Raw genomic sequence first — 57,671 nt, 5'->3', positions numbered from 1 at the left:
TTGAATCGCTATTTGCCCAAAGTGAGAAACGTCTACTCGCGCTTATGAAAGAAGGCGTTACCAGTATCGAAATCAAGTCCGGTTACGGCTTAGACTTGGACACTGAGCGCAAAATGCTCACGGTCGCGCGCCAACTGGGCGAAAAATACGATATCCATGTAAGTACCACGTATCTAGCAGCGCATGCCCTACCTACTGAGTACAAAGACCGTGCGGACGATTATATCGTACAAGTCTGCAAGTGGCTGCCAATTCTGCATGCAGAAGGCTTAGTCGATGCGGTCGATGGTTTCTGTGAAAATATCGCTTTTAGTACTGAGCAAATCAGACGAGTGTTTGAAGTGGCTCGCTCATTGGATCTACCAGTCAAACTACACTCTGAGCAGCTGTCTGATATAGGTGGTAGTGCCTTAGTTGCTGAATATAAAGGACTATCGAGCGACCATCTAGAACACTTATCAGAAGAAGATATCAAAAAAATGGCGGCTAGCAATACGGTTGCCGTGATATTGCCAGGGGCGTTTTATACGCTACGTGACACCAAGTTGCCGCCGATTGACGCACTACGCAAACATCAAGTTCCCATGGCAATTTCAACCGACTGTAATCCTGGCACCTCACCGTTGACGTCACTTTTATTGACGATGAATATGGGCTGTACGCTATTTTACTTAACCACTGAAGAGGTTTTGGCAGGAGTTACTGTTCACGCAGCACAAGCTTTAGGACTACCGAATAAAGGTAAAATAGAAGTGGGCTGTGATGCTGATTTGGCACTATGGGATATCGCCCGTCCTGCTGACTTGCCCTATCAAATGGGACTAAACCCTATCCAAGGTATCATGGTACAAGGTAAATGGCGCGACACAATATAATCAACCTACCTTTGTTTATCTCAATTAAAAAAGCCCCAATCATTCAGTGACTGGGGCTTTTTTTGGTAGAGATGCTGCAAATTTTATGAAATTGAAGAAAAAAACCTTCATAACCTCACTTTAAATAGGGATTTACTATATCAATATTATTAGTAAGGATTTATAATACCCTTTTTTAAACAGGGTTATTTTTGACTAACTTCATTAGTACATAAATAAAAAACCAATCACTAGTACAGAGAAAGCGATATGCGTACAGATTCATTTCAGCAGATATTGGAAGACTTAAACAGTTCATCAGCAGATGTTGAAGCATCTGCGCTAATCTCTAACGATGGTCTTATGATTGCTTCAGCTCTACCAACTGGCGTAGATGAAGATCGCGTGGGTGCTATGTCAGCAGCATTATTATCATTGGGTGATCGTGCAGGACGCGAGTTGGCACGCGGTAGTATTGATCGCATTATGATTCAAGGCGAGAAAGGCTACGTCATCATGACCTCATCAGGCGATGAAGCAGTACTCACCATCATGGCAAAACCCAATGCCAAGCTTGGCTTGATATTCCTAGATATTAAGCGCGCCTCAGAAGCGTTGGCAAAGCTCATTTGATTGGCGACTGCTTATCGAATTTATTAGCTTTTAATTACTATAAACATAGTTGGTTCAATATAATTTGAATATAAGAAAACCGAGTGAAAGTACTACAAGTAGTAGGCTAAGCAAGGCTGACACCGTATCCAATTTATAGAGGATTGACGATATAACGATCAACGAAGGAGATGACCATGGGTTCTCCAATCCCTGATGCACACAAACCTGATATGCCTGCTGAGCAAATCACGATGACTTATCATGATGGCACGTCACGGACTGTCTATGATACTGGTATAGAGCGCCCCTACCCAGACGGTAAGCTGATTGTCTCGCGTACCAATCTCGACGGTATCATCACTCACGTCAACGACGCCTTTGTCGAAATCAGTGGCTATCATGTAGATGAATTAATTGGCCAACAGCACTATATTTTGCGGCATCCTGATATGCCAAAAGCCGCCTATAAAGACTTATGGAATACTGCCGAGTCTGGACAAAAATGGCATGGCTATGTCAAAAATTTATGCAAAGATGGCAGTCATTATTGGGTCTATGCCACTGTAGTGCCTAACGTGCGTCGCGGCGAAACCGTCGGCTACACCTCGGTACGACGCAAACCATCACGCAGCAAAATTGAAGCGGCGATGACTCAATATGCCCAAATGAAACAAAATGAGGAAGGCTAGGTCATGACGACACACAATATGTTAATCGCCCCTGATTTTTCGCCTGATCGCTTTGCAGGCTGGCACATGTTCAATACTTTGATTCAAAAACGTGCCAACTTAAACATGCATCTAAATATTCCTGCCTCTCACGCTGAGCAAGAGCAGGTCATTGATGCTGGTGACATTCAAATTATTTACGCCAACCCTTTTGATGCAGCCACTCTCATCCGAGAGCAAGGCTATCGAGCCATTGCCCGACCTATCGGCAAATCTGATGAAATGGTCATTGCAGCCGCAGCCAATAGCGCTATTAGCCGTTTAGAAGACATTCAAGCAGGGGCTACTGTCGCGATGGCTGACAACCGAGATGTTAAACTGATTGGTTTGCGATTGCTAGAAGCCGTCGATATAGAAGCCTCTGATCTCAACTGGGATGTGACCGAGACCTATCAAGCGGCTGCCCGCAAAGTCATTAAAGGTGAAGCCCAAGTCGCGTTTTTCCTGGCAGAGATATTTCATAGCTTTTCACGCTTGACCAAGAATCAGCTGTCAGTACTTATCGAAAGTGACTTGGCTGATATCAGTCATGTGTTACTAGTCAAAGAAGACTTTCCCGATGCGCAAATCTTCCTAGAGGCCATCCTCAATTTGCACAACGATGCAGATGGTAAAGAAGCATTGGCTGAGCTTGGCATGCCTCAAGGATTTGAGCCAATGAGCGAAGAAGATGCCGAATTTATGATTGATTTGATGCAAACATTATTGGATTAGTCGCTCAATCATTATATTGATATCAAGCGCTATTTCTCTGGATTACATCATCGCTTGTCGTATGACATCATTATCACTGAAGCAAGCACCGTCGTAATAATAGCGATGACAGGAGGGTATTATTATGTCTGATTCAGACCTTATCAAAGAAAATGAAAGAGTCGCACACCGAGTATTTCGGTTTTATTCTCGTAAAGTGTTCTTAGCTCCTAACAACCGTCACTTTCATGAGCAGCGCATCAATGCAGCTTTGTTATTGACGGAGAAAGAGCCGCTACAGGGTGCAGTGGCTGACTTTTTTTATGGTTGCTGGTTTGATATCCCCTACGATGTAAACAATCTATTTACTCGTATCAAAGATCGTTTGTATCCTCATGTCCAGCAAGGCTTTCGCGATTGCATTGATAAAAAAAGATACATCCAGCGCAATAGTATGTTGGCCACTCGTTGGAGTGTGCTGATATCTCCTTCTCTCAACGAGCAAAAGCAACGACTGCGTATCAGCAGCGACGATGCCCGAGAAATCGCTAAAGACATCACCACTGAGCTGATGCAAGCGCGTGAGGACGAAGACTGGGGTACGATTGAGCAAATCGAAAATGAGTTTTTTGCCCATTGTACTGCGCGCAATGATCGTCTCGCATTTTCACTGGTATGGTTTCGCTTGGGTAGAAGTGATTGGCAGTTCGATGCGCGTTGGGACAATTGCCAACAACATCTCGATCAAACTATAGTCAAATCCATATAAATCCGCTACATCGCCATCCTCTCTAAGCATACTAATGTATAACTTACGCTCGATTTCCTTGTATCGAAATTATTTGAACTCAACGATATGAAAGCCTAATTTGTCACTTATTAATCACTTTTATCATAATGGTAGTTACTATGTCTTCTTACTTAAATGCTGATAAAACCTATCTCACCCTGACGCCAGCTGGTATTTTTGAGGCGTTTTCACAGAACGAACCAACTGATGAGCAGTTGGCATTACAGGATTTGCTGTCTTATGATCAGACGTTGCTCGCTGCTGACTGGCTTCAGCGCTATTCTGAACAATGGCTACAGAGCTTTATAGAACAAGGTTGGATTGAAAAGCTGTCGCTACTTTTACCAGCACCTAACTTACCATTGGACCAGTTCTTGCCTTATGTCGTGGCGAGCTTATCTGGTAAACGCCGTGCCGCGATCGGCTCTGATGAAGGGTTTTGTTTGGCGCGAGTGGGCTATAGTCAAGAAGAGGCGGACATGCTCAGTGTCGCCGCCGCTGACTTTTCAGGATTTATGCTTCGCCAAAAGCAACGTGGGTGGGCAGTAGAGAGTCAGGCAATCTCGTTTTTTCAACAGGTCGACCTACTCATTCCTGAAACCAGCTTTGTATTTTTATGGATAGATAATGCCGGCTACGTTCTCATCATCGATGGTGAACCTTTGACCAACAGTCGTGCCTTTGTCGAGCTGGTATGGGCACTTAAAACGTCTGGATTGAGATTTCTTAACTAAGGAGATTTCTTAACTGATTTAACTCGCTTAATTCATTCCGTTGCATCGACTGATTTAAGACTCAAGTTCAACCTTTTACGTGAGCATAAGCAGTGTGCTTAGCTAAAATCAAGCGCACCGCTTATTCTCATATAAATCTTTTTCGTACCATTCTTACCTATACCACTCTTTGATATCAGCCAACTCTACGCAGCAATAACAATACTCTCAGAATTAACAATAACTTGTCAGAATTTAGGTCATACTCTTCTCATACACTTAGGTATTTTCTTGCCAAGACTTAAGTTGCCACAAACCTCTAACTGTTCAAACATCTATACCGCTTCCAATATTTTAACCATCTTTTCCAATGTTGTACCCTACCGAAATCGGCAACCCCTGCCAAACCTTGCATTCTTGCTTATTTTTTAGGACAGTTTATGACTTCGCTGACCACTGTGCGCGTGCGTTATCAAACGATTGAAATTGGCAATACCGACATTCATATTTGCACACTACGTGACAATCAACAATTTAGCGACCCTGATGACGAAGCGTTAAACCTTGGCATCTGCTCTGCTTCTTGGCCGATGTTTGGGGTGATATGGCCGTCAAGCTTGGTGCTAGCCAATCATATGCTCGATTACGATATTGCAGGTAAACGTATTTTGGAAGTTGGCTGCGGTATGGCGCTCTCTAGTCTGCTACTGAATCATAGACATGCGGACATCACAGCGACTGACTATCATCCAACGGTTGAGTATTTCCTTGATAAAAATACCACGCTGAATAATAACAAAGAGATTAATTTTGAGCGTTTAGACTGGGCAGAGGACAATAGCCATCTGGGCAAGTTTGATATGATTATTGGCAGTGACTTGCTCTATGAAGACCAACACATTGACATATTAGCCGAGTTCATTGACCGTCATGCTATGCCGACTTGCGAAGTCATCGTGGTTGATCCTGGTCGCGGTCGCAAAAACAAGCTAACCAACAAGATGACTGAATTTGGCTTTAGTAGTAAGCATGTAAAACCTGAAAATACGACTTACCTAGACTTGCCGTTTAAAGGGCATATTCTGACGTTTTCGCGTGATAATAGTAGCTAAACAGAGTAAAAGACAACCGTTAATGCAACTAAGTGAGCACAGCATCTTGCCACTGCTGCCGCGTAATTTTGTACAGCACATGCTCAGCGAGCCGATGATTAGAGTCAAGCATAGGGTGAAAAAAATCCTCCTGCGTATTGGTCATACCAAGGCGCTCCATAACCAATTGTGAGCGCTTATTGATAACCGCAGTAAAGGCAACGACTTCATCGAGTCCTAATGTGTCAAATGCAAAATTTATTGAAGCCCGTGCCGCCTCCGTCGCATACCCTAATCCCCAATAATCATTATGCAGGCGCCAAGCAATCTCGACAGCAGGAGAAAACGGCATCTCGGCATGCGCATGATTTAACCCAACCATACCGATAAAAGTATCTGTCTCTTTTAGACTCACCGCCCAAAAACCCCACCCATTATCATCAATCAGCGACTGGCATTTTTTGGCGATAGTATTACTCATCGAAGTAGTTAATAACTTAGGAAAGTATTCCATTACTCTAGAGTTAGCATTCATCTCAGCGAATGGTGCAAAGTCGCTCGCTTGCCACTGTCGTAGATACAGTCGTTCGGTTTCTATTGTATTTATAATTTTATTCTCTCGCATTTCGTTGTTCAAAATGAATACTATTCAAATTAAATTAATCAGGCTAACTATCAAGCCAGCCTTGTTGTTTGGCATAGGCTAGCTGCTCGGGCGTATCAATATCGTAGCTGAGTTGGTCATTATCGACCTCACCTATTTGATCAGCGGGCAACCCTCTAATGAGGTGACGAAGCCCTTTATCTCCTGTTAATCCTGACTGCCACTGTCTCAGCAGTTTATAGTCAATTACTAAAGGCAGACCTATGATATCAGATACCTTTTCAGCTTGATTTTGATGTGTTTCTAAACGTTGCCAACTGTGATAGCGACTGGCTACTACTGGCTGCTCGCCCGCTAGCAAAGCGGTTAAATGTGGCTCATCTAACAATACTTGATCGACCCCTATGATTAGCACTCGGTTGATTGAAGTCGTTTCAAAAGTAACAACTGCCTCAACACCCAGACTCAAACTATGCGCCATACCAGTATCAGCTTGTGAGTTCACCACTATTTGAACCGTTGGATATTGATTAGCCAACTCTATCATCGTACTAGCAATCAAACGATGGTTATCAGGGATGACAATGACAATAACTTGCGGATTGGTCGTTATTGCCAATCGAGTCATATAAGTAATTAATGGCTCGCCATTCTTAACGAGTAGCTGCTTAGGTTGACCGATACGCTGACTGAGGCCACTTGCCAAGATAATGACCGCATGGTTCTGGCTCTGCTGTTTAGTACTTTCTGTATGTTCAGCACCTTCTGTAAATGCACGCTTACTCATACGCCACTCTGGACAGTATTGGCATCCGTATCATTACTCACCGCTGGAATATTTGAAAAATCGTTATGCGAGCCGATTACTGGAGCGTCTTGATCGTGCATGACTGCATTAATCTCTGCCATGATGCCGAGCGCGAGTGCCTCAGGGCCATCTCCACCCAGCTTATAACCAATCGGATAATGTAATTTATGAATGCCAGCTGCTAACATAGCAGGATTGCTAAGGTTTATGCTAATTTCATTAATCAAGCGTTCGGTCCGATAGCGCGGCCCTAACTGTCCTAAGTATTTATAATTGTCTGAATGCTCGAGCAGTATTGCTAAGCGAGCGCGATCTTGACTTAAGCTGTGTGACATCAGAGCAACTGCTGTGTTATTACTGAGCTCAAGCAAAGTCTCACTGTCATCTAAAGGTAGCGACATCACAGCATCCGCTTGAGGAAACCGCATACGCGTCGCATATTGCGCGCGACTATCTATAACTGTTACATGCCAATCTTGTAGTTTAGCCATGGTCACCAGTGGCATCACATCGTTACCTGCCCCGCAAATCAATAGACGCAATTGTGGTTGCAGGCGTTGCACGAGCCACTCTGTTGTTACCTTGCCGTTTTCCACCGTCACATATTCGGCATTTTTATCAGACAGCTTATATTCTGCTAACTCTTCTACGGTATTGGCAAGTATGCTTGAAAACGCTGTTTTCCCTTGTGCAGAAATGCTTCCCAAATTGTAGTATTCATCTAAATTAACTCTCATCCCAGTGCGCAAATTATTACTGTTCTGTGATATAGAATCTTGGTGCTGATAGTCGTTAGTACGAATTAAAGTCGCTACAGTAATCGGCTGCTGAGTACGTCGAACATTACGGATTGTCTCTAGCAATGGCGTTGCTGTCGTTAGTCGCTCAAATAATACATGCACTCGCCCATTACAGCCCAATCCGAAATTTAGCTCATCAAAGTCTGCGTTGTCTAAACCGCCATCTAAGTCGCTATCTAAATCGCTATCTGGCTCATCATATATATCAGACTCAGTTTGCTTCACGCCTGCTTGCGCTTGGCCATCGTCAGCATATTTAATGTCATCACCCGTCTGATAAACTTGAACATTGGCACCGTTACGAGTAAGCCAAAAGGCACGTTTAATAATGTGCGGCTCCAAGCAGCCACCACTAATCATCCCAACTGAGCGACCATCCTCACAGATAAGCATCATCGCGCCAGCACGGCGATATGCTGAGCCTTCAGTACGTACGACCGTTGCCAATACAGCATCAATACCTTGTTGCTTAGCTTTGATTGCCAGATTAAGAATGTCAGCGACCTGATTCATAACGCCTCTTATTTGGTAGTTATTTTCTTGATAATGACGAAACATACTGCTGATTGAGTTATAAAAACCCGCTCATTAAGCGGGTTCCTGTCGTACATATGGCTTAAAAAATTACTCTGGCATCTCGTAAAGCAGCTTATCAAGCGTAATCGGAAAATCATAAACACGTACGCCGACGGCATTGTATACAGCGTTAGCAATCGCAGCGGCAGCACCAGCAATAGCTGTCTCACCAATACCCTTGATATGCATTGGGTTGGTATAAGGATCATCCTCTTCTACCAATATCACATCTAACTGTGGTACGTCGGCATTGACTGGCACATGATATTCAGCGAGATCATGGTTACATAGGCGACCGTCACGTTTATCATGAATGACTTCTTCCATTAACGCTGAACCAATACCAAATACCATGCCGCCATAGCATTGCGAGGTTGCTGTCTTATGGTTAAGAATACGACCTGCGGCAAATGCACCCGTCATACGTTTCACTCGAATCTCACCCGTCACCTTATGCACGGCTACTTCAGCAAAGTTCGCACCAAAAGAGGACTGACGATACTTCTTACCATTTTTACCTGGCTTTATCTGTCCTTTAGCACTGACTTTTTGCTCATCATAGCCCGCTACCACGTCAGCAAGTGCATATGACTCCGTATTGTCAAAATCATATTTTTCTGAATCTGACTGTTCTTCTAATACATTCTCTGAAAATGAGACTCCGGTCGTTTCAGATATTTTATCAATAGTGCTATCAGCAAACGCTTGACCATTCTCTTTGGCTGCCTCTACCGCTGTTAAGTCGTGCTTGCCTACTTGCTTAATTTGACCATTGTCTAGCTGAATCGTATCAGGGTATAGACCGACTTTTGCTGCTAGCATCTCACGCAACTGCTCACAAGCGAGATAGACGCCACTACCTGCACTCGCTGCGCCCCAGCTACCACCTGAACCTGATGCAGGTGGTAAGGCACTATCACCTAATTTCATCTCGATATGGTCGATAGGTAGTCCTAATAAATCTGCTGCTACCTGAGAAAACACTGTATAAGACCCTGTACCGATATCCGTCATATCTGTCTCGATAACTGCTTTGACACCAAGCGCTTTTGACTTATCGATTTGCAGCGTTGCGCGCGCTTCAGAAGACTGTAACTGATTACCACGTGCGGCAGCAGCCATGCCTGTGCCTATCCACCAGTCGCCTTCTAATTGGCTAGCAGGCTTTATGTTACGCTGACTCCAACCAAACTGCTCAGCACCTTGCTCCATACAGGCAATCAGCTGGCGCGTCGAAAATGGAATATCCTTACTAGGGTCTTTTTCGGGTTCATTACGGCGGCGCAGCTCTATAGGATCAAGGTCCAATTGCGCAGCCAATTCATCCATTGCACATTCAACAGCAATCATACCGACCGCTTCGCCAGGTGCGCGCATCGAGCCTGACAATACTTGGTTCATGTCGACCATTTCATAATTTACACGGCGGTTTTTACCACTGTATAGATAGTGCGTAGACAAGGCAGTTGGTTCAAAGAACGCCTCGTCTGGCAAATTACTAGAAATAGTATCGTGGATTAATGTATCAATAACGCCATCCTTGTCACAGCCAATCGCAATGCGCTGACGAGTGTTTGAGCGTCTAACTGTCGCTTCCATCACTTGTGGACGGGTCATGGTAATCAATATTGGACGACCAAGCTCTTTTGACGCAATGGCAGCAGCAATAGATTCAGGTGCAATACCGAGCTTGCTACCGAACCCGCCACCGACATAGTGCGCGATCAGCTGAACTTGATCTTTATTTAAGTCTAGCGCATCCATGACTTGTTGCTTGCAAGACGCCAGCATTTGATTGGCCGTGTAAAGAACGAGTTTCTCACCTTCCCAATGTGCCAATGTTGCATGTGGCTCCATCGCCGAGCTGTTTTGACTTGGCGTATAATAAAAGCGATCAAGTGTTACTTCAGCATCAGCCAATCCTTGCTCAGGATCGCCTTGGACATAATTTTTGTCAGAGCCTTTTTTCTCATCAACTTCATGGGCGTTAGACAACTCTTTGGTAAAATTCAATGCCGCTTGGTCAGTCTCATCTTTATAAGTGACTTTAAGCGCATTCGCTCCTTCCGTTGCTGCCTCAAAGGTTTCAGCGATGACCACCGCAATAGGCTGACCATGATAAAAAATCTCAGTCGCTCCCTGCTTCGGGGCTTTTTTCAATCCGCCTTGCTGAGAATTACGCAAGAAGTGCTTAGGATCTGTCACGACCTTGATAATATTAGGAATGCCGTCTAAAGAACTACTATCGATATTTTCGACTTGTCCTTTGGCAATGGTCGCACCGACCAAGACACCGTACGCTTTATTGTCTAAATGGATTTCAGCACTGTAAGGCGCTTGACCACTAACCTTCAGCGAGCCGTCAACACGGTTAATTGGCTTACCAACCAGTTTGCTCGCCGTTGTGCTAAACAAAGACTCAACAGGCTCATCCATAGTCATTTTTTTGGTCGGTTCTGACTGAGTGATTGATTCAAATAATGACATGATTATGCTCCCTCGCCCGCTAGTGCGCGCTGAATGACTTGTTTTAGTAGGCGACGCGTCAACGGTATCTTAAAGTCGTTTTGACCATTACCTTTAGCATCATTCAATAACAGATCGGCAGCTTGCGTGATGACATCAGTATTGCCATCGGTATCTGTTAATAGCGCCTCAACTTCCTCATTACGCCATGGCTCAGTACCGATACCACCAAATGCCAATCGTACCGTTTTCAGATTGCCGCTATCGTCAGCGTCTATTACTGCTGCACAGGATACGAGTGCAAATGCATAAGAGGCGCGATCGCGCACTTTGTCATAAGTATGCATACCCTTAATAGGCGCAGGTAATACAACGTGAGTAATTAACTCACCTGCTTCTAATACATTTTCGATATGCGGCGTATCTTTTGGCAGGCAATAAAAGTCTTTTACATTGATAGAACGAGTCGAGCCGTCCGCCTTAACTGTTTCGATAGTGGCATCCAACAAGCGCATGGCCACTGCCATATCAGATGGATGCTGAGCGATACAGGCATCGCTAGTACCTAAAATAGCCAGCGTACGGTTCTCGCCGTTAATAGCAGGACAACCTGTGCCCGGCTCACGCTTATTGCAAGCACTGTCTGTCTGATAAAAATAATAGCAACGAGTACGCTGTAAGAAATTGCCGCCAGTCGTTGCTTTATTACGCAGCTGTCCAGTCGCCCCTGCCAAAATCGCTCGGGATAATACGGGGTAATTTGCAATAACTTCAGGATGCGCCGCCAAATCACTATTGGTCACAAGCGTGCCAATACGCAGACCACCGTCGGCAGTGGTTTCAACTTGCTCTAATTCTAAACGGGTAATATCGACCAATTTAATTGGTGTCTCAATCTCCAATTTCATCAAGTCTAATAAGTTGGTACCGCCTGCGATAAAAGACGTATCTTTGGTACTGGCGGATATTGCCGCTTGCTCTGGTGCATCAGCACGACTATATTCAAAGCGTTTCATGAGCGGCCTCCTGTCATAGCAGTTGCTGTTTTATTCTTCGCTGAGGTCTTACCAAGTTGTGCCTCGCTCGGTGGCGGTGACCAGATACCTGTCACGCTTGAGTTTTGCACTGTATTGTCTGTTGTTTGAGTACTAGCTTCTTGTATTTGACTATCTGATACCTGACTTTCAAGCACTTGTGAAATGGCTTTGATAATATTTGGATAAGCTGAGCAGCGGCAGATGTTACCGCTCATGCGCTCAGCAATTTCTTGTACAAGGAGACCATCAGGATTTTTTAAGTCTGTGCTGACATAGCTTGGCCAGTTTTGCTTCACTTCTTCTATCAATGCGGTCGCTGAGCAAATCTGACCTGGCGTGCAATATCCGCACTGAAAAGCATCATTGTCTTTAAATGCTTGCTGCAATGCCGATAATGACTCTGGCATTCCAATGCCTTCGATCGTTGTGATGTCATCACCATCATGCATAACGGCGAGTGTCAGACAAGAATTAACCCGTCGTCCATTGATGAGCATGGTACATGCCCCGCATTGACCATGGTCGCAGCCTTTTTTGGGTCCAGTAATTTGTAGGTGCTGACGACAGACGTCGAGCAGTGTCGTACGGGCGTCAAGATTTTCAAGCTGATAATCTTGCTTATTGATTGTTAAGGTCAAAGTAGACATGCTGGCTTCTCGCTGGCAGATGAATATAATGGAATAATGAAATACGCTTCAAAATGACAGCGTCAATAAATTTATTATGACGTATGAAAACAGTTGTTTTGTTTTTACTTTGTAGGGATTCCAGTGTAGTTTCTAATCTGCGAGAGTATCGAAATGTTAGCGCTGCTAATAGGTGGTATATTTTTTATCCTCAGTTTTTAACGTTATTTCAAAGGAAATCCCTAAAAAAAAGCCTCATAAACAGTCAGCTTATGAGGCTCTTAAATAGACTTTTTACGTATAGTATTTAGTAGATATGTCTATTAAAAATGTTCTTTGCTTAGCTAATAACTGGCTAGGCTTTCGTGATAATCGTTTCTTCATCAAAACGTGATTTTGGCAGCTCAGCGTTAAAGTCCTCTTTACTACGATAACCAAGTGATACGACTGCCACAGCGGTGTAGCCTTTACTACGCAAATCAAACTCTTCATTAAGTGCTTTCAAATCCGCGCCTTCCATCGGCACCGCATCAATACCCAAAGTTGCAGCTCCTAGTAGCAAAGCGCCCATATTGAGATACAATTGCTCTATCAACCAATGTGGCTCGTCCTTTTGCTCATAACGACGAATGTCCAAAAACATTTTACGCGTCTGGTGCATTTGCTCTTTAAATTTTGGCTCTGCGAAACGACCATCTGCATCTTCTTTTTCTAAGATGTCATCCAAAAACTCATCATCTGCATAGACACGGCTACAGAATACAATGACGTGCGAGGCACCTTTTACTTTGGCATCGTTGAACTCATACATGCCCTCAGTGCCTTTTGCGATTCGGGCTTTACCAGCTTCATCATCAGCAATGACAAAATGCCAAGGCTGAATGTTGGTACTCGAAGGACTGAGGCGCAAAATATTCTTTAGACTCTGGAAATCTTCTGCTGAGATTTTCTTATTGGTAACAAATTCTTTAGTGCTGTAGCGCCAGTTCATTGCTTCAGTGATATTTTTCATCTATGACTCCGTTATTGATATTTGTTCTTCTTAGAATTTTTCTTCTTCGATTGCTATTTATCGAAGTCACTTTAAATAAAAAGCTATTTTATAACTATGCCTGCTTGGTTAAGTATTCGTAGGTTTTGTTATGACTGAGTCAGCGTATTGCAAAACGCCTACTTTCTTATTAGTAATGGTTACAATTACGCTACCGAATTGGCGACGCCGACTGCGCAGACTACATTGTAATCACTTAGTCATTCTCTTAGTATGAACTGACTTGATATATGGTAACTAGTTATAGTTGTCTGATAACTAGGTATATCTGCTTGATTCCAAATGATATGCCACTATATATACATCCCAAACAAAACATACATAATAATACCTGCGAGGACATATGAGCACATCAGAAAAACCACTTCGAATAGATATCGTCTCAGACGTCGTCTGCCCTTGGTGCGTTATCGGCTATCGTCAATTGGCAGCAGCGCTTGAGCAAACCAATACCGCTCACACTATCCACTGGCATCCGTTTGAGCTAAACCCAAATATGCCAAGCGAAGGTCAAAACCTACGTGAGCACATCATCGAGAAGTACGGCTCTACTAAACAAGAGTCAGATGCTAGTCGAGTCAGAATGACTGAAGCTGGACAGGAAGTTGGCTTTGAATTTAATTTCAATAATGACACACGTATGCACAACACCTTTAACTTGCATCAGCTGCTACATTTCGCTGATCAACAAGGCCGCATGCATGAGTTAAAGCAAGCCTTATTTGCCGCGCATTTCACCAATAACAGAGATATCTCCGATATCAATGTGCTTGCCGATATTGCAGCAGAAACTGGGCTTGATCGTAGTGAATCATTGGCAGTGTTAGAAGGTCAATTCTTTGCGAAAGAAGTACGAGCAGAAGAACAGCATTGGCAACAGCAAGGCATCCAAAGTGTACCAGCGATTATCTTTAATGAGCGTCATCTGGTCAGCGGTGCTCAAGGGGTCGAAAACTACATCAGTATTTTAGAGCAATTGGCCAACATGACTGAGTAAACCATACGACGTTATAAAAATGTCATTCTATAAAAGGATACTTTATGTCTTCTGAACGCTTTCCCTCGATCATTGTGTTCGACGTCAATGAAACATTGCTCGACATCGATACGCTAACGCCTTTATTCACCCGTGTCTTTGGCAAGCAAAGAGTACTGCGAGAATGGTTCGCTCAGCTGGTACTGTACTCGCAAACTATGACGTTGTCCGGCCTCTATACACCTTTTGGCGAGCTCGGGGTTGGTGCTCTGCGAATGGTTGCTGATATCAGACAAGTGACTTTGACAGATGCCGATATCAATGAGTTCAAAGAAAGAATGAGTTCGTTACCTGCCCATCCTGATGCTGCACCAGCACTGACTCGTTTGCGCGATGCAGGGTTTCGACTGGTCACGCTGACCAATTCAGCAAGCAGTGCGTCTCCAACGCCATTAGAAAAAGCTGGTCTCAGTCAATTCTTTGAGCAGCACTTTAGCATTGAGACTGTTGGCAAGTTCAAGCCAGCACCTGATACATACCAATTGGTGGCTGATACGCTAGCCGTTGACACATCAGACTTGTGTCTTGTTGCCTGTCATCTCTGGGATACTATAGGTGCGCAGGCAGCAGGTTGTCGCGGTGCATTTTTGACCCGTCCTTATAATGCGATGCTAAATGCGCCTAATGTACCAGTTCCTGATTTGACCGCATCAGATTTATCGACACTAGCGGATCAAATCATTAGTAAAAAGAATGCTTGATACATTTAACCTTTGAGCTATGTCTGCAAATAACATTAAAAAAGGCTGCTTCAATACTGAAGCAGCCTTTTTATTTTTAACAAAGCATTTCTAAGACAATAATGTCGTTACTGCCATCATTGATTACTCTGAGAAATGTACAACCGTACGGATACTTTCGCCTTTGTGCATCAAGTCAAACGCTTCGTTGACGTCTTCTATTGGCATCGTGTGGGTAATAAAGTCTTGTAAAGGAATCTCGCCCGCTAGATAACGCTCGACATAACCTGGTAGTTCTGTGCGACCTTTTACACCGCCAAATGCGGAACCTTTCCAGACTCGACCAGTCACTAACTGGAATGGACGGGTTGAGATTTCTTGTCCAGCGCCAGCCACACCGATAATGACCGACTCGCCCCAACCTTTGTGGCAGCACTCTAGCGCTGAACGCATAACATCGACATTACCGATACATTCAAACGAATAATCGACACCGCCATCGGTTAGCTCAACGATAACTTCCTGAATTGGTTTGTCGTAATCTTTCGGGTTAATACAGTCAGTTGCCCCTAGCTTTTTGGCTAGCTCAAACTTGCTTTCATTGATATCAATCGCGATGATACGGCTGGCTTTTGCCATAGCAGCACCAATCACTGCTGACAGTCCAATACCGCCCAGTCCAAAGATAGCGACTGTAGCGCCCTCTTCAACTTTTGCAGTATTCATGACCGCGCCCATGCCAGTAGTCACACCGCAACCAAGCAAGCAAACTTCTTCTAATGGTGCTTCTTTATTGACTTTAGCCAAAGAAATCTCTGGTAAAACCGTGTACTCAGAGAAAGTTGAGCAACCCATATAATGATAGATAGGCTCGCCGTCTTTATAAAAACGTGTAGTGCCATCTGGCATCAAGCCTTTGCCTTGAGTCTCGCGCACTGCCGAGCAAAGATTGGTTTTACCTGAGCGGCACATTTTACAGACGCCGCATTCTGCCGTGTATAACGGAATGACATGGTCACCGACCTGAACGCTGGTCACGCCTTCGCCAACTTGCTCAACGATACCGCCGCCTTCATGACCCAAAATCGCAGGGAATACGCCTTCTGGGTCTTCGCCAGATAAGGTAAAAGCATCTGTGTGACAGACACCACTGGCGACGATTTTTACCAATACTTCGCCTTTGCGCGGTAGCATGACGTCCACTTCTTCAATAGATAATGGCTGCTTTGGACCCCACGCGATGGCGGCTTTTGATTTGATAAATTTATCTGACATAAGAATCTCTCTTTTTAATTGATTGTTATTTATGGGTGATGACATGACAGTTTTACGATAAGTGCAAGCCATTCTAGTCACTTGCTAACGCATTTTATGGCTTCTGGCGTTTACTATATCTATAGTTAAAACAAATAAACATAGACTGAGCTTATCTTGCCTGCCCTACATAGGCAAGCATCGATGACAGTAAAACATCATCTGTTTACATTGATGCCAACCATTATATTTATTTCTGAGCGGATAACAATATGCTATATTTGCAAATATCTTTTACATATTGGTAATAATCATGCGCTGGGAAGGGATTAGTGAGTTTGTCTATGTCGCAGAATTCGAGAGCTTTACACGTGGTGCAAAAGAGCTGGGTATCTCGACTGCACAAGTAAGCCGGCAAATCAGCGCGTTAGAAAAACGCCTTAATATTAAACTCCTCTATCGTACGACACGCAAAGTATCATTAACAGAAGAAGGTCGCGTGTTCTATCAGCATTGCCGTAGTGTGCTCGATGGCTTGGATGCGGCTGAGCAGGCTGTCAGTAATTTGCAGTCAAAGCCCCAAGGCCGAATCAAACTGACAGCGCCCGTTACTTATGGTGAGCAGCAGTTATTACCACTCATCAATGATTTTATGATGCAGTATCACGATATCGAAGTGACTGCCTTTTTGAGTAACCAGAAAATCGACTTGATTGAAGGGGGTTATGATTTGGCCATTCGTATTGGCAAATTGCATGACTCGACGATGATGGCAAAGAAACTTAGCCTGCGTACTAACTTTGTCTGCGCGGCACCCTCTTATCTAAAAAAACACGGCATACCACATCATTTAAGTGATTTAAGTCAACATAACTGCCTATTGGGTACTCGTGACTACTGGCACTTTATAGATACCACTAAAACAAAAGAGAACAGTCATACTCATGGTAAGACGGACAACCAACAAACGAGCGTAGAAAGGAACCTGCGTGTCTCTGGTACGGTGCAATATAATAGCGGCTATAGTCTGGTCGATGCTGCACTAAAAGGGCTGGGTATCGTACAGCTGCCTGATTATTATGTGCAAAAGTACTTAGCGTCTGGCGAGTTAGTCAGTTTACTTGATGACTATAGAGAGCCCGAAGAAAGCATTTGGGCCATTTATCCACATAACCGTCATTTATCACCAAAGATTAGGCTGCTCGTAGATTATTTGGCAGAACATTTGGTTTAACGTTCTGTTAAGACGTATTGCAATCACAAACCTGATTACGCACAATGAATATTCGATGTTGCTCATTATAGTTAAGACTGACCATACTACAGACAACTTATAGGTGTAATTATGATTAAAATCGTCTCTATCGCTGCACTAGCAGTAGCCGTTTCTTCTTGTGCCAGTATCGATACGCTGCTGGATAAAACCAATAGCACCGGTGCTATGACAGACACACCAACCTCTATCAATCCCGAAAAAGGCTTGGTAACTTTACAAAGCAATCACTCCGTCCAAGATACCGCAGACAAACTGGTCTCAGTTATCGAAAGCAAGGGTATGAAAGTATTTGCACGAGTCGATCATCAGAAAAATGCACAGAGTGCCGACTTATCATTGAGACCAACGCAAGTCGTTATGTTTGGTAACCCTAAAGCAGGTACGCCATTAATGAACTGTGAGCAAACCGTTGCCATTGATTTGCCGCAAAAAATCTTAATTAGCGAAGATGCCGATAAAAAAGTATGGCTGTCATACAACAACCCTGACTACCTCAAGACACGCCACAATATAAAAGGTTGCGATACCGAGATTGCTAATATCTCAAAAGCGCTTAACGCTATCAGTACTGCAGCAATAGCAAAATAATGCGCTCGGTATAGTTGAATAAATATACATTCGAGTAAATAAGTGAAATGTGGAGCGGAAGTATTACTTATTTACTTGAAAATCCCTCATATCAAGAATGACTAGATTGCTCTATCTGGTCATTCAACTCTACTTTTAATTTCTTTGCGCACTCGATAATCTTTTTTCTATCGGCAGGAATAGCACCTTGTGCAATAGCGATTTCACGCATTTGAACCGTGATATCATAATGAGGGTAGCTGGCATTACGATGAAATAGACGCGCATCCACACCAATAAACGCAGCAAAATCATGCAGCTCTTGCAAGCTATCGGCCAGCATATGACACCACTTATGGCCTTTGAATTTTATCTGCACAAAATCTACATATATCGCCATATAACCGCCTCTCTACTTATTCACTAATTCGCTTATCTATTTTTTAATTAGCTCAAAACAACTTAACAACTTAATAGCACTATCACCAAAAACCTTTATAACAATGCACGTACATCTTTTTTAAGTTGTTTGAGTCGTTCTTGATACTCGCTATGACTGCCATCAAATGTACTCAGTCGTCCATAGCGTAACTGACGGTAGTTTTGTCTAATTTCAATAAGCTTTGTCTGAATAACGATTGGGTCGCTACTATCTGTTAGCTGACTCGTAGCAGAGTGAGCATTGTTATCCTTACGGCTATCAATAGCTGATGCCAAACGTTCCAACCAAGCTAGCTGCCCTTCATTATCATTGCGAGCTAATAATTTATCATGTTTGGCAACACGTTTTGAGAGCTGAGCAAGAGGTAGGTCTGCTGGGTGCCAACGTTTGCGGCGGCGATACCAAATGACAAATATTAAGATAGCCATAACGGAAACCGCACTGGTGGCTAACCAAATGATTTGCTGCATGATTGAGCTGATATTGAACCATTTGAGTAGCGAGTCGGCCTGTTTGTCTTGGTCATAGCCGACTACGTCTTTTTGCCAGTAGTAGCTCGCTTGGTCTGATAATCGGCGTAGCGTTTGCAGCATTTGATACTGCTGATAGCTGATCTGTGCACTGGCACCATTGCCAAACATGGCTGCCCCCTGCTGCTGGGTCATCGTATTCATGCCTTGCTCTACTCGCTCAGGCGCCACAAAAGCTGTCGGATCTACACGTACCCAGCCTTGGCCCTCAAGCCAAACCTCAGTCCATGCGTGTGCATCCATTTGCCGCACTTCCCATACGTTGCCATTGCGACTCGGCTCACCGCCTTGATAGCCGGCTACTACTCGTGCAGGAATACCAGCGGCGCGTAGCATAAAGGTAAAGCTTGACGAATAATGCTCACAGAACCCTGCTTTGGTTTCAAATAAAAACTCGTCAATCCGATTGGTATTTAGCCGTGGTGGCGACAGCGTATAGCGAAACTCTGTTCGATTAATCCATTGCTCAATAGCAGCGATGTAGCGAACAGGGTCTGAACCTGATTGCTCAAATAATTGCTTAGCAAGCGCGCGTGCTTGAGGGTTACCTTCGTTAGGTAAGGCAAGGTTCTCACGTCTTGATGCCTCTGTCAGAACCGGATCAATACGCATCTGTGCAAACTGCAATACATCATAGCGAAGCTGCTGCGTAACAGGTTGATCCTTTGATAAGGTAAATTCAGAGGTAGTATTGATATCTGACTGCTGGGAGAACGGATAATCAAGACCAAATAGCCAGTTTTGCTGAGTAGGTTCTAAGATAACCTTGTAATTGACAGGTGCCGCCCTTGATTCATCAGGTACAGTAGCAAAGGCATTCTGAATCCATGCAGGTGCTTGCAATCTCGACGACCATTGACCCTTTTGGGAAGCCGGACGCCATGTAACACCATCGAAATCACTAAATACCAAACCGCGCCAATACAACTGCTGTTGCGGCGGGCGCTCATCAGCAAACTCTACGCGAAAGGCTAGCTCAGTTGACTGCCCTAAATTGGCAAAATCACCAGGAGACATGCTATCAGACACACCTGTAACGGCTTGCTGACCGGAGAGCTGTACGGACCACAGCGGTGGCAGTCTCGGAAAAAACAAAAATAGTACCACCAATAATGGCAATGCACCAACCCCTAACACGCCCAATGTACGCAAGCGTCCATCACCGTTAGCATTGCTATCATCATTAAGCGCAATGAATGCTAGCAATACAATGACTGCGCCAACGATCACTTCTAAAGTAGTCAGTAAACCTTGGTCCAGCAAAAACAATGCCGCAAGCACGAACAATGATAAATTCAACACCACATAGGCATCGCGGCACTTATACAGCTCCCATAGCTTACTAACTAGGCATAGCACCAAAAACGCCACGCCCATATCGAGCCCAAATGCTGTATTGTAAGTTAGCCACAGACCTAATAGCCCCAGCAGAAAGCCTAGCATTTGTACACTTTGATAAATACGCTTTAGGTGCGATATTTGTTTGAATTTAGCTTTGATATGAGGCAATTGAGCGGCGATACTGACGGCGGCAAATCCTATCAACCATAATGGTAAATGTGCGGCATGCGGTAACACAACGACGACTTGAGCAATTAATACCCAATAATAAGCTGGCAGTGCAAATAACTTACGATACCATTTAGCGCCATTTCGCTCAGGTCGAATTGAGACTTTTTGACCTAAAGCCAACTGCTCAAAGCTAGCCCTTTTTGTAGCATCGACCGCAGAATACTCTGTGGACAGTGTATCAACATCAGCAGAAGATGAGCGTTTAGAGTTGGTCATGGTGCTTTCGCAAGCCTTAGCAAGCATGCTTGCGCAAAGGATTCCCCGTTACCCATCTCCGCAGTAGCAGGAGTATCACTAGGTAAACGCATTTGAAACGGCACGCCTAGCTGACCCAGCGTCAATGCGCCATAAGCCAATTGTGCAAGTTTTTGCTCGTGATGTGCAGCTGGCATATCTGCATAATCAAGCGTTTGCTCATGACCGACCGGATCAGCGAAGTGCTTGGTCAGCATACCTTGTCCCCGCGCCACATGCCCCCAAGAGACTCGGGCCAATGACTCACCCTCGACATAGTTATCTAGTCGCTCAAAGTCGTCCTGACCCTGTCTATACTGCCCACCTGTTGGTAAATCCTCTAAGCTTGCGATTGCATATTTTGCTTGCCAATCAAAAACTTCAGGTTTTGGATATACCCAAGCTGTACGCGCAAAGTAAACATAAGACCATGCACGCATGATACCTAGAGGATAAACTGTTTTTATTTTTAACCGCGGCAGTTCAAGCTGACCACGAGTATTGGTTTGAATAGGCAGTCGAATGACTTTCTCACCTTGTAATCGCGTGATAAGCACTGAACTTTGCGCATTTATGCCATTTTTGGTTTTCTTATTGGCTAACTGCTCAAATTCAAATAGTAACTGACGCCGTGGTTGGCGACTATCACTATTCAACTGTAGCGTAATCCAAACAGGCAAGCCAGCTTCTGTCATAGTGACTTCTAGCAGACGCACTTGCAGACCAGATATATGAGCAAAAGTAACATGAAAACTAATTAGCCAAATACTGACCAGATAAAAGCACAAACCAAGCACCAAATTGTTGCCATAGTTGATACCCGCGATAAAGGTAATTACTAACAATACGGCGAATAGCATTCCTTCACGACTAAAGAAAATATAGACATTACGCAAATTAAGCGTAGCACTATCACTCTTAGGTGCGCGCGCGGCAAACCAGCGGCTCAGAGCTGATTTTATTGGTGCGGTTAAGGCCTTTGGTAACAAGCTCATGACTACCCTATTATTACCATCTGATTGACAATGCTGTTAGTATTTGTATTTATATCTGACTGACAAGCAAACTCACGAATAGAACGATATAATCGATTCAGAACCATTCAAATACGAGAAAAGCGGGTGAAAATACCATAAATAGTGAACTGAGTGACTTTGATATTTTTTTAAGTTATATAGATTTAACTATGTGTAGAACTATGGTTCACCGATGCAGTTAATCAATACGGTCAAACAGCATATCAGCCGCTAAGCGACGACTGACACTTCTGCTAGGATGCGTTGGGCGATGGTTTTTGTTGCTTGCCCACCAGTCACATGCGCGGGTACGAAACGCTGACCGAGACGATGATCAGTGACCGCAGCAAACACCGCTTGGATATCTTCAGGAGTTACTTCCATATATCCCGATACATAGGCATGCGCTTGGGCAGCACGTTGTAGCGACAATACGCCACGAGGGGATAAGCCATGATACTCTTGGCTTGCACGAGTTTTTGCAACCAGTCTTTGCAAGTAATCCAATACTGTATCTGCCACATAAACCTGCCTGACACCCTGCTGAGCCAATAGTACAGCTTCAGTATCAAGCACCGTATCCAAATCTTTGAGCAGCTCGCGACGATCTTTACCTTTTAGCAGCTCACGCTCTGCGGCAGGCGATGGATAACCCAATGACAAACATAACAAGAATCTGTCTAACTGCGACTCTGGGAGCGGATAGACACCTGCTTGTTGCAATGGATTTTGGGTAGCAATGACAAAAAACGGTTGCGGCAAAGGATAAGTCTGGCCATCTTGCGTGACTTGGCGCTCTTCCATCGCTTCAAGTAGCGCACTCTGCGTTTTGGGACTGGAACGGTTGATTTCATCAGCAAGTAATAACTGAGTGAAGACAGGGCCCGGACGAAACTCAAATTGCTGTTTACTTTGGTCGTAGATGCTCATACCTAAAATATCAGCAGGCAACATATCATTGGTAAATTGCACTCGGCTAAAGCTCAAACCTAATAACTGTGCCAAGCCCTGTGCCAAAGTCGTCTTACCCATACCAGGCAAGTCCTGCAATAACAAATGACCGCCTGCCAGGATACAACTGAGTGCTAGCCTAACTGCTTGCGGCTTGTCCAATACAATCTGATTTAATTGCGCTAACAGCTGTGCAATTTTCTGCTGATTGTGTTGAAAATCAGCCGTACTAGGTATGGGCTGGCTGAGCGGATTCGCTGTTCTCTGAGAGGTAGATAATGATATATCGTTAGCTGCATGGGTCATAGTAGGTTATTGGCTCATTTTTTAGATCATAACGATGATAAGTCAGTTCACATCATCTGTAACGGTTGGTGCAGCGGCACGGAGCGTAGATAAATAAGCAATGATATCGGCACGCTCTTTCGCATCTGGCATCGGGTCAGACAGCATTTTGGAGTCTGGCATGGCTTTTTGGGCATCTGCAATATATGGATTGAGTGTCTCTGCATCCCATACCCAACCTGAATCTTCTAGCCCTTTACTGTAGGTATAGTCTTTTAACTCGGCAGCCGGCGCACCGTATATATTCATTAATTGTGGGCCTTTTTTATTCAGACCTGCATTACGTTGATGGCATTGACCGCAAGCATCTTTATAAATTATCGAACCGTTGTCCGCATCTCCGTCGGTATATAAGGGCAGAGTCACAGGAGCACGGTGGTCAGGTGGCGTTTTCTCACAAGCTGCAAGCAACAAAACAGCAGCCAAAAGACTGCTCATTTGATATTTATTAATAAGTGTCATTTTTAGCAATCTTTGGTTGAGGAATATTATCGCCATGACATAAACGATATGACATATTGGCCCTTTAACTCGCTACCTTTATTGTGCTACTAGGCTCTTCTAAATAATACCCTTGTAAATAGCGCGCGCCCACGCTCCAAGCGACCGACATCGTTGCTGCATCTTCGATATAAGGCATGAGCACATCGACTTTGATGTCATTAGTACGCGTGATAAGAGACTTGACCGTCTCTAAATTCTCTGCTGCACCAATATCTTGGATATAGCTGCGCGCCAAGCGTACCATATCAGGCTGGACAAAATTGGCAATTTCAATAGATTTGACAGAGGAGCCAAAATTATTAATACCTATTTGACAGTCGACATCGTTGAGCGCGGAAAATTGAGATTTGGCGACGGTTAAGTGATCAGAGATATCTATTTCATTGAACTGTATTGTCAATACACCAGCTGCACCGCCTACTGCTTTTATTAATTGACTGGCCACTATTGGCAGTTTTTTATCAACCAATGAAGCATTGGTTAATTGTACTAATAACTTAGCCTCAGGATGAACTTTACGGACGTCATTAATTTTCTTACAGGCATTGATAAGCACCCATCGATCAATCTTTTCTAACAGTTGATGTTTTTTAGCCACCGCCATAAATTGATCAGGGGTTAATACCGTATTGTCAGCATCTGACAATGGGAGCCGCAAATACACCTCAAAAAAGTCGCTACGATCGTTGTTGATGTCATATATTGGCTGAAATGATAGATCAAAACGGTTATTAGTAATGGCATCCACTAATGACTCAGCAAGCGCATAATCATCGCTATTGGCATGTTCGCTTGGGTCATATATACGGTACGATCCACCACTATTAGAAGTCTCTACCATGATTTGGCTGATAGCATCCATGGCGCGTTCTAATATGATGACAGGCTCTACAGGATTTTTTTCAATCTTGACAACAGCAATGCTAACTGTTGTATTGGTTGTACGTTTATCAACTTCAATAAACATATCCTTTATTGACGAACCGATATGTTTAGCAATATTTTCAAGCTCATTCGTCGTCTTGTTTTTTACTAATATCGTGAATGCAGTATCGCTGAAACGGCTTACATGCCCATCAGGTACTAGCTCAGTCAACGTGTGGGCAACTTGTTTGACCGTTGCATCTATTCCTTGTAGACCTAAACTACTTCTTATTTTTCCTACATTATCAACCTGCACATATAGCAGGGCTGCGGTTATTAGTCCTTGGGACGCCTGCTGATGTATTGCTATCATCTGATCTTCAAAACCGCGACGATTATCTAGGCCAGTTAAATTATCTTTACGTTCAGCTTCAGCTAAACGCTTAGCAACCTCCGCACTATTATTACTATTCTGCTGAATAATAATCTGAATAACTGGCTCGCCCTCTAGCGTGGCTGATGCCAATTGTAGTTTCGCTTCAAAAGTACTACCATCTGTCCGTACACTTTCAAAATTAAACTCAACGTCTCGGCGACTACCTTTATCAAACTGACGTAAAAACTGTTTAAACCCTTGGACATTGTCTCTACCTGAAATCAGGTCAATAATAGGCACGCCTACCACTTCATTCATCGATTTAAAGCCGAATAGCTGAAGATAGGGATCATTAGCAAATATATGAATACCCTCATCTATATAAGCGACCGCGCTCTTAGAGTTCTTAATCAATACATTAGCACGCTGTTCTGCTTCAGAAAGCACTTGACGTAAGGTTTTTAGCTCACGGCGACTACGCAAACTGTTATGCTGCAGGCAGATGGCCATTACGACTGGCATTTCTTGATCCATTTTGAGCGCTTTGACCATCGTGCCACTAATCACAGTCGGTAGCTCATACTCATTGTAGGCAGTCGACGCTACCTCTTCATTCATTAAACAGATCATTGGCAGATCGATATTTTGCTCTTGTACGATGCTCACCACATCTGTAAAGCTCATATTATAAGCTTTACCAAATACCAGTACATCCCACGGTTGGCGCAGGAGTTTCAATAGCTCTTCTTTATCGTCCAAAAACCCCAAATTTACACTATCATAATAAGGGCTCAATAACTGCACAAGACGTTCAGCATAGAGCTGATCATCATTGATCACCAATAAATTTAGAAGAGATTGAGAGCGCATAAGGAGCCTTTTAGTCGTACGTATTATTATCTATTATTTGTTACTTTACATCTTTGTCTAAAACTAACCTAGCACATAAAAGACGCTAGCGTTAATATTCTATGAATCCTATCAGTATAGACTGAGTTTTCACTATGATAATTATTTTATAGTTAGAGATATCATAAAAGTCAGAGTAACAATATTTATCATTATAGACAATAATTAGACCAACTGCAGATTAACTTATGCCCTTTGTCGCCTACTATATTACTGGCAACAATCTGTATAAATTCTTCGTTATAGCCTAAAACACCTGTTATGTACGGATGTCCCTAAGTGCTATAACTGAGCCACCTCATATTGACTAAACTTATCAGTCATTATCAGCCTGCGTCCTAATCGTAGGGAGGTTTGTTTATTGCCAATACGCATGATAACTCTATCATCAGTTTGAAAGTACGAAGGTGGTACGATTAGCGTGCCAGTCGTCTGTAGCTGTTCATCCTTACCGAGAATAAATGCTGGTACAAAATGGTGACTTCGCGTTTTACTGCCTTCCAAACGTAATCCACATGCCACAATTTTGTGCCCGAGTATCTGCCATTCCACTTCTGGATTTTTAGTATCGACATTGAACCAGCGTACCACCCCTATTGACCAATTAGGTTGTTCTTTATTTTCAGAGCCATAGACCAAAATCAGGCTCATGATGTGTAAGGGCTGCGGTGCTGTCATAGAAAGGTTAGGGTCAGTTTTTTCTATACTAAGTCCTTCTTTATTGAGAATGCTTTCGTCAGCAACATTCTTATTGTGTTCACCAGCTTTTGGCAATAAATGCAGTCTGCGATATGCTGAGAAACTGTCATAGTCATCAAATGTTTCAATATTTATGACACTACTGCGGCCACGCTCGCTATCAAATGTATCGTATAAAGGCCTATCTTCTTCTCGTAAATGTTTAATAGCGATCAAATTGGCAAAAGTTTTTGAATGACCTACATGGTAGTGTATATCGTTAAAATTGGTGATTAACTTTGCCTGCTGCTTGCTAGTATACTTGGTTGCCAAGGTAAGTGGCGGCTGCAAATAGCGGTAGCTGATAGTCATCGAAATAGCATTAAGCAAACTATATTCTGCTGTGCTACCTTCTTCGATAAAGGCTTTTTTACGTGACTCAAAATATTCAACTATCGGTGTCAGTTCTATAAATAGACAGTCATGACGATCTTCATAGGGGTTGATATGAGAATTGACGGTCAGATAGCTTGGTGGATTACTACTATGAAGATCAACAAAAACCTTTGTCTCGGTAGCAGGCTCCATTGTCGCGACCATGTACTTAGCCCATTCAGGTAGTAGACGCTGTACGAGTAAGATATTCGGGCGCCTCATAGCACGCAAACTTAACAAGTGATGCAAACAGATTTGGCAATATAGCTGATGAATACTGTTTGTTTGATTCGTGACAGTATGTAGATTTAAATCAATATCAGCTACTTTTCTCTGATGAGCCAGATAATACAACCGATTAACTTTAGACCACAGGTAAGCTGATGGCTTTCGATAGCACAGTGTTTCTTCTGCTAATAGTTTTTGGTACCTTAATAGTGATTGATAAATCGCAATAGCAAGCGTGCTATCAGGTTTAGTTTCAGCACCAAAAAAACGCTGCCAACCTTTGCCAGAAGATTGGTTTAAGGAGGCTTCTGACAACTGCGTCTCGCGACGTATGACATTGTCGTAAACCATGACAATTAAATAATGTAGCGATTGCATTCGATCGATATAAGACATCTGATCTTGACTAAGCGCGCCTGTCTCATAGATATAGTGCTGCCTAAAATCTGCAATCAGTCGGTCTGAGGCATCAATGACTGTTGCCATCAATTTAAGACGCTGTTGTTCATCCATATTGGATTCACGTAATACTGTCAGTAAACTCTCTAAATGCTCTGTTTGCTGTTCTTGAGTAAGCGTAGGTAGCGTTGCCAACATCTTTAACAAGTAACGCTCTTGACCATTTACTGAGCGATTAGATAGTGGGGGTAATGGCTCTGTAGAATCTAAATGCTCTTGAAACATTGATAACGTTATCATCAGTATCTTTACTCTCTATTAGTCACTCTGAAGCAATCAGTAATATGCAGCAGTACAAATACATGTATGGCATAAAAAATATTTGTGAAGCTCGACTATAGAAAAGTGATGATATCTATTTATTGTGAGCCTGAAACTAGCAGTACGCTCTGACAATACCTGCATACTGGCAGAGTCTTGTAACTAGCGTTATATGCTTTTTAATTAACTGGTATCTTGACAGTATATATTCTGTTCCAATCATATATCTATTTGTACTTATAAAAAAGCATAAATCCTAGATTTTGGTTTTTAAAGATACTATCCGCATCTTTTTTAAGAGCCACTCTTTGTTTACTAATTTTCCAAAGCTAATATAGTGCCCTATATTAGCTATTGCTGTAAATATCAATCGGCACTTTAAAAGGTCTATTCGGCAACTCTCTGACCAACTTAGGGACGAGATAGCCTGGCAATGATGCTAATAACGCCCAATAAAGCTCAATCGCTGCTTGCTCACTACTATCAAAATGTGCTGCGCCAGCCACCTTATCCAACACATGTAAATAGTATGGTAGCACGCCAGAAGCAAACAAACGCTGACTAAGCTGCACTTGCGCGTCGAGAGTCTCGTTGACACCTTTTAACAACACGGCTTGGTTTAATAGCGTAATTCCCGCTGCTCTAGCACGTTGCAAATACTCAGCGGTTGGTGTATCTAGCTCATTGGCATGATTACAATGAATGACCATGACAATATGACAGCGGCTTTGAGATAACCTCTCTAACAATGCAGCGTCCAAGCGTGCAGGTATCACCAATGGCAGACGCGTATGCAGACGAATGGTAGTAATCTGCGGAAGAGACTCCAAAGTATCTAACCATGAAAACAATCGTCGATTGGTCACATTTAGTGGATCACCACCACTCAAAACTACCTCATTGACCTCAGGATTTGCATTAATATAATTGATGATATTTTCTTTTGCATCGGCAGTTGGCATGTTGGCACTATAGTCAAAATGCTGGCGAAAGCAGTAACGGCAGTGAATAGCACACGCACCCGTAATCGTTAACAATACTCTTGACTGATATTTATGCAGCAAGCCTTTTACAGGATTTTGAGTGTTTTCGCTTAGCGGATCTGCTACGTAGCCTGTGACGTTGATTTGCTCTTGCTGATCTGGCAACACTTGTTTAAGCAAGGGATCAGCACGGTCGCCAATAGCCATTTTTGTCACAAAGCCACGCGGCACACGCAGTTCAAAATGCTTAGGTACATAAACTTCTGCACGCATTGATTCAAGCTGTAGGATACTCAATAGCTCATCAACAGATGTAATAGCTTCCGATAATTGCGTTTGCCAGTTTTTTTGTGTGATTAAATGGTTTATCATGACAGCCTATTACCTGTGCCCAAAATCCGATATTATACGCCCTTAGTGTCTAGCCTATCAAAGTATCCTCGTTAATCCGTAAATACTTGGCATAACAGAAAATTTTGGTACAGTCAGCCCTATGTCTTACTATTATATTTACAACCCCTAGGAGTTTCTTGTGGCAAGTTTTTCTACTAATGAATTTAAAGCTGGTCTAAAAGTGATGCTTGATGGCAACCCTTGTGCCATTCTTGAAAACGAGTTTGTCAAACCTGGTAAAGGTCAAGCCTTTAACCGTGTTAAGTTGCGCAATCTTCGTAGTGGCAAAGTACTGGAACAAACTTTCAAATCAGGTGACAGCCTAGAAGCTGCTGATGTGATGGACACTGAAATGAACTATCTATACAACGATGGCGAGTTTTGGCATTTTATGCATCCTGAGAGCTTTGAGCAGATTCAAGCGGACAAAAACGCAATGAGTGACTCAATCAAGTGGTTAAAAGAAAACAGCAATGCTCTATGTACCATTACGTTATTTAATGGCGCTCCTCTGTCAGTCACGCCGCCTAACTTCGTTGAGTTAGAAATCACAGAAACAGATCCTGGCGTACGCGGCGATACTTCAGGCGGTGGTGGCAAACCTGCTAAATTAGAGACAGGTGCCGTTGTACGTGTACCATTATTCGTGCAACAAGGTGAAGTGGTACGTGTTGATACGCGTACTGGCGACTACCAAACTCGCGTGAACTAATATTTTTTAATACTTGATTGATAGTAGCTATTTATTTATATCTTTATCATCAATAAAAAAGCTTAACCACCATATAGGCGGTTAAGCTTTTTTTATATTTATCGATCATGGTTAATCGAAATGTTAATCAAGGGCACTGATACTAATATTTAGCAAATCACTCTTCTTCTAATGATTGCTTCTGTATTAACCAATACTGTACCAAGGCATTCAACTGCTCTTGCTTAAAAGGTTTGGTGCAATAGTCCTGCATACCAACTTTTAGGTATTTCTCACGCTCGCCGTCCATTGCATTGGCAGTCAGGGCAATAATAGGCGGCAACGCTTGAGGATCATATAATTCATGCAGTTTAATAGTTGCCTGTACACCGTCCATAATCGGCATATGATGATCCATCAATATCACATCATAACGGTCAGGGAATAAAGCAAAAGCCTCAATTGCTTGCTGGCCATCTGTAACATGAGTCACGGTATGACCACTGCTAGTTAGTGATTTTTTGGCTATAATCGCATTGACAGCATCATCTTCGACCAACAAGATATGGCCAGACCGCTCATGCGTAGGTTCAATCATGGTCGTATCGTTAGAGTCTTGCCATGTCTCATACTTGTCTTCATCAATAGTAGTCAACGGTAATAAGACACTAAATGTCGTACCGACTCCTACTTCACTATTTACGTAAATGTGACCACCCATCAAATCGACTAGAGACTTACAAACAGACAGTCCAAGTCCAGTACCACCGTAAATACGATGGGTAAATTTATTCGCTTGGTCATAAGCGTCAAATATCGCCTCTAACGACTCTTCTTTAATACCAACACCCGTATCTCTCACTTCTATACACAAAGTCATGTTCTGACCAGTTTCATCGCATTCTATTTTGCTTGCTTCTTTTTCTTGACTCGTACTCACGAATTTTTCATCAATGTTATCTGGACAATAGCAATTGTCCATATGTTTAACATCGATGCTTACCTGACCACCTTCACGCGTGAACTTAATCGCATTATTGACCAAGTTTGCAATAATCTGCTTTAGACGTACAGGATCGCCGTTTACATAAGGTGATAGTGTTTCAGTATAATGATAATCTAAGGTTACACCTCTTTGACGTGCCTTTATTGCAAACAAACTGACGACTTCATTGCATAAGCTAGATAAATTCAATGGAATAGAATCAATCGTCATTTTTCCAGACTCAACTTTCGATAAGTCCAAAATGCCATTAATGATAACCATCAAATGCTCATTGGAGACTTTAATGCTATCAACATACTCACGCTGTTCGCTACTGAGTTGGGTATTGCCTAACATCTCTACCATACCGATAATACCATTCATCGGTGTACGAATCTCATGACTCATATTGGCCAAAAAGCTCGATTTCATCTCATTAGCACGCTTAGCATCACGCTGTTTATCTTGTAGCTTCAACGCATCTGCCGCCATCATTGCAAACTGCGCCAATATCTTTTCTTGTTGACTGCTAAAACTCTGATGTGGCTCAGTATCCATAAGGCATAAGGTGCCTAGACGATACCTTTTGTTGTCTTCATTCAAAATAATAGGTGCACCAACATAAAATCGTAAATATGGAGCACCTGTGACCATGGGACTTTGGCTAAAACGGCTATCCTTAAAGGTGTCTAACACGATTAATACATCATCAGACAGTATCGTATAATTACAAAAAGCTGTGTTACGTGGTCCTTTGCTTACAGCCTTATCTTCACTACCGAATTGGCAGGCTGGCTTTAAATATTGAGTTTCCTCATCCATAAAAGTAATGGTGACTACAGGCACATCAAAAAACAGCTTTACGAGTTCAACAAGCCGATCAAACGCAGGCTCCTCATCTTCATTGAGTACCTGATATTTCTTTAGCTTGTTGATACGCTCTATTTCATCTACCGCGACAGGGTAGCTCTGCTGAGGTAAGTTAGATATAGACAAGGTAAACTCCGTTAAATAATATCAGACGTATTAGTTACGACTCGTCTGTCTTATTAATAATTGTAATGCTTCACTCACCATAATCATCGCCACCACTGACGTAACGACCACTGCTGAGCCATAACCACCACACTGCAGACCACCTGTCTGACAGCTCTTATCTACAATTGGCGGCTCTGTTGAATAGACACATTTGATACCAAATTTTTCTTTTAAAGCACTATTAATGCCTTTCTCGTGGCGTAACTTGTTGCGTAACTTTGCAAGTAGTGGGTCTTGATAACAGTCACGCAAATCACTTATTCTAATCTGACTTGGATCTATCTTACCACCTGCACCGCCCGCACAAACCAACTTCAGTTTATTAAATCGGCAGTGTAAAGCGATTGCTAGTTTCGCATTCATATCGTCTACACAGTCTAAAATAACAATCGGTCTACCCTGAGCAGTAGCGGATTTGACCGCTTCACGACTTGGCAGAAGTGTGGCGACATTATCTACTGTCAAAAAGTCATCGACTAAATTCAAGGTTACTGTAGGATTAATTTCTCTAATACGGGCTGCCATTGCGTCAATCTTACTTTGACCAAATGTACTGTCTAATGCAGGCAATTGCCGATTGACATTAGACGCAACCAATACATCCAAATCAATCAGCGTAATCGTTCCCACTGCTGTCCGAGCTAGCGCCTCTGCTGCCCAAGAGCCCACCCCTCCTACACCAATAATGTAGACATGAGCTGCCGAAAAAGTATCAACCGCAGAGGTACCATATAGTGTCCGTGTACCTTGAAAACGACGATCGTACTGCTCATCTTGTTGGCGCGATTCGTCTTGTGCAAGACTGTCTTCGACGGATTCTGGTTGTTCAAATTGTCGCGTGTCACTCATAACAGATCAAATTCTCTTTTCAAATATTTTGGTTGTCACTTATTTGGCTAGTACTTTTTAGCTTCTAATTACCGCTATGTTTTTCTTATAAATAGTATAGTTACGTTGAATAAGCCCAGTCTACTTTCAGAGCATCACAGCTATTTTGCCATAACTGCTTAGCAAGTTTATCATGTGGTATTTCTAATAGCTCACTCAAGCTTGCTAATACCCATGGCAGATTGGCTGGTACATTCCTATTATGTGAATGGGTGTCATCCGTTGTCTGACACATAATAGGTGTCATATCTGGACAATCCGTCTCAATGACCAAGCATTCGATACCATGACTCTCAACTGCTACTTGAATAGCACGGCGCAGTTTTTTGGCATTTGGGTTGGTAATCTGACCCGTAACACCAAGCTTAAACCCCAATTTTACAAAAGCCTTCGCCTCTTGTTCACCACCGCTAAAACTGTGGGCAATACCACCTAATTTATGCGCATCGTATTTATGCGCTTTTAATATTGCAAGTGCTTCAGCATGCGCTTTACGAATATGCAGCATCACTGGCAGTCGATGGGCCACTGCTATATCCAACTGCGCCGCAAAGAACCTTTTTTGTTTAGCAAATACATCAGGCTGCTTCATTGTATTGGTAAAGGTATCTAATCCAATCTCACCAATAGCTAATGGACGACGACCCATCACCATTTGTTCAAGTTGTATCAAATGATCATCGGTATGCTGCTCAATATAAAAAGGATGTAAACCGAGCGCGATATAGGCTGCGACATCGCACTTATCTTTATTATTCATCTTTGTCACAGACGATGGCGACATGTCATTGATGAAATCTTGAGTATCATACATTCGATCAAAATACTCATATAGATAACCTACTAGCACTAAATGATGGATACCTTGACTATAAGCCTGCTCTACCTGCTGCCTTCGGTCAGTATCGAATACTGGAGCATCAAAATGTGTATGCGTATCTATAAGAGGATAGACATTCTTTAAAACTTCTCTAGCATCTGTTCTCTCAGCCATAGTCGCTGATTCGTTGCCACACATTAATCAACTCCAAAACTAACTTTTTAAAACATAAAACTAAGTAATAAATGCTGAGCAATTCTTCCTATATAAGTGCTTGTATATATAAAAAGTGACTATAAACGCATTTTTAATCTTCTATTTTTTAATTACTAGCTTCTATTTACTAGCTGCATTCTCACGAGCATCGTCAATATCAATATTTTCAGTTACAGTATCATGGCTATTTACTGCCTTTATATCAGCCTTTCGACTACTACGCCTAGGGATGAGCAATAGCGCAGTTGCAGCCACACTCAGTAAAAGCCACTTTTTTGTATTCTTATAATCTGTCATCTTAGTTTCTGATTTACTGTGGTGAAAAGTAAGATACGTAACTCATTATTTTATTAGTAACTAATATACCTAAATATGAAAGTGGCTATGTTTATCTGTGTTATGAATACGCAAGCTAATGTACGATGTAACTAGTATCTATTACATCGTACATTAATTTATGCCAATTGAATCACATTAACCGTTATATATAGAGCTAATATTTTAACGATTAAGAGGATAGGTCGTGATACCACTATTAGGACTATCTACTCTCGTAAAACCTTGCGAAGTAGATTTTGGCGCTTGATCACGTTTAGGGATAAGGGGATTTAGCGGCATGAGCTCGTAATCCGCACTGACATTACCATTCCAACCTTCAGTGCCGCTCAATGGTAATTGCTTAATCGTACCGTTTTTATCAATGACCAGCTGCAACACTCGCATTTGATTGAATTTGCGTTCAGTCACACTCGCTACCGCCCCGCCATCACGTAAAATAGTCGGCTGTAAAAAGATAATCAAATTGCTCTTTTGGGTGCTGTCATTGTCAGAACGAAAGAGTCTACCGATGACTGGAACATTACCCAGTCCAGGAACTTTCTGTTGACGTGTGGTGGTGTTGTCACGCATCAGGCCGCCCAAGGCAATCGTCTGCTGATCATCCGCTAGAATGGTCGTATTAATAAGGCTTTTATTGGTAATTAGCCCACTGGCATTCCCCGTACTACCTGGTACCACTGACGAGACTTCTTGTGATACCTCTAAACGTACTGTGCCATTGTCACCAATATGGGGAATAACATTCAGATTAATACCAATGTCTTGGCGATCAATTGTCTGAAATGGGTTGTTTGAATTATTGCCACTAGTGGTAAAAGAACCTGTGACAAAAGGTACGTTTTGACCAACTAAGATACTGGCTTTTTCATTATCCAATGTCAAAATCGATGGCATGGATAGCAAGTTGGCACTGGTAGATGAGTCAAGCGCCTGTAGAATAGCGCCATAAAACTCTGTATTGCCCTGACTGTCTTTGCGACTATCTCCAATGCCTATCAGTGCACCCGCGATAGAGCTGGCAGCAGCACTAATACCTGCCGTACTCGTCCCTGCCAAAGCCGCCGCCGCAAGTGTCGTCGCGCTGGCTCCCACATTATTAAAATTGACCACTCCATAGCCACTATTGGCGTTACCTAACGCCCATTGAACGCCTAGCTGGGTGGCATCATCGCCTGACACTTCAACAATAGCCGCTTGAATCAATACTTGGGCACGGCGACTGTCTAATTGGTTGACCGCATCTTCAATCTCAAACATTAGCTCAGGTGCGGCATTGACGATAACGGCATTTTGAGTTTCATCAGCGATAATACTAAACGGACGACCGCCCACTCCTGTGCTTGTTCCGCTTGTGCTGCTAGTCGACACAGCGGCCGCACTGCTACTACCAAGGCTATCACTGGCTGCATTATTAATTGCGGCGCCTGTGCTACTTACATCATTTAGTGAGGCTGATTCTAATGTCGAGGTCGCGCCAGCACTATTAATAGATTGATTAGCAAGTAAGCCGCGTAACATATCGGCGATATGACCCGCACTAGCGTACTTTAATCGAAAGACACGTAGACCACTTAAACGTCTGGTCGGCGTGGTATCCAATTGATTGACCATTTCTTGGACTTTAGCAATCATTTCAGGACTGCCTTTGACTAGCAGTCTATCGCTTGACGTATCAGCAATCACCTTTAGCTGATTGTTACCACCTTGAGCTTGTCCACTACCCGCACTTGAGACTAAAGCGCTAATCAATTCCATCATACGTTCGGCATCGACGTGGCGTAGTGGTATCACTTGCAAGCTGTCATTCACATTGCTGTCTAAATCACGGATAAGGGCTGTCAGTTGGTTAAGGCTGTCTGCTCTATCGGACAATACTAGCGCGTTGACACCAGGTACAGCGGCCGCGTGAGCCGACTGCGGCATCAATGGGCGAATAACTCCTAATACTTCTGCAGCTTGGGTGTTGGTCAAATAAATAACTCGAGTGGCGAGCGATTCGCCAACACTATCACCGCGTAAATCAACCGCCACACCAGATTGCTTAGCAATATTATCTGGCACCAGTTTTGTCGTCGTTCCCGATTCAATCGCAGCGATACCATTCACTTGCATCACGCTCAGAAATAACTGATAAATCTCATCACGGGACAGGGCTTTATTGGAGATGACTGTAACATTGCCATTGATACGTGGATCAAGCACAAAGTTTTGATCTGTAATGGTCGCAACTTCATTGATAAAGGCTTTGATATCAGCATCTTGTAAATTGACTTTCCAGCTCTCAGCATTGGCAAGACCAACACCAGCAGCCCATAAAGGTACTGCTAGACAAAGTGGACGACACAGGCGCATCAAACGCTGCAGGCTACGGTACAAAGGCGTGGCTGAAAAATTCTGAAAACTTACCATATTGATGATTACCTACAGTGATATTGCTTACTATGTGCTGAGTTTTTAAAGAGCAATTTTGCTAAAAACCTACCTTGCTAGAACTGCTGGCGAATCGTAATAACTTGCTCACCACGTTGAACCTCTATCTGCGCTTCACCTGCTTGCTGTACTTGCTGAAGTACACCAGCATCTTGCGCAGGGTTATTACCTACACTTTGTCCGTTGACGGTCAGTACCTTATCGCCTGGCTCAAGCCCTAAACGATTACGTAGGCCAGCAGGCATCGCCGCTGTGACTTGGTAGCTTTCACCTGATGCCATCACCCCCATTCTACTTAAATAGCTGGCAGGGTTTTCTTGCAAGGCCGTAACCGCTTCTTCGATAGCTGATTGAGGACTACTTGGAGTGTCTGCGCCAGTTGTCCCTTCTACCTCAGGAACAGCGTTTTGTACTGGCTGGGGCGCTGTAGGCAACATGCTATTGTTTGGCAAACGCTGATTGGTTATTCCGCTTGCTAGCATATCACTTTGGTCTAATGGCATCGCATCTGGCATTTTAATAACGGTTTCTTTATCGTTAGCATCAGCGATGATAACTGAATTCCAGTCAACAGCCACGAGCGTATAATCGCTGTCTTTTAGCTCATCACCGATGCGGTAATTTTTGACTTCCCCATTGACATTCAATAAGGCGGAAGACATGCTCTCAGGTATGGCTAGTAGTACGCCTTTGAGCTCAATGTTGGGAGGTGGTTGTACGGCTGCAGTAATAGGATCGGGATCAGCAAAGATTGCAAACAAGCCACTATAATCATTGGTGGATTTGGCACTATTTTGTAGAGGCGTTAAAGGCAATGTAGGCGCTAAAGGTGCTGCTAGTAATAACCATAAGAGACGGGCGGCTGTCCAACATAGCCAAGCAATGGCTAACAATAATAGCCAACCTGAAAAACGATTGAGAGTATTGATAACAGGTTTTAGGCTTGCGGCGATATTAAACATTTAGTTCGCCCCCAAACCAGTTAGCAATGGCTGGCGCACACTGACAACTGGCGTATCTTGAGGGGCTTGTCCTTTATACTCAGGCATGTTCTCTAGCAAACGCTGCGTCAAACTAACATCGAGCATATTATCGCTATCGAGATACAGATCTCCCAAACGCTTATCTTGATTATTCAATAAATTAATATGCAGCAAATCTCTATCGTTTTTTTGCTCTGTACTAAGCTCGGCTCTTAGAGCGGGCATCGTAATATAAAAAACTTTGCCACCACTAGGATAGCCTACCTCACCACCAACCCAAGTCAATTGACCATCCGCTGCACTAAATCCGCCAGCGTCTTTAGCAGGCTCACTACTAGATGCGTCACTTTTACCAGACTGGCGCGTTAGCGATACATTATTTACTTGAATAGGGGTATTTGGCAGCTGCCAGTTGACCATACTCGCTAGCGTCTCAGGTGCAATTTTTCCACTCATGTTGTCAATTTGCCATGAGTTTAGCCCAAGTTTAACTTGCCCATTCAGGCGTGTCTGTGCTGAGTGAATGTTGACGTCCGCACCTAGCTTACCTATGAGTAACTGCCAAGGCTGCCATGACCATTCCGCCATACCTGTGAGCGAAGACGATGACATAGGCAATTGCCAAATAGCAGCACCTTGCCATACATTGCCGGATACATGCTGAACATAAGGCGTATCTGGCGCATATTTCTCAAGTAACCATGCTGCTGGCATTTGCAAAACAGCAAACAGCGCAAACAACACAAACCCAACTAGCCACCAGAGCTTACGGGGACGTTTATGAGAAAACTCAGATACTTGGGCCACAGTCGTACAACTCTTATATAAGACAAAAACGTCATTATCATAACAAACAATGGCATATAGATGACAGAAAAAAAGCCAGTATCTTTTTGCCAAAATACTGGCAGTAAAGATACTGGCTTTTATTTTCTCGAAAGCAGCTATGTCTGTCGCTAAATGGTTGTAAATACACCATTATAAATAGCAACTTCAAACTGGTTTACAGAAAGTAACTTTATAAGAAAACAGCTAATTAAATAGCAAAATCTTCGATATCACGACCTGCTGCTAGAGCTTCAACTAACCACGTTGGCTTACGACCACGGCCAGTCCAAGTTTCACTATGATCATCAGTATTACGATATTTAATACTGCGTTTTTTCTCTAACTTTTCACCAGCTTTCAGTATCTCTTCGATCGTTGCATTGCTATCTTCTGCAATCTGCTCGAACTGCATATAGGCATCATACAAACGTTGATGTTGTTTTTTGGCGATAAGTTGTTGAGCGTTTTCAGTGATAGCACGTAACTCATCTACGTTCAAATTTTCTAAATCGATTGCGTTATTTTTGCTCATAATAAATCCAACTATAAAATAAGAGTGTGGCCTCTATTGAGGTATTATTTTTCGTGAAAACATGCGGAGAACAAATCGTTCATTAGCCATTAAATCTATGTATAAAATACAATTAACTCTGAAGAATATTTAATTTCTAATAACAACCCGAACAACCCATTATAAATAGAAGATATATAGCGATAGATACTCATTATATCTACTTTAAATAAAATTAGTTTTAGATAAATCTAAACACACAAGTCATCATTCTTTATATATTGCTATATATAGCTTTGAAAGTATTTTCTAATAATAAAACAAAGCTTTGACATTTTAACTATTGCGAAAGTTCCATAGTAATATTTCAACAAAAATCTACTGTTAAAATAATAGAGTAGTATCTCTATGCACTATACTCTCAAATACTGCTAATCTTAAGGGTAGTCTTGCATTAACTCACTATGTCGTTCCTATAGTGCTTTCTGAAGAAGTTAACCATTTCATATAAAGACCTATTATCTAAATAGCTTTCGATTTATTTTATTTAAAAACGATCAATATATATTAACTATACGCCATATAAAGTTAGTATAGCAATTTTTAAAACCAAACGTCACTAATCATAATTATTTTTTGGTACAAACGGTCAATATAGAGTATAGAAGGTAGTAAGCATATTAACTAATGTAAAAATCAATAGCATTAAACCAATACTAAATAAACTTAAGTTTAACAATTTAAATATTAAGAGCTTACGAAATAAATTAAAAACTTCTTTAATAAAAAATTAGTTTAGCTACGTTAAAAAGCATCAACTGAATTATATTTTTGGATATAGCTAATCCTCTATAAAAGAGCTACAGCGTTAACCTCGCTTAAAGTATGACATATACATCTGCACTCAGTTGCCTTAGATCTTTTTTAAATTGAATCAACTATAGCAAGCATTAAAAAAGCCCCATTAACACGGGGCTCTGACGCACAAACATTACACTTTCTTTCTTATCATCCTCAGAACGGAATGTCATCATCTACAGGGCCATCTGGCATTGCTGTAGGCTTAGATTGTGCAGGTTTCTGTGCTGGCTGATTGAACTGATTTTGCTGAGCAGGCACTTGATTGTTAAAGCTATTCTGACCACCTTGAGCCGCTGGTTGATTGTAGCCACCTTGATGTGCCATTTGATTATTTGCTTGCTGACCAAAGTTGTTCTGGTTGTTTTGGCCACCTTGATTATTATAGCTGCCACTCTGACCTTGGTTTTGACCACCAAAGCTATCTCCACCTTGACCACCGCCAGTTTGACCATCAAGCATTTGCATTTGTTCAGCACGAATCTCAGTAATATAACGGTCTTGACCACTTTGGTCTTGGTATTTACGTGTACGTAAACTACCTTCGATATAGACTTTGCTGCCTTTGCGCAGGTATTGCGCTGCGATTTCACCTAGACGGTTAAAAAGTGCGATACGATGCCACTCTGTCGCTTCTCTTTTTTCGCCGCTTTGTTTGTCTGTCCACTGCTCTGATGTCGCAACCGAGATATTGGTTACGCTACCGCCATTGCTGAATTGGCGTGCCTCAGGATCTGCTCCGAGGTTACCGATGATGATAACTTTATTGACTCCGCGCATGATACCGTCCTTTTACTTATGAATAATTTAATAAATTGTTTTAATCGTTATCTGATAGCGTCATTTGATACTATCAATTGTATAATTTTACTTTAACCAATTTCTATCGAAATATCTATAGGCTACCTATGGTGCACGTCAGTCTATGTCGCTTAGATACTCTATCTTGATATACTAATCAATATTGTAGAGTCCAATAAATAATAGGTAATAGATAAATATGCTGCTATTTTGCCATTTTAAACTATTAAAGAACACCATCTACCTTTATCGATATTGCATAGCACCTAACTTATTATCAAGTAATTTATAGATTTCTAGTTAGCATCAGAAGGCTTACGATGCATGCTCAATGTCACGCTACCCAGCTCTACGCCAAATTTTTTCATCACTGAGCGATTGAGCATGACATCCTCATTGATAAGATACATCCAATCATCGAACGTTACTTTGTAGGTTTTGTCCTCGACAGGTAACTCTAATAAGTAATTCCAGTGCAACGTATTGCCAACCACTTGCCCTGTTGCCTCGCCAATGACATCACCTGCCACACCTTTCCAGCTGCCATCTGTCTGCTCAGTCAGACGCCATATACGCTGTGATTTCGTGCCATCTGCCCACGAGAATTTCTCGTTTAGGACAATGACATCATCTCCCTCATGGGTTGCATCAATATCGACATAAAAGCGCTTCTTGACTTCACCATTTCGACCTTGGAACATACCCCAACCATCGATTTGTCCCGAAAAAAACTCATGCATGTCGAGCGTTGGTGTGGTGTTCTGATACGCCTGAATATTTTGCGTAGCGCAACCAGAGGTCAGCAGCATGGCTGATAAACCAAGACCTACTGTTAACTTAGCTATTGAGCGATGCGCCTTCTTTTTACCCTCAATGATACTACCAGACAGCATCTTAAATTTACTCATATTAATTCCTTTTAAATAGAGATAAATAGTTAGTTTCTATTGATTGATATTGGTGGTTTATGAGATTGCTGTCTGTGCAATTTTTGCTATTTGGCTTTGTTTCTATATAAAAACATAAGCCTAAAGCTGTTATATATCGTATTAAATATCTAGCGGACTTTGCGCCAAACTCGATAGCTGCTGACGTGAATCATCCGTCAACTGTGTCTTATCTAACTTCAAATAAGCGACTTGCTCTTTTGCCATGACGACCAACTCATCAACACCATCTACTGCCAGCATTTGTCGTGACCAGTCTTGGATATTGATGTCTTTGGGAATAGTAACCGTCGTGCTCGATAGATAAGGTGGCTGAGAAATGGGAATAATAATAAGCAGTGCGGCACCCATAATAATAGCCAGTATGCCCCACGCCAACAAATTAGGCTGGCTTAATAACAGACCACCCATTGCCCCGCCTACAAATGCACCAAAGAACTGACTAGAAGAGTTAAGCCCCATCGCGGTCGCTTTATTGGCGACTGGTGCACGCTTAGATATCCATGAGGGAATCGTCGCCTCAAGCAGGTTAAAGCCCATAAAGTACAGCAGCAAACCAAATATAATACCAACACCGACCTGACTACCAAGCGCGAGTATTGCTAAAGCGGCGGTCATTAATGCAATCGCACCCAAAAAAACCTGACGCATTTTGCGTTTCTTTTCAGCGATGATAATAAACGGTATCGCGATGGCGAAGCCAATAAACAATAGCGGCAAATACACCATGCCTTGCTGACGTACTGACAAGCCAAGTACGTCACTAAGCTGGTGCGGCAATATCACAAATATCGCCGTCATCGTTAGATGTAGCGCAAAGATACCGATATGTAAGCGGTTAAGATCGCCAACCTTAAGGACAGTGGCTAACTGTTGACCGATGGTTTTGTTATCCAGATTATGCTTGAGCACGCGCATAGGCGTCGGTACTACCACTAATAGCAGCATCGCCAATATAGCAAATCCTGAAGTTAGCCAAAACAGCCCAGAGATACCGAGCGATCCGACTAATAATGGCCCAAAAGCGAAGGCGAGCATGATAGAGGTCGCAATCGTCAGACCCATCGTGGCCATCGCTTTGGTACGCATCTCTTCACGAGTCACATCAGCCAATAGTGCCATAAGCACAGCAGAGACCGCACCACTACCCGCCAGCGCCCGACCAATGATCACTTCGTAAATATCTGTCGCATTTGCCGCAATCATGCCGCCGACAGCGAATAGTATCAATCCCAAAAAGATAATAGGCTTACGCGGGAATTTATCAGCAGCCAAACTCATCGGTATCTGAAAGATGGCCTGCCCTAAGCCATAAATACCAACGGCCAAACCAATCAAAAACGGCGTCGCGTGTGCATAATTATCACCATAGACAGAAAATACTGGCACAATCATAAACAAGCCAATCATACGTAAGGCAAAGATGCCACCGACTCCGAGGATTGCCCGTTTCTCTACGCTATTCATACTTGCCTCACTGGTTGATCATTGCTGGTTGCTCATTGCTATCTTTCACGACTAACACTGTGCCATACCATGATTTATCACTACTGGTTTATCAAGGCATTGGCCTATAAATCAAGCCCCCTAGTATAAGACATTCGCCGTTTGGTTGCCGAGACTTTTGTCTTACTGATGCAGTAACGTATGCGCCCTCAACCCAAGCCATTCATATTACGAGATTATTTTGTTACCAACTGCGTCAGATGCGCAATCACACCTTGAATAATGCGGTCGCCATAACAATAAAGTAAGGCGTTGTAAACATTATTAGTCATTAGCTCGAACGACAGTTCAAACGACAAACTCCTCTACAAAATGACATTTTTGGTCAAAACCATAACAAACGATGCCTGTTACTTAACAGGGATTTGATTTAGATTTGCTTAGTCGAACAGACATCAATCGCATCAAAGACTGCAAAATAAGCAAACAGTAAATTGGCATGTATAGCCCTTACTTTACGAACGTACGAACACTTTATAAAAGCACTATTTATAATCATATTTTTTATAACAGAGCTATTTATAACAACATTATAAATTTAGAAATCATTCGCGTTTTTAACCAATAATTTTACTGATCTGTATTTACCTTTTCATTTGAGATATTTCCCAATACTCTTTTAGCAAATAGGAAACCCATAAACGATGGCACATGACCATATCGCAATACGCGGCGCACGTACTCATAATTTAAAAAACATTAATTTAGACATTCCACGAGACAAATTTGTGGTAATCACTGGCCTATCTGGCTCTGGTAAATCGTCACTGGCATTCGATACGCTATATGCCGAAGGACAACGCCGTTATGTCGAGAGCTTGTCGGCATATGCGCGTCAGTTCCTCTCCCAAATGGAAAAACCGGAAGTTGATAGCATCGAGGGTCTCTCCCCTGCGATTGCTATTGAGCAAAAATCGACCAACCATAACCCGCGCTCAACCGTCGGTACGATTACCGAGATTTATGACTATCTTCGTCTGCTCTACGCACGTATCGGTACGCCGTACTGCCCTGAGCATGGCGAGCCAATGGTCGCGCAGTCGGTCACCGAAATGGTCGATCAAGTCATGGCCTTGCCAGAAGATACCAAACTCATGATTTTGGCACCGGTGATTCGTGAGCGTAAAGGCGAGCATACCGTGTTACTTGAACAGCTGATTGGTCAAGGCTTTGTCCGCGTACGTGTCGATGGCGACGTATACGACACTGACGAGCTACCAACCCTCGATAAAAAGAAAAAACATACCATCGAAGTAGTAGTCGATCGCTTTAAGGTTCGTGATGACTTAGGCAACCGTGTCGCTGAGAGCTTAGAGACGGCGTTACGTTTGGGTCAAGGGCTGGTCACGCTACACTTTATGGATGGTAATCCAAAAGAAGGTGGTGACGATAATCAGGTCATGTCAGCCAAGCACTCCTGCCCTATCTGTGATCGTGCCGTGCCTGAGCTTGAACCGCGTATGTTTAGTTTTAACAACCCATATGGCGCGTGCCCAAGCTGTGACGGTCTGGGCAAACGTCAATATTTCGCGGCTGAAAAACTTATTACTCATCACGAGAAGTCACTTAACCAAGGCGCAATCAATGGCTGGGACAAGCGTCATGCGTACTACTTTGGTTTGCTTAGCACTGTCTGTAAGCATTTCAAAATCGACATGGATGCACCATGGCAAGATCTGTCAAAAGAGCAGCAAGACCTAATCATGCATGGCTCTGGCAAAGAAAAGCTCACCTTTAACTTTACCGATGAGCGCGGACGCAAAACCAATAAGACTGTACCATTTGAAGGTGTGCTTCCCTACCTAGAGCGTCGTTATGCCAAGACGCAAAGTAACCTTGTCCGTGACGAGTTAGCTAAATATCTGGCAGATACCACTTGTAACGTCTGTGACGGCGCGCGTCTGAATGAAATCTCACGCAATGTCCGTGTCGATGATCAGACCATTGCAGAAATCGTTAAGCTATCTATCGGTGATGCGGCTGACTATTATAAAACGCTAAAGATTGGCGGTCATAAAGGTGAAGTCGCCGAAAAAATCTTCAAAGAGATTAATGAGCGTTTAAACTTCCTCGTCAGCGTCGGGCTAGATTATTTGACCCTTGCCCGTTCTGCCGAGACATTATCGGGCGGTGAAGCACAGCGTATTCGTCTAGCCAGCCAAATCGGTGCAGGTCTGATGGGTGTCATGTACGTACTTGATGAGCCGTCAATCGGTCTGCATCAGCGTGACAATGATCGCCTGCTAAAAACCCTCACACGCTTGCGTGATTTGGGCAATACCGTGCTGGTCGTTGAGCATGATGAGGATGCGATTCGCCAAGCAGATCATGTGATTGATATCGGTATCGGTGCAGGCGTACATGGCGGTCATATTATCGCTCAAGGTACGGTCGATGACATCATGGCAAACAAAGAATCGCTGACTGGACAATATATGTCTGGTAAGAAGAAAATCGAGATTCCGACTGTTCGTCATAAAGCCAAAACCATTGATGTGGAAGTCAAGGGTAAAGCCAAAGCCAAAAAAGTACCGATGACCATCGAGCTAAAAGGCGCGTCAGGCAACAACCTACACGATGTAGATTTGACTATTCCTGTAGGTATTATGACTTGTGTGACGGGTGTCTCAGGTTCGGGTAAATCGACCTTGATTAACCGTACGCTTATGCCATTGGCAGCGACTCAGTTAAACAATGCCTCAACGCTAATTGCCGATAAGTTTGAAAGCATTAGCGGTCTTGAGCATTTGGACAAAATGGTCGACATCGATCAAAGCCCAATCGGTCGTACACCGCGCTCAAACCCAGCGACTTATACTGGCGTATTTACCCCGGTGCGTGAGATGTTTGCCCAGACCCAAGAAGCGCGCGCCCGTGGTTATAAGCCTGGCCGCTTTAGTTTCAACGTAAAAGGCGGACGCTGTGAGATGTGCCAAGGTGATGGTCTAATCAAAGTTGAGATGCATTTCCTACCAGACATGTATGTGCCATGTGATACCTGTGAAGGCAAACGCTACAACCGCGAGACGCTAGAGATTCACTACAAAGGCAAAACCATCGCTGACGTGCTTGATATGACCGTTGAAGATGCCGTTGAGTTCTTCTCAGCGATACCAGCCATCTATCGTCGTCTGCAAGCACTGATGGATGTCGGTCTGAGCTATATTCGCTTGGGTCAGTCTGCGCCAACACTATCAGGTGGTGAGGCGCAACGTGTCAAACTGGCGCGTGAGCTTGCCAAACGCGATACGGGACAGACGCTGTATATCTTGGATGAGCCAACCACTGGTTTGCATTTCCATGATATCGATAAGCTGCTCAATATCCTGCATGCCCTACGCGATAAAGGTAATACCATCGTGGTCATCGAACATAACTTAGATGTCATTAAGACAGCGGATTGGGTAATCGACCTAGGCCCTGAAGGCGGTAAAGGTGGCGGTATGATCATCGCTGAAGGTACGCCTGAGGAAGTGGCGGAAGTCAAAGAATCCTACACGGGTATATTCTTAAAGCCGATGCTTGAGCAAGGTATGAAAGAAGTCAGCTAATACCGTTAGTAATGATTGATAAAAGGCCACTCTTTATAGAGTGGCCTTTTTTGCTGGGTAGGATTTCGGGTTGCTGTTGAGAGTCGCCCTTTGTATTAAATGCCATCTAGCAAATCTAACCCTTCGCGATCAACCATGTGCCAGCCAATCCCATAAATGAAGACCCTACTCGATTAAATTTCTGACGCGCTTTAGGACTTTTTAGACGTTTTTGCGCATAGCTCGCCATGAAGGCATACATCATCATGGCAACAATGGCGCAGCTAAAAATCACTAGACATAGAATCGTAATATCTATCCCTGTCAGGCTGGTTACTGGAAAAAAGCTAGGTAATAAGCTTATGTAGAATAAAATGACTTTTGGATTGCTAATGGACACCAAAAAGCCTGACATCACACTTTTTAAACCCTCATTCTTATTCTTTAACGCTATATCTCCAGTGATAATTTCACTCGGCACCGTCGTCCACATCTTGTATGCCAAGTAAAATAAATAGCCTGCACCCACAAACTTAACGATAGTAAACAGTGTATTAAAATTACTTGCTAACGCGCTCAGTCCATAAGCTGAGAACACCATATAAATAGCATCCCCTGCAGCAAGCCCAATAATTAAGGGCAGCGCCGCCCAAGACCCTTGTGTCATGGCTTTGGCAATCGTGGCAAACACACCAGGACCCGGTGTCATGATAAATATGAATACAGCAATGATGAAAGTAAATAGCTGGATAGTGTTGATGGTCATGACAGTCCTTTATGTACCTACTAATCCTTAAGTATAATTGATTGAATAAACATATTTCTAGTTTAGTATGATTATTTTAGAATATTTATAGGCTCAAAGACGTAATCTAATATAAATTATTGAATGAGTGATAAAAGGCTACTCTTTATAGGGTGGCCTTTTTTTGGGTCTTTAATATATAAGTAAATCAATCGATCATGCTAACAAATTACTATATTTTCATAGCCTACATTTTTGATCAGCAATACTCGTTATCTAAACACTCCTCTTTATGAATATTTACTAAGTTCATCAACATAACCCTCTGTATTGTTAAGGGAGTAAATATCAGGTGCCTCAACGAATTCCAGCCAACCCTTCTTCATCCACATTTCAATTATATCCTTACCCATAACTGAGATGAGATTTGCAAGTTGTGCATGTGGTGAAGGAAAATAATAAATAATTAAATAAATTGAAGTATAACCACCTTTATTAAAAGAAAAAATCTCTTTGATATAGTCACTATCAGAAGAGTCAAGCGAATGGCCCCATATATATATTTCATACGGTTGAACATTCCAATAACTTGAACCTTTTTGGTGGGTTTTTTCAAGACTCTTTAAACCCTCATTTCCCGAAAGAAATTTGTAATTAGTATTATTTACTAGTTTTTGGTAGTATTTTACGAATCCATATGCTTTTTCATTAATTAGTAATTTATTTTCTAATTCTGATATTCCAAGTACAATATTACCCTCCCCTGCTTTGCCATGTAAAAAATTTCTATGATTTCTGTCATATAGCCTACTAGTCGTAGATGAATAGTTAAAACTATAGATACTATCTATATCGCTTAATACTCTAGGTATTTTTAAATCACTCCTTGGCACTAAACCTTCAATAAAATCAATATATATAGAAAAAATATCTATAAAAATTAGAAGGTCATTATTCATTTTTTTGATTACTTTGTATGTATGAATACCAATCGCTTCACCTTTGTACTTTTTTACATAATCATCGTTCAAACTTAACTCTTTAAATGCTGGACTTGGCCTACCAAATCCGGTAAGTGAATCATAACCATACTGGTTATCCATATCGTCAAACTCATTTTTATTGAGTTCTACAAAATTTTCTTCATCTTTATATCCATATATACTTCTTAAAATACCTAGTTTTAACAGAACATTGATATAATGATTTTTATTAGCATTAAAATATTCAAAAAACTCAGTTTCAATAATATTTAGTTAACCTTCATAATTCTTTACATCGATTATTTCATTTTTATCAGAATTTTTTTCTAATACAGAGCATACAATATCTAAAACAATTTTTATTTCGTTTTCAAAATCTATCCACGTATCTATACCGCTATCTAAGTAATCTTTGAAATACTGGAACCATCCATTACTAGATATTTTCTCTTTCAAAATTTTTAAATCTTCTACTATAATTTTTACTTCTTCAGTTTTATACATTTCCTTAGTTTTGCTTAGAAAAGAATCTCCATCTACTAAAAACTCATGGAAAATATTATCAAATGATAGAGGTTCACTCAGAGGAGCCCTTTCTACTGCGCACATTGCGGTAATAAAATGTTCATATTTTGTTGGTAAAAAATGAGCTAAGTCAAAGCCATTTCCTAATATCAATATTTTTTTTCTTTCACTCATTCATCTAGTCCTTTATTAATCGTAAATCTTTAAAGATATTATGGCTTTCTGCTCTAAAAAGCTATTTAGCTTCGGTTTTAGCAACTACTCATAAGCTTAGGGTAGCTAAGGTATGAGCTGAAATTAGACTTGTTTCTCTACAAGTATACCTAGTCTAAACAAACTCCCTCTCAATATTCATCACTCTTGCATCTACTGTACGCTCTATCTTTTCCTCAATTTGACTATATTGCGACTCGACCTCACGTTTAGATAGTCCAACGATCACAAACGTCCACTCACTGGCATCATGCCGATCACGCTCCCCGCTTTCACATACCGCGACACTTGGCGTATTACCAAAGCGCGCATGCAAGCCCCCCATACGGTGGCGTTTTTCTTTTAGCGAGCCACAACCGGGCAATGAGAACGTCAACGTCAAAATAGCGATATGCATTTTATGCTCCTTGCGATAGGGGTTTACGCTTTATAATAGTAGCATCAAACATAATATCCGATAATGGCTGCGCATCACCATTCAGACCCTTTATAATAGCGTATCAATACCAACCAACATGCGTATCTCACCCATGACCTCTATCAGCTACGTAAAGCAGCAGCGCATTACTCGACTATGCGTGCGCTGCGGATTACTCCTTATGCAGTATGGCGCTGAGTCTGCCGTGGTGGTGGACTTGTCCAAACGCTTGGGGCTTGCCTTGGGGATGAACAGCGTCGAATGTTCACTGAACTTTAATGCCATTACCTTGACGACTATCTGTGACGAGCGCTGTATCACTACTACCAGAGACACGATCAATCAGAGCATCAATGTCAATTTATTGGTCCAAATCCAGCAAATCGTTAATAAAACTGAAGCCACTGTCGATAGTACCGATTTGATTGACCGCACGACCCTTGCCTTTGATGAGTTGGATAAGACCGTGTATCCAACATGGCTCGTAAGTATATTTGTTGGTGCGTCTTGTGCCGCATTTGCTTACCTGAATGGCGGTAGCTGGTCGATTACGGCGGTGACATTCATCGCGGGTATGGTGGCGATGTTTACTCGTATATATCTATCCAAGCACCACTTTAACCCTTTTATCACCGTCATTGTGACGGCTTTTATTGCCTCGCTCATTGGCGCGACGACCTATTATTTTGATATTGGCAATAATGCGGATATCGCTGTTGCCTCCAGTGTACTGCTATTGGTACCTAGCTTTCCTTTGATTAACTCTTTGTCCGATATCCTAAAGGGCTATGTCAATATTGGCGTTGGGCGTGCGGTCTTTACCTATATGCTTACCTTATCCGCGTGCGTCGGTATCGTGATGGCACTGGTTTTACTTCGCATACAGCACTGGGGGTTTTAAGATGTGGTTTATTAAAACCGTCGTACTGTCTTGTATCATTACCCTTGGTTGGACGCTAATGTTTAGCGTACCCAAACGCTATATCTTGCCATGTTTACTGATGACCGCATTTGGCTTTGGATTAAAGACAGCACTCGTTTATCAGCACATTCATATCGTGGTTGCTAGCTTTTTTGGGGCGATGCTTGCCAGCTTTTTGGGCGTGTATTTTTCTAAGAAATATACTCTGCCACCCAAAGCGCTCATCTCGCCCAGTGTCATCTGTATGATGCCCGGTATCGCCGCTTATAAGGCGATGGTCAGCATGGTACAGATTGGTTACTTTGGCTTTTCAGACGAGTTATTTAGCCAAATGATGGTGTACTTATTTGAAGCGTTATTTGTCACCTCAGGATTGGTGCTCGGCTTGTCCATTCCGGGGCTGTTATTTTATAGACGTCGTCCTATTGTATAAGTGGTTATAGGTAGATTTAAATATCTAAATGTCGGGCTTTTCTTAATTAAATACCATTTGTAGTCAAGCGATTCAACACATCTTAACCATAAAAAACTTGTAAGATGGATGATAAGACCCATTACAGTAGAGTCGGAAACAGCACTAATAACAACTTAATAAAGAGACCGTATTATGACCAAACATTATGACTATATCTCTATTGGCGGCGGTAGCGGCGGCATCGCGTCACTCAACCGTGCAGCCAGCTATGGCAAAAAATGCGCCATTATCGAAGCCAACCAACTGGGCGGCACTTGTGTGAATTTGGGCTGTGTTCCCAAAAAAGTAATGTGGTATGGCGCGCAAGTAGCCGAAGCCATCCACAAATATGCACCAGACTATGGTTTTGATGTTGAGTTAAAAAGTTTTGACTTCCAAAAGCTGGTACAGAGCCGCCAACAATACATCGAAAACATTCACCGCGCTTATGACAATAACTTGGCAAAAAACGGCGTAGAAGTGATCAAAGGCTTTGCCAAATTCGTCGATACCAATACCGTAGAAGTAAATGGCGAGCTGATTACCGCTGACCATATTTTGATTGCTACGGGCGGTCATCCTATTCAGCCAGATATCAAAGGTGCAGAATACGGCATCGATTCTGATGGCTTCTTTGCCTTAAACCATCTACCAAAACGTGTGGCGATTGTAGGTGCTGGCTATATCGCTGTCGAGATCGCAGGCGTGTTAAACAGTCTGGGTGCCGAAGTGCATTTATATGTACGTAAACACTCGCCACTACGTACGTTTGACCATACTATCGTAGAGACTTTGCTGATAGAAATGGAACAAGCCGGCATTAAGTTGCACACCAACACGGTAATCAGTGAAGTCAGTAAAAATGACGATGATAGTCTCGATTTAACCACCAATGATGGCGGCGAAGACTGTATCGACACTGTCGACTGCTTGATTTGGGCGATTGGTCGCGCGCCATCGACTGATGGAATCAATCTGCAAGTGACAGGGGTCGAGACAACCGAGACGGGTAAAATCAAAGTCGATCAGTTCCAAAACACCAATGTCGATGGTATTTATGCAGTCGGTGATATTATCGAGAATAGCGTAGATCTAACGCCTGTAGCGATTGCCGCAGGTCGCCGCTTATCTGAGCGTCTGTTTAACAATAAGCCCAATGAGCACTTAGACTATACGTTGATACCGACGGTGATTTTTACCCATCCAGCTATCGGTACAATTGGCCTGTCTGAGATCGACGCGGTAGAACGCTATGGCAAAGAAAACATCAAGTGTTATACCTCAAGCTTTACCGATATGTATAGCGCGGTGACTCAGCATCGCCAAAAATGCACCATGAAGCTAGTATGCTTGGGCGATGATGAAAAAGTCATTGGCTTGCATGGTATTGGTTTTGGCGTCGATGAAATGATTCAAGGCTTTGCCGTCGCTATCAAAATGGGCGCAACTAAAGCTGACTTTGATAATACTGTTGCCATTCATCCAACTGGTTCGGAAGAGTTTGTGACGATGCGTTAAGCTCACTGTTTAACGTTTCTCTTATTCTTAGCTATTATAAAAAAGGACGCCATTTGAGCGTCCTTTTTTATTGTCAGTCTTGACGCAAGCATATATTCTCGCATACCTAAAACGTCTTATAACTTTTATATCGCCCTGATGATTACTGTAATTTCTATAATTTATTCGCTTTGAAAAATTTAAAGCAAGGCATACTGACAGCGCAATCCCGATGCTGCTATGATGCGATTAATACTGACCGTTGAGAGATGACTGTGTGGCAGGTGTATCTATTTATATTACCAATTGGGCTTGGCATCATGACCTTGGCAGCAAGCCTATTGTTTTTGTTCGCTTATCTAATGTCGGATGATAATGCCACGCGCTTGCCAGCATTTAACTGGTTCAAGCGCCTAATCATTGTGGCATTTATGCTGCTGAGTATTGGTCTGTTTATGACCTTTGGACATTTTTGGGGTTGAGCTAGATAGAATATTTTTTAATGCTTTTTACTGGGCCAAGTTGATTAGCTGACGATTTTTTCAAGTTCTAATAGCTCCAAATCATCACGCTTTGGCTCGCCATTATTGCCATCGTTTGGAAACGGCATTTTATTACCATTGAACTGATAACCGCGGCGCTGATAGTACGCTAAAAGCTCAGGACGATGACTTAGTATAGACATAGTCAGACGGCTAGGCTGATTCAGTGACTGTAAATGACGATCTGCAAAGGTCTCAGCCGCTTGTAAAATCACATTGCCAACACCCTTCCCTTGTAGCACAGGATGTACCGCAAACATGCCGATATAGGCTTTTTTGTTCGAGTCAGCATCAGTTTTGATATCGACAGCGATACAGCCAAGTATTTCACCCGTTTCTTCTCCATCACGGTCGCCTGTTGTTGTTTTTGGATAAACGAAATAATAGTGCTTAGGATCATTGATTACAGCAGCAAGCTCCGCTGGTGTGGTTCGAATACCACCGATCAAATCAGCCTCATTAGTCCAACCTGCTGTCTCGCGATAGCAGCAGTTCAATAACTGCTCAAGTGCGCCAATATCCTCTAGTGTCGCTTCACGCAAAAATACCGACTCTTTATCAAAATGGTCTGTTTTTATATTGCTGTTATTTATATTATTTTCGCTCATATTATAATTTTTCCTTTTCTGTCTATGTATAGTTGCATTCAAATAGTTTCGATACAAGAAAACCGAATGCAAGTGATACATTAGTATACTTAACAAGGATGACGATGTAGCGGATCTATATAGATTTAACTATAAAAAACTGACTTAGATCACTAAGCCAGTCTAGGGGTATGTCATTAATTAGATTATGAGGCTTAAAATGAGAAAAATTGTAGATAAACGAGGAAAAAATTGCCGTTAATATGAACATATTTGCAAGATTTCTGACGATGTTTAGCAAAATTTAGCCATTTTAAGACCACTAAATGTACTGATGTGCTAATTGATAACATACCCCAGATACTAATACTTATTGCTTAATAGTACTAGCGCGATAATGCATGCGCTTGCTCAATAATATCGAGCCCTGCATTAAGCTGCGCGCGCGTCGGTGCATGACCACGGCGTAATAGCTCAGAGAAGGCAACCAGCTCTGTATCACGTCCAAGCGTACTTGCCGCACTAGCCCGTGTATCTTCGCCTTCATCATCAAAATAGTATTCGATATAATCATGCGTATCTGGCGTACCGAGTAGGATATTGTGATCTGGTGTCTCGGCATGACCGCTATAGCGTAGGCTCTTGCCATATTGCATGGTCCAAAAGAAAGGAATACGCGCTTCCAGTGAGTCAACACTGTCGTCATTTAATATCGCAGCTGCTGTGACCATGCCATGCTGCAATGCCACGCGCCAATGCTCGATACGCATGCGACCCATTTGATTGGTGGCTTTTGCAATATCACCTAGCGCATAGACGCCATCGCGCAGCTGTAGATGAGCGTCGACTTGTACGCCATCTGGTTCGTTAACTGCGCTCAATATCTCTGTACGTGGAGACACGCCAGTACCCAATATCACGATATCAGCATCAATATGCTCGCCATTCGCCAGCGTGACACCGCCTACATTTGAGAAAGACTGGTTATTGTTATCTCCATCCTTATCTACTTGACGGTCAACCTTAGTAATTTCATTGACGGTTGCGTCAAACACAAAGTTAATGCCCTTCTCTTCATGTAACTTAATTAAGGCGTTACTCACCGTTTCAGAGACAATATTGCCCATCACGCGGCTACCTTGACCAATCACTGTAATAGAAGCTGTCGTACCAGCTTGTGCTAATGCCGAAGCGGTCTCCATACCGATAAAACCTGTACCGATGATCACCACACGCTGATCATGACTGGCCGCTTTAATTAGTTTGGCATCATTCATGCTGCGTAGCGTATATACGCCATCTATCTCAGCACCTTTGATAGGTGGTAAGTTTGGTTCAGCACCAGTGGCGACGACCAAGAAGTCTGCGGTTTGTCGTTCGCTGTTGCCATCATTATCCTCTATAACGACGGTCGCTTCATTGGGTAGCACTTCGCTAACCGTTTGATTAAGGCGTAACTCAATATTGTTGTTATCCGCCCAGTCAACACCGCCCAAGAGCAGCTTATTCTCGTCCATCTTGCCTGCCAAAAACGCTTTGGATAATAAAGGACGATTGTAAGGAGCCTTATCCTCTTTACTAATCAACGTAATCTTGCCGCCATAGCCACCCTGACGCAACTGGTCGGCCGTCATAAATCCTGCACCACCACCACCAACGATAATGGTATGAGTGTCAGTTAATTTATCATTTTCGACTTGCCCCGTTACCTGAGCTGAGGTGTCGACTGTCAAATTATCACCATCATGAGTCAGCTCATACTGGGTCAAACCCTTTGTCGCTATCGGCTCTAATAGTGAGCCATCGCGACTATCAAAAGTCGCATGATGCCAAGGACAAACTACCCGATTACCACATCGTAATCCATTACCCAAATCTGCGCCCGCATGTGGGCACTTACCATCGAATGCACGGAACTCATCGTCATCGCGAGTGATTAAAATGATACTATCGTCTTCTTGCTTATACGACTTCATACCACCGCTTGGGATATCCGCTTTACTGATGGTGACTGTGTTGATCGTTGCGTCGGTCATAATGCTTCCTTAACAGTTATAATGATGTCTAATGACAGCAGGTTGAAAATGACCGTAACCAACCAGACAAATTCAACTTATCCTATTATTTTTAATATGCTATGCATTGATAGTAGCAAGAGCGCCTCGCACACGATGTTTCTTTGTATGTTTGCTGCGTTGCAAAACGTAATTATGCGACTTTATTTTCCGCACTCTTTTTACTTCTAATCATTATTAATAAACAAAATAAAAGACGACCTTATGACTTCTCAAGACAACCAAAACGAAATAACTATTACTTCTCAAGATAGTTTAGATAGCCAAGCTGCTACTCTTGATCGAACAACTGTTGCTCAAAACGTTAATAAACGAACAGCCAGTGAGCAAATTGACCTAGCTCATATGGATATTGCCACTATTACAGATACTGCAAATTTGCCACAGCCAAGTTTGCAGTCGATACAGCAAGCGACTTATAAAGCCAATGCGACTGATTTTATTGTTAATGAGCTATTGCCATTAGACTTCACTGGTGAAGGTGAGCATTTATGGTTGCATATTGAAAAATCAGGCATGAATACTGCTTATCTGGCGAAACTACTGTCAGAGTGGGCAGACATTCCATTACGTGATGTTGGCTACTCAGGCTTGAAAGACCGTCACGCGTTGACGACTCAGTGGTTTAGCCTTCGCATACCAAAAAAACAATTACCGCCTACTGAGTTTACACCAGTTGACATTGGCGAAAATGAGTCTGTCACTATCCTTGCGCAGCACTGGCACAATAAAAAACTCAATCGCGGTACGCACCGTGCCAATCAGTTTGTTATTACTTTACGTGATATCCAATTTTCGAGCGCTAGTGACGAAAATGTTGATGACGAAAATAACGTATCACCCGAGCAACTACTATCTGCAAAAGAGGCAGTCGAGCAGCATCTAACGCGCATTGGTGAAAATGGTGTACCCAATTATTTTGGTCCACAGCGTTTTGGTCGTCAGGGTAATAACGTCAGAGAAGCTTTATCACTGTTTGCTCGTCCACCGCGAGAGCCTCGCCCGCAACCAAAAAAGAGCAAACGTAAGCGTGCCCCGCGCGAGCAAAATACGATGGAATTGTCTGCTGCACGTAGCTTGATATTTAATGAGATATTGGCAGCACGGGTACGTAATGGCAGCTGGAATACTGGCCTAGCAGGTGAAGTGTTTAATTTAGAGGGCTCAGGATCGATATTCACTAGTGAGACACTAGATGATACGTTGCATGCTCGTATTGACAGTGGAGATATTCACCCAACGGCTGTGCTATGGGGCACAGGTAACGATAAAGTTACTGGTAGCGCTGCAGATTTAGAGACCGAGGTAGTACAACACAGCCCCCTACTTATGCAACTAGCAACTGGATTAGAGCAGCGTGATATTAAGGCGCAAAGACGAGCGCTACGTCTACCGATTGAGGCGTTAAGCTGGGAATGGTCGGACGATCAGACGCTAGTATTAAACTTTACTTTAACTACAGGTAGCTTTGCCACAAGTGTGCTCGCAAGCTTGGTACAGCAGTTGATATCTTGATTGGATGGATGAATGAATGAAACTGGCATCTAAATTGGACTAAACAATAGAATATCAGCCATACCGATAATACTTACACGGTCTTAGTGGCGTGGCTGATCGTTAATAAATTAATGGCTAGCGGCTCTTATAAAGCGATTGTTTACCGCCTTCTTTTTCGGCCCACATCTCATTTGCACTGACAACTTGATTGCGACCACGGTGCTTAGCTTCATATAAGGCTTTATCCGCTATGCTAATAAGTCGTTGGCAGATATCACTAGGCAGCTTTTGCATTGAGGCGATTTTGCTTTCCGCGCGCTGAGTAGCAATTGGCTTGATAAGAGGTGACGTTTGAGCGACAGTCTTTTGCTGTGTGATCGTTTTGTAGCCTTGCGCG

At 42.7% G+C, this 57,671-nt stretch carries 52 protein-coding genes (2 of these 52 only partly in view); 18 read left to right on the top strand and 34 right to left on the bottom strand.

Features of this window, described 5'->3' with window-relative positions:
- The 7 genes from hutI to ACI2IW_RS09290 all read left to right on the top strand — a co-directional run.
- Positions 1 to 875: the 3' portion of an imidazolonepropionase gene (hutI, locus tag ACI2IW_RS09320; RefSeq protein WP_404693532.1), read on the top strand. It extends 421 nt beyond the left edge of the window; only the last 875 of its 1,296 coding nucleotides appear in the window; its start codon lies beyond the left edge, outside the window; the stop codon is at positions 873 to 875.
- 249 nt (positions 876 to 1,124) lie between these two features.
- Entirely contained in the window at positions 1,125 to 1,487 is a 363-nt protein-coding gene (locus ACI2IW_RS09315) for a roadblock/LC7 domain-containing protein (RefSeq protein WP_010201036.1), read from the top strand.
- A gap of 176 nt (positions 1,488 to 1,663) precedes the next feature.
- Positions 1,664 to 2,158 (top strand): PAS domain-containing protein, encoded by a 495-nt coding sequence (locus tag ACI2IW_RS09310; RefSeq protein WP_404693470.1) that lies wholly within the window; start codon positions 1,664 to 1,666, stop codon positions 2,156 to 2,158.
- Positions 2,159 to 2,161: 3 nt separating this feature from the next.
- Complete coding sequence (locus tag ACI2IW_RS09305; protein WP_404693469.1) at positions 2,162 to 2,911, top strand: PhnD/SsuA/transferrin family substrate-binding protein; 750 nt, start codon at positions 2,162 to 2,164, stop codon at positions 2,909 to 2,911.
- A 124-nt stretch (positions 2,912 to 3,035) separates the two neighbouring features.
- A complete protein-coding gene (locus ACI2IW_RS09300) occupies positions 3,036 to 3,659 on the top strand; it encodes a hypothetical protein (protein WP_102090408.1) in 624 nt (207 codons plus the stop codon).
- A gap of 140 nt (positions 3,660 to 3,799) precedes the next feature.
- The gene (locus tag ACI2IW_RS09295) at positions 3,800 to 4,414 is read left to right on the top strand and encodes a hypothetical protein (protein ID WP_165598498.1); all 615 of its coding nucleotides are present in this window, start codon (positions 3,800 to 3,802) and stop codon (positions 4,412 to 4,414) included.
- 419 nt (positions 4,415 to 4,833) lie between these two features.
- Positions 4,834 to 5,505, top strand: a complete 672-nt coding sequence (locus tag ACI2IW_RS09290) for a class I SAM-dependent methyltransferase (RefSeq protein WP_404693468.1) — start codon at positions 4,834 to 4,836, stop codon at positions 5,503 to 5,505.
- A gap of 28 nt (positions 5,506 to 5,533) precedes the next feature.
- Here the strand turns inward: ACI2IW_RS09290 and ACI2IW_RS09285 are convergent, their stop codons facing one another.
- From ACI2IW_RS09285 to nfsB, 7 genes are all read right to left on the bottom strand, one after another.
- Entirely contained in the window at positions 5,534 to 6,109 is a 576-nt protein-coding gene (locus ACI2IW_RS09285; RefSeq protein WP_404693467.1) for a GNAT family N-acetyltransferase, read from the bottom strand.
- Between the two features lie 43 nt (positions 6,110 to 6,152).
- A complete protein-coding gene (locus ACI2IW_RS09280) occupies positions 6,153 to 6,875 on the bottom strand; it encodes a nucleotidyltransferase family protein (protein ID WP_404693466.1) in 723 nt (240 codons plus the stop codon).
- Positions 6,872 to 8,209: an XdhC family protein gene (locus ACI2IW_RS09275; RefSeq protein WP_404693465.1), complete on the bottom strand. Its 1,338-nt coding sequence runs from the start codon at positions 8,207 to 8,209 to the stop codon at positions 6,872 to 6,874. Before ACI2IW_RS09275 ends, ACI2IW_RS09280 begins: the two co-directional genes overlap by 4 nt.
- Positions 8,210 to 8,320: 111 nt before the next feature.
- Entirely contained in the window at positions 8,321 to 10,759 is a 2,439-nt protein-coding gene (locus tag ACI2IW_RS09270) for a molybdopterin cofactor-binding domain-containing protein (RefSeq protein WP_404693464.1), read from the bottom strand.
- A 2-nt stretch (positions 10,760 to 10,761) separates the two neighbouring features.
- Positions 10,762 to 11,754, bottom strand: a complete 993-nt coding sequence (locus ACI2IW_RS09265) for an FAD binding domain-containing protein (protein ID WP_404693463.1) — start codon at positions 11,752 to 11,754, stop codon at positions 10,762 to 10,764.
- Positions 11,751 to 12,422 (bottom strand): 2Fe-2S iron-sulfur cluster-binding protein, encoded by a 672-nt coding sequence (locus ACI2IW_RS09260; RefSeq protein WP_404693462.1) that lies wholly within the window; start codon positions 12,420 to 12,422, stop codon positions 11,751 to 11,753. The genes ACI2IW_RS09265 and ACI2IW_RS09260 overlap by 4 nt, the downstream gene beginning before the upstream one ends.
- 334 nt (positions 12,423 to 12,756) lie before the next feature.
- Positions 12,757 to 13,413 (bottom strand): oxygen-insensitive NAD(P)H nitroreductase, encoded by a 657-nt coding sequence (gene nfsB / locus ACI2IW_RS09255; RefSeq protein WP_404693461.1) that lies wholly within the window; start codon positions 13,411 to 13,413, stop codon positions 12,757 to 12,759.
- Positions 13,414 to 13,795: 382 nt separating this feature from the next.
- Here nfsB and ACI2IW_RS09250 point away from each other — a divergent pair, with 382 nt between their 5' ends.
- Positions 13,796 to 14,449, top strand: coding sequence for a DsbA family protein (locus ACI2IW_RS09250; RefSeq protein ID WP_404693460.1), 654 nt, complete (start codon positions 13,796 to 13,798; stop codon positions 14,447 to 14,449).
- Positions 14,450 to 14,493: 44 nt separating this feature from the next.
- Positions 14,494 to 15,189: a haloacid dehalogenase type II gene (locus ACI2IW_RS09245; RefSeq protein WP_404693459.1), complete on the top strand. Its 696-nt coding sequence runs from the start codon at positions 14,494 to 14,496 to the stop codon at positions 15,187 to 15,189.
- A 123-nt stretch (positions 15,190 to 15,312) separates the two neighbouring features.
- On the opposite strand, the gene ACI2IW_RS09240 is transcribed toward ACI2IW_RS09245, so the two are convergent.
- Positions 15,313 to 16,443 (bottom strand): S-(hydroxymethyl)glutathione dehydrogenase/class III alcohol dehydrogenase, encoded by a 1,131-nt coding sequence (locus tag ACI2IW_RS09240; protein WP_057761290.1) that lies wholly within the window; start codon positions 16,441 to 16,443, stop codon positions 15,313 to 15,315.
- A 292-nt stretch (positions 16,444 to 16,735) separates the two neighbouring features.
- On the opposite strand from ACI2IW_RS09240, the gene ACI2IW_RS09235 reads away from it, so the two are divergent.
- Both ACI2IW_RS09235 and ACI2IW_RS09230 read left to right on the top strand, forming a co-directional pair.
- On the top strand, positions 16,736 to 17,656 hold the full coding sequence (locus ACI2IW_RS09235; protein WP_404693458.1) for a LysR family transcriptional regulator: 921 nt from the start codon (positions 16,736 to 16,738) through the stop codon (positions 17,654 to 17,656).
- A 111-nt stretch (positions 17,657 to 17,767) separates the two neighbouring features.
- Positions 17,768 to 18,286: a DUF302 domain-containing protein gene (locus ACI2IW_RS09230; protein WP_404693457.1), complete on the top strand. Its 519-nt coding sequence runs from the start codon at positions 17,768 to 17,770 to the stop codon at positions 18,284 to 18,286.
- 91 nt (positions 18,287 to 18,377) lie between these two features.
- Here the strand turns inward: ACI2IW_RS09230 and ACI2IW_RS09225 are convergent, their stop codons facing one another.
- The 8 genes from ACI2IW_RS09225 to epmB form a co-directional block, all read right to left on the bottom strand.
- Positions 18,378 to 18,665, bottom strand: a complete 288-nt coding sequence (locus tag ACI2IW_RS09225; protein ID WP_404693456.1) for a DUF4031 domain-containing protein — start codon at positions 18,663 to 18,665, stop codon at positions 18,378 to 18,380.
- Between the two features lie 95 nt (positions 18,666 to 18,760).
- A complete protein-coding gene (locus ACI2IW_RS09220) occupies positions 18,761 to 21,025 on the bottom strand; it encodes a transglutaminaseTgpA domain-containing protein (RefSeq protein ID WP_404693455.1) in 2,265 nt (754 codons plus the stop codon).
- Positions 21,022 to 22,038, bottom strand: coding sequence for a DUF58 domain-containing protein (locus ACI2IW_RS09215; RefSeq protein WP_404693454.1), 1,017 nt, complete (start codon positions 22,036 to 22,038; stop codon positions 21,022 to 21,024). Before ACI2IW_RS09215 ends, ACI2IW_RS09220 begins: the two co-directional genes overlap by 4 nt.
- Before the next feature lie 252 nt (positions 22,039 to 22,290).
- Positions 22,291 to 23,316 (bottom strand): AAA family ATPase, encoded by a 1,026-nt coding sequence (locus tag ACI2IW_RS09210; protein ID WP_404693453.1) that lies wholly within the window; start codon positions 23,314 to 23,316, stop codon positions 22,291 to 22,293.
- A gap of 42 nt (positions 23,317 to 23,358) precedes the next feature.
- Complete coding sequence (locus ACI2IW_RS09205; RefSeq protein ID WP_404693452.1) at positions 23,359 to 23,817, bottom strand: c-type cytochrome; 459 nt, start codon at positions 23,815 to 23,817, stop codon at positions 23,359 to 23,361.
- A 64-nt stretch (positions 23,818 to 23,881) separates the two neighbouring features.
- Positions 23,882 to 25,969, bottom strand: a complete 2,088-nt coding sequence (locus ACI2IW_RS09200) for an EAL domain-containing protein (protein ID WP_404693451.1) — start codon at positions 25,967 to 25,969, stop codon at positions 23,882 to 23,884.
- A 321-nt stretch (positions 25,970 to 26,290) separates the two neighbouring features.
- Positions 26,291 to 28,048, bottom strand: coding sequence for a hypothetical protein (locus tag ACI2IW_RS09195; RefSeq protein ID WP_404693450.1), 1,758 nt, complete (start codon positions 28,046 to 28,048; stop codon positions 26,291 to 26,293).
- A gap of 368 nt (positions 28,049 to 28,416) precedes the next feature.
- The gene (gene epmB, locus ACI2IW_RS09190) at positions 28,417 to 29,424 is read right to left on the bottom strand and encodes an EF-P beta-lysylation protein EpmB (RefSeq protein ID WP_404693449.1); all 1,008 of its coding nucleotides are present in this window, start codon (positions 29,422 to 29,424) and stop codon (positions 28,417 to 28,419) included.
- Between the two features lie 160 nt (positions 29,425 to 29,584).
- On the opposite strand from epmB, the gene efp reads away from it, so the two are divergent.
- The gene (gene efp, locus ACI2IW_RS09185) at positions 29,585 to 30,157 is read left to right on the top strand and encodes an elongation factor P (protein ID WP_057761310.1); all 573 of its coding nucleotides are present in this window, start codon (positions 29,585 to 29,587) and stop codon (positions 30,155 to 30,157) included.
- A gap of 157 nt (positions 30,158 to 30,314) precedes the next feature.
- Here the strand turns inward: efp and ACI2IW_RS09180 are convergent, their stop codons facing one another.
- The 11 genes from ACI2IW_RS09180 to ACI2IW_RS09130 all read right to left on the bottom strand — a co-directional run bounded on the left by ACI2IW_RS09180 (position 30,315) and on the right by ACI2IW_RS09130 (position 43,247).
- Entirely contained in the window at positions 30,315 to 32,117 is a 1,803-nt protein-coding gene (locus ACI2IW_RS09180; protein WP_404693448.1) for an ATP-binding protein, read from the bottom strand.
- A 30-nt stretch (positions 32,118 to 32,147) separates the two neighbouring features.
- Positions 32,148 to 33,008, bottom strand: a complete 861-nt coding sequence (locus ACI2IW_RS09175) for a ThiF family adenylyltransferase (protein ID WP_404693447.1) — start codon at positions 33,006 to 33,008, stop codon at positions 32,148 to 32,150.
- Between the two features lie 100 nt (positions 33,009 to 33,108).
- Positions 33,109 to 34,041, bottom strand: a complete 933-nt coding sequence (locus tag ACI2IW_RS09170; protein WP_404693531.1) for a TatD family hydrolase — start codon at positions 34,039 to 34,041, stop codon at positions 33,109 to 33,111.
- A 162-nt stretch (positions 34,042 to 34,203) separates the two neighbouring features.
- Positions 34,204 to 34,380, bottom strand: a complete 177-nt coding sequence (locus ACI2IW_RS09165; protein WP_404693446.1) for a hypothetical protein — start codon at positions 34,378 to 34,380, stop codon at positions 34,204 to 34,206.
- 204 nt (positions 34,381 to 34,584) lie between these two features.
- The gene (gene gspD, locus ACI2IW_RS09160) at positions 34,585 to 36,831 is read right to left on the bottom strand and encodes a type II secretion system secretin GspD (protein WP_101204387.1); all 2,247 of its coding nucleotides are present in this window, start codon (positions 36,829 to 36,831) and stop codon (positions 34,585 to 34,587) included.
- 77 nt (positions 36,832 to 36,908) lie between these two features.
- Entirely contained in the window at positions 36,909 to 37,814 is a 906-nt protein-coding gene (locus tag ACI2IW_RS09155) for a type II secretion system protein N (protein WP_404693445.1), read from the bottom strand.
- Positions 37,815 to 38,642 (bottom strand): type II secretion system protein N, encoded by an 828-nt coding sequence (gene gspN / locus ACI2IW_RS09150; protein WP_404693444.1) that lies wholly within the window; start codon positions 38,640 to 38,642, stop codon positions 37,815 to 37,817.
- A gap of 229 nt (positions 38,643 to 38,871) precedes the next feature.
- Positions 38,872 to 39,195 (bottom strand): H-NS family nucleoid-associated regulatory protein, encoded by a 324-nt coding sequence (locus ACI2IW_RS09145; RefSeq protein ID WP_101204384.1) that lies wholly within the window; start codon positions 39,193 to 39,195, stop codon positions 38,872 to 38,874.
- Between the two features lie 993 nt (positions 39,196 to 40,188).
- Entirely contained in the window at positions 40,189 to 40,812 is a 624-nt protein-coding gene (gene ssb, locus ACI2IW_RS09140; RefSeq protein WP_404693443.1) for a single-stranded DNA-binding protein, read from the bottom strand.
- A 317-nt stretch (positions 40,813 to 41,129) separates the two neighbouring features.
- Positions 41,130 to 41,741, bottom strand: a complete 612-nt coding sequence (locus ACI2IW_RS09135; protein ID WP_404693442.1) for a DUF3833 domain-containing protein — start codon at positions 41,739 to 41,741, stop codon at positions 41,130 to 41,132.
- Positions 41,742 to 41,882: 141 nt separating this feature from the next.
- Positions 41,883 to 43,247: an MFS transporter gene (locus ACI2IW_RS09130; protein WP_404693441.1), complete on the bottom strand. Its 1,365-nt coding sequence runs from the start codon at positions 43,245 to 43,247 to the stop codon at positions 41,883 to 41,885.
- A gap of 683 nt (positions 43,248 to 43,930) precedes the next feature.
- On the opposite strand from ACI2IW_RS09130, the gene uvrA reads away from it, so the two are divergent.
- Positions 43,931 to 46,837: an excinuclease ABC subunit UvrA gene (gene uvrA / locus ACI2IW_RS09125; protein WP_404693440.1), complete on the top strand. Its 2,907-nt coding sequence runs from the start codon at positions 43,931 to 43,933 to the stop codon at positions 46,835 to 46,837.
- Positions 46,838 to 46,952: 115 nt separating this feature from the next.
- Here uvrA and ACI2IW_RS09120 read toward each other — a convergent pair whose 3' ends face one another.
- The 4 genes from ACI2IW_RS09120 to ACI2IW_RS09105 form a co-directional block, all read right to left on the bottom strand.
- On the bottom strand, positions 46,953 to 47,582 hold the full coding sequence (locus ACI2IW_RS09120; protein WP_404693439.1) for a LysE family translocator: 630 nt from the start codon (positions 47,580 to 47,582) through the stop codon (positions 46,953 to 46,955).
- Between the two features lie 269 nt (positions 47,583 to 47,851).
- Entirely contained in the window at positions 47,852 to 48,664 is an 813-nt protein-coding gene (locus ACI2IW_RS09115; protein ID WP_404693438.1) for an AbiH family protein, read from the bottom strand.
- 153 nt (positions 48,665 to 48,817) lie between these two features.
- Positions 48,818 to 49,243, bottom strand: coding sequence for an AbiH family protein (locus tag ACI2IW_RS09110; protein WP_404693437.1), 426 nt, complete (start codon positions 49,241 to 49,243; stop codon positions 48,818 to 48,820).
- Positions 49,244 to 49,397: 154 nt separating this feature from the next.
- On the bottom strand, positions 49,398 to 49,679 hold the full coding sequence (locus ACI2IW_RS09105; RefSeq protein WP_404693436.1) for a DUF503 domain-containing protein: 282 nt from the start codon (positions 49,677 to 49,679) through the stop codon (positions 49,398 to 49,400).
- Positions 49,680 to 49,812: 133 nt separating this feature from the next.
- Here ACI2IW_RS09105 and ACI2IW_RS09100 point away from each other — a divergent pair, with 133 nt between their 5' ends.
- The 4 genes from ACI2IW_RS09100 (at position 49,813) to ACI2IW_RS09085 (ending at position 53,055) form a co-directional block, all read left to right on the top strand.
- Positions 49,813 to 50,601, top strand: a complete 789-nt coding sequence (locus ACI2IW_RS09100) for a threonine/serine exporter ThrE family protein (RefSeq protein WP_404693530.1) — start codon at positions 49,813 to 49,815, stop codon at positions 50,599 to 50,601.
- A gap of 1 nt (position 50,602) precedes the next feature.
- Positions 50,603 to 51,055, top strand: a complete 453-nt coding sequence (locus ACI2IW_RS09095) for a threonine/serine exporter family protein (RefSeq protein ID WP_160022269.1) — start codon at positions 50,603 to 50,605, stop codon at positions 51,053 to 51,055.
- A 174-nt stretch (positions 51,056 to 51,229) separates the two neighbouring features.
- On the top strand, positions 51,230 to 52,594 hold the full coding sequence (gene gorA / locus ACI2IW_RS09090) for a glutathione-disulfide reductase (protein WP_404693435.1): 1,365 nt from the start codon (positions 51,230 to 51,232) through the stop codon (positions 52,592 to 52,594).
- Between the two features lie 248 nt (positions 52,595 to 52,842).
- On the top strand, positions 52,843 to 53,055 hold the full coding sequence (locus ACI2IW_RS09085; protein ID WP_057761343.1) for a hypothetical protein: 213 nt from the start codon (positions 52,843 to 52,845) through the stop codon (positions 53,053 to 53,055).
- A 44-nt stretch (positions 53,056 to 53,099) separates the two neighbouring features.
- Here the strand turns inward: ACI2IW_RS09085 and ACI2IW_RS09080 are convergent, their stop codons facing one another.
- Positions 53,100 to 53,723, bottom strand: coding sequence for a GNAT family N-acetyltransferase (locus ACI2IW_RS09080; RefSeq protein WP_404693434.1), 624 nt, complete (start codon positions 53,721 to 53,723; stop codon positions 53,100 to 53,102).
- Positions 53,724 to 54,088: 365 nt separating this feature from the next.
- Entirely contained in the window at positions 54,089 to 55,738 is a 1,650-nt protein-coding gene (locus ACI2IW_RS09075) for an FAD-dependent oxidoreductase (RefSeq protein ID WP_404693433.1), read from the bottom strand.
- A 384-nt stretch (positions 55,739 to 56,122) separates the two neighbouring features.
- On the opposite strand from ACI2IW_RS09075, the gene truD reads away from it, so the two are divergent.
- Positions 56,123 to 57,292, top strand: coding sequence for a tRNA pseudouridine(13) synthase TruD (truD, locus tag ACI2IW_RS09070; protein ID WP_404693529.1), 1,170 nt, complete (start codon positions 56,123 to 56,125; stop codon positions 57,290 to 57,292).
- Between the two features lie 117 nt (positions 57,293 to 57,409).
- Here truD and ACI2IW_RS09065 read toward each other — a convergent pair whose 3' ends face one another.
- Positions 57,410 to 57,671: the end of a diguanylate cyclase gene (locus ACI2IW_RS09065; protein ID WP_404693432.1), read on the bottom strand. Its footprint extends 1,196 nt past the window's final position; only the last 262 of its 1,458 coding nucleotides appear in the window; the start codon falls outside the window, past its right edge; the stop codon is at positions 57,410 to 57,412.

The sequence above is a fragment of the Psychrobacter sp. NPDC078501 genome (assembly GCF_044900935.1).
GTDB lineage: Bacteria > Pseudomonadota > Gammaproteobacteria > Pseudomonadales > Moraxellaceae > Psychrobacter.
This window is presented reverse-complemented; position numbering and strand designations above follow the sequence as displayed.

What these genes read in the sequence shown, in the direction of transcription:
- ACI2IW_RS09315 (WP_010201036.1), top strand. Translation starts at nt 1,125, where the DNA reads ATGCGTACAGATTCATTTCAGCAGATATTGGAAGACTTAAACAGTTCA.
- ACI2IW_RS09310 (WP_404693470.1), top strand. Translation starts at nt 1,664, where the DNA reads ATGGGTTCTCCAATCCCTGATGCACACAAACCTGATATGCCTGCTGAG.
- ACI2IW_RS09305 (WP_404693469.1), top strand. Translation starts at nt 2,162, where the DNA reads ATGACGACACACAATATGTTAATCGCCCCTGATTTTTCGCCTGATCGC.
- ACI2IW_RS09300 (WP_102090408.1), top strand. Translation starts at nt 3,036, where the DNA reads ATGTCTGATTCAGACCTTATCAAAGAAAATGAAAGAGTCGCACACCGA.
- ACI2IW_RS09295 (WP_165598498.1), top strand. Translation starts at nt 3,800, where the DNA reads ATGTCTTCTTACTTAAATGCTGATAAAACCTATCTCACCCTGACGCCA.
- ACI2IW_RS09290 (WP_404693468.1), top strand. Translation starts at nt 4,834, where the DNA reads ATGACTTCGCTGACCACTGTGCGCGTGCGTTATCAAACGATTGAAATT.
- ACI2IW_RS09285 (WP_404693467.1), bottom strand. Translation starts at nt 6,109, where the DNA reads ATGCGAGAGAATAAAATTATAAATACAATAGAAACCGAACGACTGTAT.
- ACI2IW_RS09280 (WP_404693466.1), bottom strand. Translation starts at nt 6,875, where the DNA reads ATGAGTAAGCGTGCATTTACAGAAGGTGCTGAACATACAGAAAGTACT.
- ACI2IW_RS09275 (WP_404693465.1), bottom strand. Translation starts at nt 8,209, where the DNA reads ATGAATCAGGTCGCTGACATTCTTAATCTGGCAATCAAAGCTAAGCAA.
- ACI2IW_RS09270 (WP_404693464.1), bottom strand. Translation starts at nt 10,759, where the DNA reads ATGTCATTATTTGAATCAATCACTCAGTCAGAACCGACCAAAAAAATG.
- ACI2IW_RS09265 (WP_404693463.1), bottom strand. Translation starts at nt 11,754, where the DNA reads ATGAAACGCTTTGAATATAGTCGTGCTGATGCACCAGAGCAAGCGGCA.
- ACI2IW_RS09260 (WP_404693462.1), bottom strand. Translation starts at nt 12,422, where the DNA reads ATGTCTACTTTGACCTTAACAATCAATAAGCAAGATTATCAGCTTGAA.
- nfsB (WP_404693461.1), bottom strand. Translation starts at nt 13,413, where the DNA reads ATGAAAAATATCACTGAAGCAATGAACTGGCGCTACAGCACTAAAGAA.
- ACI2IW_RS09250 (WP_404693460.1), top strand. Translation starts at nt 13,796, where the DNA reads ATGAGCACATCAGAAAAACCACTTCGAATAGATATCGTCTCAGACGTC.
- ACI2IW_RS09245 (WP_404693459.1), top strand. Translation starts at nt 14,494, where the DNA reads ATGTCTTCTGAACGCTTTCCCTCGATCATTGTGTTCGACGTCAATGAA.
- ACI2IW_RS09240 (WP_057761290.1), bottom strand. Translation starts at nt 16,443, where the DNA reads ATGTCAGATAAATTTATCAAATCAAAAGCCGCCATCGCGTGGGGTCCA.
- ACI2IW_RS09235 (WP_404693458.1), top strand. Translation starts at nt 16,736, where the DNA reads ATGCGCTGGGAAGGGATTAGTGAGTTTGTCTATGTCGCAGAATTCGAG.
- ACI2IW_RS09230 (WP_404693457.1), top strand. Translation starts at nt 17,768, where the DNA reads ATGATTAAAATCGTCTCTATCGCTGCACTAGCAGTAGCCGTTTCTTCT.
- ACI2IW_RS09225 (WP_404693456.1), bottom strand. Translation starts at nt 18,665, where the DNA reads ATGGCGATATATGTAGATTTTGTGCAGATAAAATTCAAAGGCCATAAG.
- ACI2IW_RS09220 (WP_404693455.1), bottom strand. Translation starts at nt 21,025, where the DNA reads ATGACCAACTCTAAACGCTCATCTTCTGCTGATGTTGATACACTGTCC.
- ACI2IW_RS09215 (WP_404693454.1), bottom strand. Translation starts at nt 22,038, where the DNA reads ATGAGCTTGTTACCAAAGGCCTTAACCGCACCAATAAAATCAGCTCTG.
- ACI2IW_RS09210 (WP_404693453.1), bottom strand. Translation starts at nt 23,316, where the DNA reads ATGACCCATGCAGCTAACGATATATCATTATCTACCTCTCAGAGAACA.
- ACI2IW_RS09205 (WP_404693452.1), bottom strand. Translation starts at nt 23,817, where the DNA reads ATGACACTTATTAATAAATATCAAATGAGCAGTCTTTTGGCTGCTGTT.
- ACI2IW_RS09200 (WP_404693451.1), bottom strand. Translation starts at nt 25,969, where the DNA reads ATGCGCTCTCAATCTCTTCTAAATTTATTGGTGATCAATGATGATCAG.
- ACI2IW_RS09195 (WP_404693450.1), bottom strand. Translation starts at nt 28,048, where the DNA reads ATGATAACGTTATCAATGTTTCAAGAGCATTTAGATTCTACAGAGCCA.
- epmB (WP_404693449.1), bottom strand. Translation starts at nt 29,424, where the DNA reads ATGATAAACCATTTAATCACACAAAAAAACTGGCAAACGCAATTATCG.
- ACI2IW_RS09175 (WP_404693447.1), bottom strand. Translation starts at nt 33,008, where the DNA reads ATGAGTGACACGCGACAATTTGAACAACCAGAATCCGTCGAAGACAGT.
- ACI2IW_RS09170 (WP_404693531.1), bottom strand. Translation starts at nt 34,041, where the DNA reads ATGGCTGAGAGAACAGATGCTAGAGAAGTTTTAAAGAATGTCTATCCT.
- ACI2IW_RS09165 (WP_404693446.1), bottom strand. Translation starts at nt 34,380, where the DNA reads ATGACAGATTATAAGAATACAAAAAAGTGGCTTTTACTGAGTGTGGCT.
- gspD (WP_101204387.1), bottom strand. Translation starts at nt 36,831, where the DNA reads ATGGTAAGTTTTCAGAATTTTTCAGCCACGCCTTTGTACCGTAGCCTG.
- ACI2IW_RS09155 (WP_404693445.1), bottom strand. Translation starts at nt 37,814, where the DNA reads ATGTTTAATATCGCCGCAAGCCTAAAACCTGTTATCAATACTCTCAAT.
- ACI2IW_RS09145 (WP_101204384.1), bottom strand. Translation starts at nt 39,195, where the DNA reads ATGAGCAAAAATAACGCAATCGATTTAGAAAATTTGAACGTAGATGAG.
- ssb (WP_404693443.1), bottom strand. Translation starts at nt 40,812, where the DNA reads ATGCGCGGAGTCAATAAAGTTATCATCATCGGTAACCTCGGAGCAGAT.
- ACI2IW_RS09135 (WP_404693442.1), bottom strand. Translation starts at nt 41,741, where the DNA reads ATGAGTAAATTTAAGATGCTGTCTGGTAGTATCATTGAGGGTAAAAAG.
- ACI2IW_RS09130 (WP_404693441.1), bottom strand. Translation starts at nt 43,247, where the DNA reads ATGAATAGCGTAGAGAAACGGGCAATCCTCGGAGTCGGTGGCATCTTT.
- uvrA (WP_404693440.1), top strand. Translation starts at nt 43,931, where the DNA reads ATGGCACATGACCATATCGCAATACGCGGCGCACGTACTCATAATTTA.
- ACI2IW_RS09120 (WP_404693439.1), bottom strand. Translation starts at nt 47,582, where the DNA reads ATGACCATCAACACTATCCAGCTATTTACTTTCATCATTGCTGTATTC.
- ACI2IW_RS09115 (WP_404693438.1), bottom strand. Translation starts at nt 48,664, where the DNA reads ATGGATAACCAGTATGGTTATGATTCACTTACCGGATTTGGTAGGCCA.
- ACI2IW_RS09110 (WP_404693437.1), bottom strand. Translation starts at nt 49,243, where the DNA reads ATGAGTGAAAGAAAAAAAATATTGATATTAGGAAATGGCTTTGACTTA.
- ACI2IW_RS09105 (WP_404693436.1), bottom strand. Translation starts at nt 49,679, where the DNA reads ATGCATATCGCTATTTTGACGTTGACGTTCTCATTGCCCGGTTGTGGC.
- ACI2IW_RS09100 (WP_404693530.1), top strand. Translation starts at nt 49,813, where the DNA reads ATGACCTCTATCAGCTACGTAAAGCAGCAGCGCATTACTCGACTATGC.
- ACI2IW_RS09095 (WP_160022269.1), top strand. Translation starts at nt 50,603, where the DNA reads ATGTGGTTTATTAAAACCGTCGTACTGTCTTGTATCATTACCCTTGGT.
- gorA (WP_404693435.1), top strand. Translation starts at nt 51,230, where the DNA reads ATGACCAAACATTATGACTATATCTCTATTGGCGGCGGTAGCGGCGGC.
- ACI2IW_RS09085 (WP_057761343.1), top strand. Translation starts at nt 52,843, where the DNA reads ATGACTGTGTGGCAGGTGTATCTATTTATATTACCAATTGGGCTTGGC.
- ACI2IW_RS09080 (WP_404693434.1), bottom strand. Translation starts at nt 53,723, where the DNA reads ATGAGCGAAAATAATATAAATAACAGCAATATAAAAACAGACCATTTT.
- ACI2IW_RS09075 (WP_404693433.1), bottom strand. Translation starts at nt 55,738, where the DNA reads ATGACCGACGCAACGATCAACACAGTCACCATCAGTAAAGCGGATATC.
- truD (WP_404693529.1), top strand. Translation starts at nt 56,123, where the DNA reads ATGGATATTGCCACTATTACAGATACTGCAAATTTGCCACAGCCAAGT.